Annotated in this window: 52 protein-coding genes and 1 pseudogene (1 of these 53 running past the window's edge); 34 read left to right on the forward strand and 19 right to left on the reverse strand. The window is 72.4% G+C overall.

From position 1 onward, the window contains the following. Positions 1-131: 131 nt before the first annotated feature. Positions 132-3,281 (reverse strand): isoleucine--tRNA ligase, encoded by a 3,150-nt coding sequence (ileS, locus tag ACWCXX_RS28470; RefSeq protein ID WP_451132099.1) that lies wholly within the window; start codon positions 3,279-3,281, stop codon positions 132-134. Positions 3,282-3,845: 564 nt separating this feature from the next. Between ileS and ACWCXX_RS28475 the strand changes: the two genes are divergently transcribed. The 6 genes from ACWCXX_RS28475 to ACWCXX_RS28500 all read left to right on the forward strand — a co-directional run bounded on the left by ACWCXX_RS28475 (position 3,846) and on the right by ACWCXX_RS28500 (position 9,374). Further along, positions 3,846-4,700, forward strand: a complete 855-nt coding sequence (locus ACWCXX_RS28475) for a TraR/DksA family transcriptional regulator (RefSeq protein ID WP_451132101.1) — start codon at positions 3,846-3,848, stop codon at positions 4,698-4,700. Between the two features lie 58 nt (positions 4,701-4,758). Continuing rightward, positions 4,759-5,361: a signal peptidase II gene (gene lspA, locus ACWCXX_RS28480; RefSeq protein WP_451132103.1), complete on the forward strand. Its 603-nt coding sequence runs from the start codon at positions 4,759-4,761 to the stop codon at positions 5,359-5,361. A 24-nt stretch (positions 5,362-5,385) separates the two neighbouring features. Further along, on the forward strand, positions 5,386-6,327 hold the full coding sequence (locus tag ACWCXX_RS28485; protein WP_451132105.1) for an RluA family pseudouridine synthase: 942 nt from the start codon (positions 5,386-5,388) through the stop codon (positions 6,325-6,327). After that, the gene (locus ACWCXX_RS28490; protein ID WP_451132107.1) at positions 6,324-6,800 is read left to right on the forward strand and encodes a GNAT family N-acetyltransferase; all 477 of its coding nucleotides are present in this window, start codon (positions 6,324-6,326) and stop codon (positions 6,798-6,800) included. Before ACWCXX_RS28485 ends, ACWCXX_RS28490 begins: the two co-directional genes overlap by 4 nt. Positions 6,801-7,107: 307 nt before the next feature. Further along, on the forward strand, positions 7,108-8,694 hold the full coding sequence (locus ACWCXX_RS28495) for a Na+/H+ antiporter (protein WP_451132109.1): 1,587 nt from the start codon (positions 7,108-7,110) through the stop codon (positions 8,692-8,694). A 110-nt stretch (positions 8,695-8,804) separates the two neighbouring features. Next, complete coding sequence (locus ACWCXX_RS28500) at positions 8,805-9,374, forward strand: dienelactone hydrolase family protein (RefSeq protein ID WP_451132111.1); 570 nt, start codon at positions 8,805-8,807, stop codon at positions 9,372-9,374. Between the two features lie 51 nt (positions 9,375-9,425). On the opposite strand, the gene ACWCXX_RS28505 is transcribed toward ACWCXX_RS28500, so the two are convergent. From ACWCXX_RS28505 to ACWCXX_RS28525, 5 genes are all read right to left on the reverse strand, one after another. Then, positions 9,426-10,394, reverse strand: coding sequence for a zinc metalloprotease (locus tag ACWCXX_RS28505; protein WP_451132113.1), 969 nt, complete (start codon positions 10,392-10,394; stop codon positions 9,426-9,428). 315 nt (positions 10,395-10,709) lie between these two features. Continuing rightward, positions 10,710-12,371, reverse strand: a complete 1,662-nt coding sequence (locus tag ACWCXX_RS28510; protein WP_451132115.1) for an alkaline phosphatase D family protein — start codon at positions 12,369-12,371, stop codon at positions 10,710-10,712. A 97-nt stretch (positions 12,372-12,468) separates the two neighbouring features. Next, on the reverse strand, positions 12,469-13,284 hold the full coding sequence (locus ACWCXX_RS28515; RefSeq protein WP_451132117.1) for a DsbA family protein: 816 nt from the start codon (positions 13,282-13,284) through the stop codon (positions 12,469-12,471). Between the two features lie 48 nt (positions 13,285-13,332). Beyond that, the gene (locus tag ACWCXX_RS28520) at positions 13,333-14,052 is read right to left on the reverse strand and encodes a hypothetical protein (RefSeq protein ID WP_451132119.1); all 720 of its coding nucleotides are present in this window, start codon (positions 14,050-14,052) and stop codon (positions 13,333-13,335) included. A 69-nt stretch (positions 14,053-14,121) separates the two neighbouring features. Then, entirely contained in the window at positions 14,122-15,447 is a 1,326-nt protein-coding gene (locus ACWCXX_RS28525) for a DUF2252 domain-containing protein (protein WP_451132121.1), read from the reverse strand. A gap of 182 nt (positions 15,448-15,629) precedes the next feature. Here ACWCXX_RS28525 and dnaE point away from each other — a divergent pair, with 182 nt between their 5' ends. Further along, positions 15,630-19,169 carry a DNA polymerase III subunit alpha gene (dnaE, locus tag ACWCXX_RS28530; RefSeq protein ID WP_451132123.1) on the forward strand — a complete coding sequence of 1,180 codons (3,540 nt, stop codon included), beginning with the start codon at positions 15,630-15,632 and terminating at the stop codon, positions 19,167-19,169. A gap of 94 nt (positions 19,170-19,263) precedes the next feature. On the opposite strand, the gene ACWCXX_RS28535 is transcribed toward dnaE, so the two are convergent. Continuing rightward, on the reverse strand, positions 19,264-19,443 hold the full coding sequence (locus ACWCXX_RS28535; protein ID WP_451132125.1) for a hypothetical protein: 180 nt from the start codon (positions 19,441-19,443) through the stop codon (positions 19,264-19,266). 226 nt (positions 19,444-19,669) lie between these two features. On the opposite strand from ACWCXX_RS28535, the gene ACWCXX_RS28540 reads away from it, so the two are divergent. The 4 genes from ACWCXX_RS28540 to ACWCXX_RS28555 all read left to right on the forward strand — a co-directional run bounded on the left by ACWCXX_RS28540 (position 19,670) and on the right by ACWCXX_RS28555 (position 24,096). Next, positions 19,670-20,953 (forward strand): NYN domain-containing protein, encoded by a 1,284-nt coding sequence (locus ACWCXX_RS28540; RefSeq protein ID WP_451132127.1) that lies wholly within the window; start codon positions 19,670-19,672, stop codon positions 20,951-20,953. Positions 20,954-21,289: 336 nt separating this feature from the next. Next, complete coding sequence (locus ACWCXX_RS28545) at positions 21,290-22,264, forward strand: ABC transporter ATP-binding protein (protein WP_451132206.1); 975 nt, start codon at positions 21,290-21,292, stop codon at positions 22,262-22,264. 67 nt (positions 22,265-22,331) lie between these two features. Further along, positions 22,332-23,234, forward strand: a complete 903-nt coding sequence (locus ACWCXX_RS28550) for an ABC transporter permease (protein ID WP_451132129.1) — start codon at positions 22,332-22,334, stop codon at positions 23,232-23,234. Positions 23,235-23,268: 34 nt separating this feature from the next. Beyond that, positions 23,269-24,096, forward strand: a complete 828-nt coding sequence (locus ACWCXX_RS28555; protein WP_451132131.1) for an ABC transporter permease — start codon at positions 23,269-23,271, stop codon at positions 24,094-24,096. A gap of 228 nt (positions 24,097-24,324) precedes the next feature. Here the strand turns inward: ACWCXX_RS28555 and ybaK are convergent, their stop codons facing one another. The 4 genes from ybaK to ACWCXX_RS28575 all read right to left on the reverse strand — a co-directional run bounded on the left by ybaK (position 24,325) and on the right by ACWCXX_RS28575 (position 28,534). Next, positions 24,325-24,831, reverse strand: coding sequence for a Cys-tRNA(Pro) deacylase (ybaK, locus tag ACWCXX_RS28560; protein ID WP_451132133.1), 507 nt, complete (start codon positions 24,829-24,831; stop codon positions 24,325-24,327). Positions 24,832-24,877: 46 nt separating this feature from the next. Then, entirely contained in the window at positions 24,878-25,621 is a 744-nt protein-coding gene (locus tag ACWCXX_RS28565; RefSeq protein ID WP_451132135.1) for an LON peptidase substrate-binding domain-containing protein, read from the reverse strand. 5 nt (positions 25,622-25,626) lie between these two features. Next, the gene (locus tag ACWCXX_RS28570) at positions 25,627-26,652 is read right to left on the reverse strand and encodes a hypothetical protein (RefSeq protein WP_451132137.1); all 1,026 of its coding nucleotides are present in this window, start codon (positions 26,650-26,652) and stop codon (positions 25,627-25,629) included. A 280-nt stretch (positions 26,653-26,932) separates the two neighbouring features. Then, entirely contained in the window at positions 26,933-28,534 is a 1,602-nt protein-coding gene (locus tag ACWCXX_RS28575; protein ID WP_451132139.1) for an oxidoreductase, read from the reverse strand. A gap of 139 nt (positions 28,535-28,673) precedes the next feature. Between ACWCXX_RS28575 and hisD the strand changes: the two genes are divergently transcribed. The 10 genes from hisD (at position 28,674) to ACWCXX_RS28625 (ending at position 36,466) form a co-directional block, all read left to right on the forward strand. After that, positions 28,674-29,996, forward strand: coding sequence for a histidinol dehydrogenase (gene hisD / locus ACWCXX_RS28580; protein WP_451132141.1), 1,323 nt, complete (start codon positions 28,674-28,676; stop codon positions 29,994-29,996). Continuing rightward, the gene (locus tag ACWCXX_RS28585) at positions 29,993-31,126 is read left to right on the forward strand and encodes a histidinol-phosphate transaminase (protein WP_451132143.1); all 1,134 of its coding nucleotides are present in this window, start codon (positions 29,993-29,995) and stop codon (positions 31,124-31,126) included. Before hisD ends, ACWCXX_RS28585 begins: the two co-directional genes overlap by 4 nt. Continuing rightward, the gene (hisB, locus tag ACWCXX_RS28590; protein ID WP_451132145.1) at positions 31,123-31,725 is read left to right on the forward strand and encodes an imidazoleglycerol-phosphate dehydratase HisB; all 603 of its coding nucleotides are present in this window, start codon (positions 31,123-31,125) and stop codon (positions 31,723-31,725) included. Before ACWCXX_RS28585 ends, hisB begins: the two co-directional genes overlap by 4 nt. Further along, complete coding sequence (locus tag ACWCXX_RS28595; protein ID WP_451132147.1) at positions 31,722-31,889, forward strand: hypothetical protein; 168 nt, start codon at positions 31,722-31,724, stop codon at positions 31,887-31,889. Before hisB ends, ACWCXX_RS28595 begins: the two co-directional genes overlap by 4 nt. A gap of 37 nt (positions 31,890-31,926) precedes the next feature. Beyond that, complete coding sequence (gene hisH, locus ACWCXX_RS28600; RefSeq protein ID WP_451132208.1) at positions 31,927-32,571, forward strand: imidazole glycerol phosphate synthase subunit HisH; 645 nt, start codon at positions 31,927-31,929, stop codon at positions 32,569-32,571. Continuing rightward, a complete protein-coding gene (priA, locus tag ACWCXX_RS28605) occupies positions 32,571-33,296 on the forward strand; it encodes a bifunctional 1-(5-phosphoribosyl)-5-((5-phosphoribosylamino)methylideneamino)imidazole-4-carboxamide isomerase/phosphoribosylanthranilate isomerase PriA (protein WP_451132149.1) in 726 nt (241 codons plus the stop codon). Before hisH ends, priA begins: the two co-directional genes overlap by 1 nt. Next, entirely contained in the window at positions 33,293-33,691 is a 399-nt protein-coding gene (locus tag ACWCXX_RS28610) for a RidA family protein (protein ID WP_451132151.1), read from the forward strand. The genes priA and ACWCXX_RS28610 overlap by 4 nt, the downstream gene beginning before the upstream one ends. Then, the gene (hisF, locus tag ACWCXX_RS28615) at positions 33,688-34,443 is read left to right on the forward strand and encodes an imidazole glycerol phosphate synthase subunit HisF (protein WP_451132153.1); all 756 of its coding nucleotides are present in this window, start codon (positions 33,688-33,690) and stop codon (positions 34,441-34,443) included. The genes ACWCXX_RS28610 and hisF overlap by 4 nt, the downstream gene beginning before the upstream one ends. A gap of 158 nt (positions 34,444-34,601) precedes the next feature. Beyond that, positions 34,602-35,189 (forward strand): helix-turn-helix domain-containing protein, encoded by a 588-nt coding sequence (locus tag ACWCXX_RS28620; RefSeq protein WP_451132155.1) that lies wholly within the window; start codon positions 34,602-34,604, stop codon positions 35,187-35,189. 26 nt (positions 35,190-35,215) lie between these two features. Next, positions 35,216-36,466, forward strand: a complete 1,251-nt coding sequence (locus tag ACWCXX_RS28625; protein WP_451132157.1) for an MFS transporter — start codon at positions 35,216-35,218, stop codon at positions 36,464-36,466. 100 nt (positions 36,467-36,566) lie between these two features. Here the strand turns inward: ACWCXX_RS28625 and ACWCXX_RS28630 are convergent, their stop codons facing one another. Beyond that, positions 36,567-37,199 carry a TIGR03085 family metal-binding protein gene (locus ACWCXX_RS28630; RefSeq protein ID WP_451132159.1) on the reverse strand — a complete coding sequence of 211 codons (633 nt, stop codon included), beginning with the start codon at positions 37,197-37,199 and terminating at the stop codon, positions 36,567-36,569. A gap of 99 nt (positions 37,200-37,298) precedes the next feature. On the opposite strand from ACWCXX_RS28630, the gene hisI reads away from it, so the two are divergent. The 11 genes from hisI (at position 37,299) to lgt (ending at position 46,212) form a co-directional block, all read left to right on the forward strand. Further along, positions 37,299-37,667 carry a phosphoribosyl-AMP cyclohydrolase gene (gene hisI, locus ACWCXX_RS28635; protein ID WP_451132210.1) on the forward strand — a complete coding sequence of 123 codons (369 nt, stop codon included), beginning with the start codon at positions 37,299-37,301 and terminating at the stop codon, positions 37,665-37,667. A gap of 11 nt (positions 37,668-37,678) precedes the next feature. Further along, positions 37,679-39,172, forward strand: a complete 1,494-nt coding sequence (locus ACWCXX_RS28640) for an anthranilate synthase component I (protein WP_451132161.1) — start codon at positions 37,679-37,681, stop codon at positions 39,170-39,172. Positions 39,173-39,186: 14 nt separating this feature from the next. Next, positions 39,187-39,834: a TIGR02234 family membrane protein gene (locus ACWCXX_RS28645; protein WP_451132163.1), complete on the forward strand. Its 648-nt coding sequence runs from the start codon at positions 39,187-39,189 to the stop codon at positions 39,832-39,834. Positions 39,835-39,967: 133 nt separating this feature from the next. Next, entirely contained in the window at positions 39,968-40,216 is a 249-nt protein-coding gene (locus ACWCXX_RS28650; protein ID WP_451132165.1) for an HGxxPAAW family protein, read from the forward strand. Positions 40,217-40,296: 80 nt separating this feature from the next. Then, positions 40,297-40,815: a DUF2752 domain-containing protein gene (locus ACWCXX_RS28655; RefSeq protein ID WP_451132167.1), complete on the forward strand. Its 519-nt coding sequence runs from the start codon at positions 40,297-40,299 to the stop codon at positions 40,813-40,815. Between the two features lie 115 nt (positions 40,816-40,930). After that, positions 40,931-41,740 (forward strand): indole-3-glycerol phosphate synthase TrpC, encoded by an 810-nt coding sequence (gene trpC / locus ACWCXX_RS28660; protein ID WP_451132169.1) that lies wholly within the window; start codon positions 40,931-40,933, stop codon positions 41,738-41,740. A gap of 62 nt (positions 41,741-41,802) precedes the next feature. Next, entirely contained in the window at positions 41,803-41,964 is a 162-nt protein-coding gene (gene trpM, locus ACWCXX_RS28665; RefSeq protein WP_451132171.1) for a tryptophan biosynthesis modulator TrpM, read from the forward strand. Between the two features lie 137 nt (positions 41,965-42,101). Next, positions 42,102-43,382, forward strand: a complete 1,281-nt coding sequence (gene trpB / locus ACWCXX_RS28670; RefSeq protein ID WP_451132173.1) for a tryptophan synthase subunit beta — start codon at positions 42,102-42,104, stop codon at positions 43,380-43,382. Next, positions 43,379-44,191, forward strand: coding sequence for a tryptophan synthase subunit alpha (gene trpA / locus ACWCXX_RS28675; protein WP_451132175.1), 813 nt, complete (start codon positions 43,379-43,381; stop codon positions 44,189-44,191). The genes trpB and trpA overlap by 4 nt, the downstream gene beginning before the upstream one ends. Positions 44,192-44,265: 74 nt before the next feature. Then, a complete protein-coding gene (locus tag ACWCXX_RS28680; protein WP_451132177.1) occupies positions 44,266-45,084 on the forward strand; it encodes a DsbA family protein in 819 nt (272 codons plus the stop codon). A 111-nt stretch (positions 45,085-45,195) separates the two neighbouring features. Further along, on the forward strand, positions 45,196-46,212 hold the full coding sequence (lgt, locus tag ACWCXX_RS28685; RefSeq protein WP_451132179.1) for a prolipoprotein diacylglyceryl transferase: 1,017 nt from the start codon (positions 45,196-45,198) through the stop codon (positions 46,210-46,212). Between the two features lie 161 nt (positions 46,213-46,373). On the opposite strand, the gene ACWCXX_RS28690 is transcribed toward lgt, so the two are convergent. The 7 genes and pseudogenes from ACWCXX_RS28690 to ACWCXX_RS28720 all read right to left on the reverse strand — a co-directional run. Further along, positions 46,374-47,186: an HpcH/HpaI aldolase/citrate lyase family protein gene (locus ACWCXX_RS28690; RefSeq protein WP_451132181.1), complete on the reverse strand. Its 813-nt coding sequence runs from the start codon at positions 47,184-47,186 to the stop codon at positions 46,374-46,376. Next, complete coding sequence (locus ACWCXX_RS28695) at positions 47,183-48,382, reverse strand: CaiB/BaiF CoA transferase family protein (protein ID WP_451132183.1); 1,200 nt, start codon at positions 48,380-48,382, stop codon at positions 47,183-47,185. The genes ACWCXX_RS28690 and ACWCXX_RS28695 overlap by 4 nt, the downstream gene beginning before the upstream one ends. Continuing rightward, positions 48,379-49,263, reverse strand: a complete 885-nt coding sequence (rbsK, locus tag ACWCXX_RS28700) for a ribokinase (RefSeq protein WP_451132185.1) — start codon at positions 49,261-49,263, stop codon at positions 48,379-48,381. Before rbsK ends, ACWCXX_RS28695 begins: the two co-directional genes overlap by 4 nt. Beyond that, positions 49,260-50,633, reverse strand: a complete 1,374-nt coding sequence (locus ACWCXX_RS28705; RefSeq protein ID WP_451132186.1) for an ADP-ribosylglycohydrolase family protein — start codon at positions 50,631-50,633, stop codon at positions 49,260-49,262. Before ACWCXX_RS28705 ends, rbsK begins: the two co-directional genes overlap by 4 nt. Continuing rightward, positions 50,630-51,817, reverse strand: coding sequence for an ADP-ribosylglycohydrolase family protein (locus ACWCXX_RS28710; protein ID WP_451132188.1), 1,188 nt, complete (start codon positions 51,815-51,817; stop codon positions 50,630-50,632). The genes ACWCXX_RS28705 and ACWCXX_RS28710 overlap by 4 nt, the downstream gene beginning before the upstream one ends. Then, positions 51,759-53,120 (reverse strand): ADP-ribosylglycohydrolase family protein, encoded by a 1,362-nt coding sequence (locus tag ACWCXX_RS28715; protein ID WP_451132212.1) that lies wholly within the window; start codon positions 53,118-53,120, stop codon positions 51,759-51,761. The genes ACWCXX_RS28710 and ACWCXX_RS28715 overlap by 59 nt, the downstream gene beginning before the upstream one ends. Positions 53,121-53,246: 126 nt before the next feature. Further along, positions 53,247-54,434 (reverse strand): annotated as a pseudogene (locus ACWCXX_RS28720) (ADP-ribosylglycohydrolase family protein); the annotation flags it as partial. A gap of 274 nt (positions 54,435-54,708) precedes the next feature. Between ACWCXX_RS28720 and ACWCXX_RS28725 the strand changes: the two are divergent. Beyond that, positions 54,709-55,443: a VIT1/CCC1 transporter family protein gene (locus ACWCXX_RS28725; protein ID WP_451132190.1), complete on the forward strand. Its 735-nt coding sequence runs from the start codon at positions 54,709-54,711 to the stop codon at positions 55,441-55,443. 449 nt (positions 55,444-55,892) lie between these two features. Then, positions 55,893-57,671: the beginning of a glutamate synthase large subunit gene (gene gltB, locus ACWCXX_RS28730; RefSeq protein WP_451132192.1), read on the forward strand. It continues 2,805 nt past the right edge of the window; only the first 1,779 of its 4,584 coding nucleotides appear in the window; the start codon lies at positions 55,893-55,895; the stop codon falls past the right edge of the window.

A 57,671-nucleotide genomic window follows, 5' to 3' on the forward strand; every position in this document is an offset into this window, starting at 1 on the left:
GGGGGTGGGGGGGGGGGGGGCGGGGGGGGGGTTCCCCCCCCCCCCCCCCGGGGGGGCCGGTGGCACTTGGTTCTGTTATGGGGGGCCCCGGCCGGACAGCTGTCCGGCCGGGCCCCTCTCCTCGTCGTGGGTTACTGCTCCGTCTTGCGGAGACGGAACGTCAGGGCCAGGCCCTCGTCCGTGAACGGCTCGCCGTACGTCGGGTCCGCCTCGCCCTGCGCGTAGTCCAGGGCCAGGACCTCGTCCGCGATCAGGGCGGCGTGCTCGGCCAGCGCCTCCACCGTGGCGGGGGAGGACGACGTCCAGCGGACGGCGATGCGGTCCGCCACGTCCAGGCCGCTGTTCTTGCGGGCCTCCTGGATGAGGCGGATCGCGTCACGGGCCAGGCCCGCGCGCCGCAGCTCCGGCGTGATCTCCAGGTCCAGGGCGACCGTCGCGCCCGAGTCGGACGCGACCGACCAGCCCTCGCGCGGCGTCTCGGTGATGATCACCTCGTCCGGGGAGAGGGCGACCGTCTCGCCGTCCACCTCGACGGACGCGGTGCCCTCGCGCAGGGCCAGCGAGAGGGCCGCCGCGTCGGCGTTCGCGACCGCCTTGGCCACCGCCTGGACGCCCTTGCCGAACCGCTTGCCGAGCGCCCGGAAGTTGGCCTTCGCCGTCGTGTCGACCAGCGAGCCGCCGACCTCGGACAGCGAGGCCAGCGAGGAGACGTTCAGCTCCTCCGTGATCTGGGCGTGCAGCTCGGGGGAGAGCGTCTCGAAGCCGGTCACCGCGACCAGGGCGCGGGACAGCGGCTGGCGGGTCTTGACGCCGGACTCGGCGCGGGTGGCCCGGCCCAGCTCGACCAGCCGGCGCACCAGCGCCATCTGCGTGGAGAGGGCCGGGTCGATCGCCGCCGGGTCCGCCTTCGGCCAGGTGGACAGGTGCACCGACTCGGGGGCGTCCGGAGTGACCGGGACGACGAGGTCCTGCCAGACCCGCTCGGTGATGAACGGGGTGAGCGGGGCCATCAGCCGGGTCACCGTCTCGACGACCTCGTGCAGGGTGCGCAGCGCCGCCTTGTCGCCCTGCCAGAAACGGCGGCGCGAGCGGCGCACGTACCAGTTGGACAGGTCGTCGACGAAGGCGGACAGGAGCTTGCCGGCGCGCTGGGTGTCGTAGCCCTCCAGGGCCTGCGTGACCTGGTCCACCAGCGCGTTCAGCTCGCTCAGCAGCCAGCGGTCCAGGACCGTGCGGTCCGCCGGGGCCGGGTCGGCCGCGGAGGGGGCCCAGTCCGACGTACGGGCGTACAGGGCCTGGAAGGCGACCGTGTTCCAGTACGTCAGGAGGGTCTTGCGGACCACCTCCTGGATCGTGTTGTGGCCGACGCGCCGGGCCGCCCACGGGGAGCCGCCGGCCGCCATGAACCAGCGCACCGCGTCCGCGCCGTGCTGGTCCATGAGCGGGATCGGCTGGAGGATGTTCCCCAGGTGCTTGGACATCTTCCGGCCGTCCTCGGCGAGGATGTGGCCCAGGCAGACCACGTTCTCGTACGACGACTTGTCGAAGACCAGGGTGCCGACCGCCATCAGCGTGTAGAACCAGCCGCGGGTCTGGTCGATGGCCTCCGAGATGAACTGCGCCGGGTAGCGGCTCTCGAAGATCTCCTTGTTCTTGTACGGGTAGCCCCACTGCGCGAACGGCATCGAGCCCGAGTCGTACCAGGCGTCGATGACCTCAGGGACGCGGCGGGCCTCCAGTCGGCAGTTCTCCTGCGAGCAGGTGAACGTGACCTCGTCGATGAACGGGCGGTGCGGGTCCAGCCCGGAGAGGTCGGTGCCGGTGAGCTCGCCGAGCTCGGCACGGGAGCCGACGCAGGTGAGGTGACCGTCCTCGCAGCGCCAGATCGGCAGCGGGGTGCCCCAGTAGCGGTTGCGGGACAGTGCCCAGTCGACGTTGTTGTTCAGCCAGTCGCCGAAGCGGCCGTGCTTGACGGAGTCCGGGAACCAGTTGGTCTTCTCGTTCTCCTGGAGCAGCCGGTCCTTGACGGCGGTCGTGCGGATGTACCAGGACGGCTGCGCGTAGTAGAGCAGCGCGGTGTGGCAGCGCCAGCAGTGCGGGTAACTGTGCTCGTACGGGACGTGCCGGAAGAGCTTGCCGCGGGCGGCCAGGTCCTCGGTGAGCGCCTCGTCGGCCTTCTTGAAGAAGACGCCGCCGACCAGGGGCAGGTCCTCCTCGAAGGTGCCGTCGGGGCGGACCGGGTTCACGACCGGGAGGCCGTACGCCTTGCAGACCAGGAGGTCGTCGGCGCCGAAGGCGGGGGACTGGTGGACCAGACCCGTACCGTCCTCGGTCGTCACGTACTCGGCGTTGACGACGTAGTGCGCCTCGGCCGGGAAGTCGACGAGGGCGAAGGGGCGCTCGTAGGTCCAGCGCTCCATCTCGCGGCCGGTGAAGGTCTCACCGGTGGTCTCCCAGCCCTCGCCCAGTGCCTTCTCGACGAGCGGCTGCGCGACGACCAGCTTCTCCTCGCCGTTCGTCGCGACGACGTACGTGACGTCGGGGTGGGCGGCGACGGCGGTGTTGGAGACCAGGGTCCAGGGGGTGGTCGTCCAGACCAGGAGCGAGGCGCTGCCGGCGAGCGGGCCGGAGGTGAGGGGGAAGCGGACGAAGACCGACGGGTCGACGACCGTCTCGTACCCCTGCGCCAGCTCGTGGTCGGACAGGCCGGTGCCGCAGCGGGGGCACCAGGGGGCGACGCGGTGGTCCTGGACCAGCAGGCCCTTGTTGAAGATCTCCTTCAGCGACCACCACACCGACTCGACGTACTCGGGGTCCATCGTGCGGTACGCGTCGTCGAGGTCGACCCAGTAGCCCATGCGGGTCGTGAGCTCGGTGAACGCGTCGGTGTGCCGGGTCACGGACTCGCGGCACCTGGCGTTGAACTCGGCGATGCCGTACGCCTCGATGTCCTTCTTGCCGTTGAAGCCCAGCTCCTTCTCGACCGCGAGCTCGACCGGCAGCCCGTGGCAGTCCCAGCCCGCCTTGCGGCCGACGTGGTAGCCCTGCATGGTGCGGAAGCGGGGGAAGACGTCCTTGAAGACGCGGGCCTCGATGTGGTGGGCGCCGGGCATGCCGTTGGCGGTGGGCGGGCCCTCGTAGAAGACCCACTCGGGGCGGCCCTCGGACTGTTCGAGGCTCTTGGCGAAGACCTTGCTCTCGCGCCAGAAATCGAGCACGGCGTGCTCCAGCGCGGGCAGGTCGACCTGGGCGGGTACCTGGCGGTACTGCGGCGATGTCATGGGCGAACTTCCTCCGGCGGACGTTTTCCACTTCCGTCGGAGGGACGAGAGCCTCGTCGACTCCCGCGGTACCACCCTCCTTGGCCCCGGGCGTGCGTCCGTGGCCCCCTCATTGGGATCGCGATGCCGGTTCTACTCGCCCTGCGCCCGTGGGCGGAACCCACTGTCCAAAGCTTTCTTCCGACGGCTCCGGGTGATCTTCACGACGCGCTCGCCCCCGGGCTTCCACCGTCCCCGGGTCGCTCCTGGCTGCGTACGACGCTACTCGTCCCATCCACGCCTCTCGCTGTGGCAAGTGTAAGGGCCCGCACGGGGAGCGGCCGACCGGTTTTGCCGCGGGAGGGGGCGTGACCCGAATGGCCAGACGGGCGCGCACCGGGCCGGGGCGGGGCCGGGAGGCGGATTACCCGGCGGTGAGCTGGGCACAACGGATGCAGGCAGGTCGGAAACCCGGCGTGGGGAGGAGCGATTCGGCGGCGTGCCCCGTTGCCGCGGGGCTGGGGTCGATTTATCGTCCCAGCACGATTCGCGTGCAAGATCACAATATGTGAAGGGGCCGTGGCCATGGTGGCGAAGAAGACCGCCGCGAAGAAGACGGCGCCGACGAGATCCACGGGCGCGACGGCCGGGAGGACCGGCGCGGAGGCGGGGCCGGAGACCGTCCTGGAAGCCGGGCCGGAGGAAGCGGCGGTGAAGGAGACCGTGGTGAAGAAGACCGCGGTGAAGAAGACCGCCGCGAGGAAAACGGCGACGAAGAAGGCCGTGGTGAAGAAGACCGTGGTGAAGGAGAGCACGACCAGGAAAGGGCCGGCGTCCGCCGAGCACACGGACGCCGGGCACGGGCCGCCGGCAGGCGAGGCGCCCGCGAAGAAGGCCGCCCACGCGGCCACGGTGGCGGCCGAGTCCGCCGAGCAGACGGGAGCCCACACGGTGGTAGCCAAGAAGAGCGCGGCCCGGACCCGCACGGCCGACGGGGACATGGCCCCCCTGCCCCCGGCCCGGGGAACCGCCACGACCATCCCCGGCGAGCTGGCGGTCCGGCCGGGCGAGGACCCCTGGACGCCGGACGAGGTCGCCGAGGCACGGGCCGAGCTGAGCAGCGAGGTCATGCGGCTGCGCAGCGAGATGGAGGCCGCCAGCGCCGCACTCGCCGGGCTGATGCGCGACTCCGGCGACGGAGCCGGTGACGACGACGCGGACACCGGCACCAAGAACATCACCCGCGAGCACGAGATGTCGCTCGCCGCCAACGCGCAGGAGATGCTGGAGCAGACCGAGCGGGCCCTGGCCCGGCTCGACGCAGGGACGTACGGGCTGTGCGAGGTCTGCGGCAACCCGATCGGCAAGGCACGGATGCAGGCGTTCCCCCGAGCCACGCTCTGTGTCGAGGACAAACAGAAGCAGGAGCGCCGAGGCTGAACCGCGGCGGCGTGTCGTACCCTCGTCCTCAGTCAGGAACCTAGGTTGAGGGACTCACGTGGCAGAGGCGGAGCGCATCATCGGTACGCCGGACATCCCCGAGACTGAGGGGACCGAAGGAGACGGGGCCGAGGACCGGGCGGCGAGCCCGGCCGGGGAGGCGGCCCCTGCTCGGGGCAGGCGGAAGATCATGGTGCTCTTCGGAGTGGCCGTGTTCGCCTACCTCCTCGACCTGATCAGCAAGATGATCGTGGTCGCGAAGCTGGAGCACCACGAGCCCATCGAGGTCATCGGCGACTGGCTGCAGCTCAGCGCGATCCGCAACCCCGGTGCCGCGTTCGGCTTCGGCGAGGCGTTCACCATCATCTTCACCTTCATCGCGGCGACCGTGATCGTCGTGATCGCCCGCCTCGCGCGCAAGCTCTACAGCCTGCCGTGGGCCATCGCGCTCGGGCTGCTGCTCGGCGGCGCGCTCGGCAACCTCACCGACCGCATCTTCCGCGCCCCCGGAGTCTTCGAGGGCGCGGTGGTGGACTTCATCGCCCCCGCGCACTTCGCCGTCTTCAACCTGGCCGACTCCGCGATCGTCTGCGGCGGCATCCTGATCGTGATCCTCTCCTTCAAGGGCCTGGACCCCGACGGCACCGTGCACAAGGACTAGCGGGCGCAAGGCATACTCGATCAGGTGAGTACGCATCCCGAGGTCCGCACCCTGCCCGTACCCGACGGCCTGGAGGGCGAGCGCGTCGACGCCGCCATTTCCCGGATGTTCGGCTTCTCCCGCACCAAGGCCGCGGAGCTGGCCGCCGCCGGGAAGGTGCAGGTGGACGGCTCGGTGGTCGGGAAGTCCGAGCGGGTCAGGGGCGGTGCCTGGCTGGAGGTGGAGATGCCGCAGGCGCCCGCTCCGGTGCAGATCGTGGCCGAGCCCGTAGAGGGCATGGAGATCGTGCACGACGACGACGACATCGTCGTGATCGTGAAGCCGGTCGGCGTCGCAGCCCACCCGAGCCCCGGCTGGACCGGCACGACCGTCATCGGCGGTCTCGCCGCGGCCGGGTACCGGATCTCGACCTCCGGCGCCGCCGAGCGCCAGGGCATCGTCCACCGCCTCGACGTCGGCACCTCGGGCCTGATGGTGGTCGCCAAGTCCGAGCGGGCCTACACCCTGCTGAAGGGGCAGTTCCGCGACCGGGTCGTCGAGAAGAAGTACCACGCGCTGGTCCAGGGCCACCCGGACCCGATGAGCGGCACCATCGACGCCCCCATCGGCCGCCACCCCAACCACGACTACAAGTGGGCCGTCACGGCCGAGGGCAAGCCCTCCGTGACGCACTACGACCTCATCGAGGCCTACCGCGCCGCCAGCCTCCTGGACATCAAGCTGGAGACGGGCCGCACGCACCAGATCCGGGTGCACATGTCCGCCCACCGCCACCCCTGCGTCGGTGACCTCACCTACGGCGCCGACCCGACGATGGCCAAACGCCTCGGCCTGACCCGGCAGTGGCTGCACGCCGTCCGGCTCGGCTTCGAGCACCCGGCCGACGGCCGCTGGGTGGAGTTCGCCAGCCGCTACCCGGACGACCTCCAGCAGGCCCTGGACAAGATCGCGGCGGAGAGTCAGTGAGCGACCCGGTCGCCCCGTACACCACGCGCACCGCCGTCGGCGAGCAGGATCTCGCGGCCTGTTTCCAGGTCCGCAAGGAGGTCTTCGTCGTCGAGCAGGAGGTGCCCGAGGAGATCGAGTACGACGTCCACGACGCGGACGCCGTGCACGTCGTCGCCTTCGCGGCGGACGGCACGGCGCTCGGGACCGGGCGGCTGCTGCACGGACCGGCCGCCGCCACCAGGACCGGCGGGGACCCGGCCGTCGGCTCGCTCGGCAGGCTCGCGGTGACCAGGGCGGCGCGCGGCCTCGGCGTCGGCGCCGCGCTGGTCCGGGCCATCGAGGACGCGGCCCGCGAGCTGGGCCTGGCCGCCGTCGACCTGCACGCCCAGACCCACGCCCTCGGCTTCTACGAGCGGCTCGGATACGTGGCGTACGGCCCCGAGTTCCCCGACGCCGGGATGCCCCACCGGGCGATGCGGCGCACCCTGTAGCCGCGCCGGGCCGAGCCGGCCCGAGCGGAGTCGCGCCGGCCCGAGCCGCCTCCCTGCCCGTGCCGTCCGGGCCCACGTTCCCGCCCGCGTCCTGGCACGGGGCGGATCCGGTGTCGCGCCGACACCTCCTTCCGTACGACCGGACCGTCTCGCGCCGACAAGAGCCGGTCACGGATACATCGGAGGAATGCGGGCCGCGTGGTGGGGAGAAGGGGGGTGATGTCCGTATTGTGTGCCCGGCATGGCAGGCTTTGAGCCGGCTACGCCGGTCGGGTGGACCGGCCCACCGCGCTACGGAAGGCTCCCCGTGGACCAAATGGCACTGCTCCTCCTGCTGCTGCTCGGGGCGGTGGTCACGGTTCCCCTCGGGGAGCGCCTGGGGTTGCCCGCGCCGGTGCTGATGACGCTCGCCGGAGTCGGCATGGCGTTCGTCAGCTTCGTGCCGAACGTGGACATCCCGCCCGAGATCATCCTTCCGGCGCTGCTGCCGCCACTGCTCTACGCCTCCGTGCAGCGCACCTCCTGGCGGCAGTTCGCCGCCAACAAACGACCGATCTTTCTGCTGGCCGTGGCGCTGGTCTTCGTCACCACGGCCGCCGTCGCCGCGGTCGCCAACGCGATAGTCCCTGGGCTGCCCATCGCCGCCGCCGTGGCGCTCGGCGCGCTGGTCGCCCCGCCCGACCCGGTCGCCGCGACGGCCGTCGCGGGGTCGGTCGGGCTGCCGCGCAGGCTCGTCTCCATCCTGGAGGGCGAGGGGCTGTTCAACGACGTGACCGCGATCGTGCTGTACCACGTGGCGATCGCCGCCGCGGTGAGCGGCACCTTCTCGTTGCCGGAGGCGTTCGGGCTGCTGATCCTCTCCGCGGTCGTCGCCGTGGCGGTGGGTCTCGTGCTGGGCTGGCTCACCATCAAGCTCATGGGTCTGCTCGGGGACGCCACGCTCCAGGTCGGCCTCACCCTGCTGGTGCCGTTCGTGAGCTATGTGCTCGCGGAGGAACTGAAGGGGTCGGGCGTCCTCGCCGTCCTCACCACCGCGCTCTTCCTCGCCGAGCACACCGCCGACGCCGACGACGTGCTCGGGCGGCTCACCGGCCGCAGCTTCTGGGAGATCGTCGACACCCTCGTCACGGGCGTCGCCTTCGGCCTGATCGGTCTCGAACTGCACAACGTCTTCGGGACGGCGGACGGGCGGGAGCTCCAGATGCTGGGCTGGGGCCTGGTCGTCGTCGTGGTCGTCGTCGGCGTACGGCTGCTGTACCTGCTGCCCGCCACCTGGCTCGCCAAGCGGCTGCACACCCGGCGCGACGTCAGCGAGGAGATCCCCACCAGCTGGCGGGAGACCGTCGTGATGTGGTGGTCCGGGATGCGCGGGGTCGCCTCGGTGGCGCTGGCGCTCGCCATCCCGCTGCAGACGGACGACGGGAAGCCGTTCCCCGGACGCGACGAGATCGTCTTCATCGCCTTCGCCGTGATCATGGCCACGCTCGTCGTGCAGGGGCTCACGCTGCCGTGGCTGGTGCGCAAGCTCCACGTCAAGGCGGACACCGCGACCGAGGAGGCGCTGGAGAAGGACCTCGCGATCCGTGCCGCCAAGGCCGCGAAGCAGCGGCTGAAGGAGATCCGGGAGGACGAGGACTTCCCGGAGGAGGTCGCCGAGCGGCTGCAGCGGATGGCGTACGACATGGGGGCGCGGATCAGTCCCGACATGGTCGACGACGAACGCCGCGAGGCGTACGCGCAGCGCGCCGAGCGCTTCAAGGCGGTCAGTCGGGTCCAGCGCGAGATGATGTCGGCCGCCCGCCACGCGGTGCTCTCGGCCCGCAACGAGGCGGGGACGGACCCGGAGATCGTCGACCGGGTGCTGCGGCAGCTGGACGTGCGCAGCCTGCGGTGAGCCGGGAGGCGGCCGGGCGTTCCCGGGAGGAGCACCGGGCCGGGCGCGCGGCGGGGTTTCCCCGCCTGGCCGGGCTCCGCGGTCCCGGCCGTGGCTGGCACCATGGCCCCATGAACATCATGCTCTTCCACTCGACGTACGGTCTGCGCCCGGCGGTGCACGCGGCCGCCGACCGGCTCCGCGCCGCCGGACACGAGGTGCAGGTGCCCGATCTCTTCGAGGGCCGCACCTTCGACACCGTCGAGGAGGGCCTGGCCTTCAAGGCGGAAGTGGGCAAGGACGAGCTGCTCAGGCGGGCCGTGCTCGCCGCCGCGCCCTACTCCGAACGCGGCCTGGTGTACGCGGGTTTCTCGTTCGGGGCCGCCACCGCGCAGACCCTGGCGCTCGGTGACTCGAAGGCCCGCGGGCTGCTGATGTTCCACGGCACCTCGGACATCGCCGAGAACGCCTCGGTGGACGAACTCCCGGTGCAGTTGCACGTCGCCGACCCGGACGCGTTCGAGACGCACGACTGGCTGAACACCTGGTACCTCCAGATGCAGCGGACCGGGGCCGACGTCGAGATCTACCGCTACCCGGGCGCGGGGCACCTCTTCACGGACCACGAACTGCCCGACTTCGACCGGGAGTCGGCCGAGCTGGCCTGGAAGGTCTCGCTCGGCTTCCTCGCCACGCTGTGACGCGCGACGGGCCCCGCGTCGTTGCGGGGCCCGTCAGAGGTGCGGAGTGGATCAGCCCCGGTAGGCGGTCCAGTTGTCGCTCATGCGCTGCACCTGGCCCGCCGTGAACTGGGTCATGCACGAGTCGTAGGTGTAGTCCATGAAGTTGTGGATCGGGTCGACACCGGTCTTGCTGGCGCAGGAGTCGCGTCCGGTCGGGCACGCGTACGCGGGGCTCTTCTCGGCCGGGGTGTCGGCCACGTAGTCACCGTTTCCATTGCAGCCGCCCTGGAAGGTGTGGTACAGCCCCAGCCAGTGGCCGACCTCGTGGGTGGCGGTGTCGCCCTCGTTGTAGTTGGTGGCGGAGCCGCCGGGCAGCGAGCTGTCGAGGATGACGACGCCGTCGTCCGAGGGGTTGGACTTGTACGAGCTGGGGAAGGTGGCCCAGCCCAGCAGGCCGCCGCCGAGGTTGGCGGTGTAGATGTTGAGGGCGTTCGCGCCGCCCTTGCGCAGCGAGGACTTCATGGCCTTCTCGGCGGTGGAGCCGGGGGAGACGCCGTCGTACCAGGCGCTGTTGTCCGTGTAGTCCGTGCCGGCCAGCGTGTACTGGAAGCCGGTGGCGGTGTTGCCCGTGCCCTGCCCGCCGTAGGCGGCGTTCAGGACCTTCATCTGGTTGTCGATGTCGGCCGCGCTGAGCTTGCCGGTCGTCCCGGAGTGCACGACGTGGAAGTACACCGGGATCGTCGCGCCCGCGGCGAGCGAGGGGCCGTTGACCCGTCGGTCCGCGAGTCTCTGCTTCAACTGCGCGTCCATGGCCTTGGCCTGGGCCGCGGTCAGCTCGTTGGGGTCGTCGGCGTGGGCGGTGCCCGAGGGGCGGGCCTCCCGGGCCGTGGCGGCGATGCCCGTGTCGTCCGCGCACTTCTGGGCGGAGGCCGCGGAGGTCTTGGCGACGGCGGAGGCGGTGGCGCCGGAAGGAGCGGAGAGCGGTGCCAGGGCCAGGGTTCCGGCCAGAACGGCGGTGCCGATCGCACGGTTGCGCATACGCGGCGATATACGGGCAAGAGCGCGCACTGAGACTCCTCGCGAATGTGTGGGAGAGGCATTTCCTCCCCCGCCGCCGGGAGATTACGTGCGCATGCCATGCGCAGAAGAGGAATGATCAAGCCCAATCGAGCGCTCGCCAAAGGGTGGAAAGCGGGAGGAATCTTTCTCCCCGTTTCGGAGTTTGAGACGGCGGCGCAACCGTAGGCGTGACATCGGCGGGTGGTGTGTCCCCATTCGGGCCGTGGGACACGCCACCCGCCGTAGCGATGTCATGCGCCGTCGGCATATGAACCGATGGCTGAAAATGATCCCTCAGTGCACCGGGCGGTCCACCCGCTCGACCTTCTGCGTCCCGCTGAGCGTCCGGTACGAGCGCGTCCAGGCGGACGTCGCGTCGCGCTTCGTCCGGTCGGAGACGGCGTAGTAGTCCATCTGCGAGTGCTCGGCGGTCACGTCGAGGACGCCGTAGCCGTGCGAGTCCATGTCCACCCACTTCACGTGGCGGTTGGCGGCCTTGACCGCGGCGGCCGCGATCACCGAGACCGTGTGCGGCGCCACGTGCAGGATGTCGTCGATGTTGTCCGAGGTCACCGACGTCACCACGAACTCGGTGGCGGCCGAGGCGGAGAGCGGGTACGTCGCCGCCTTCACCGGGACGTCGTTGGCCCACGCCATGTGGATGTCACCGGTCAGGAAGACCGTGTTGGTGATCGACCGGTCCCGCAGGTGCGCGATCAGCTCCTTGCGGTCGTCCGTGTAACCGTCCCACTGGTCGACGTTGACGGCGAGCCCCTCCTTGGGCAGCCCCAGCAGTTCGGCCAGCGGCTCCAGCAGGTGCGCGGGCACGGAACCGAACGCGACCGGCGAGATCATCACCGAGGTGCCGACCAGCTTCCAGGTGGCCTCCGAGCCGGCCAGCCCCGCCTTCAGCCAGTCCAGCTGCGCCCGGCCGGTGATGGTGCGCTCCGGGTCGTCGACCGCGCCGTCGCCGGTCTTCGCCTGCTGGGAGCGGAAGCTGCGCAGGTCGAGGAGGTGGAGGTCGGCCAGGTTGCCGAAGCGCAGCCGCCGGTAGACGGTGCCCTCGGTGGAGGCGCGGACCGGCATCCACTCGAAGTACGCCTGCTTGGCGCCCGCGACCCGGTCCGCCCAGGCGCCCTCCGTGCCCGGCGTGTGGTTCTCGGCCCCGCCCGACCAGGTGTCGTTGGCGAACTCGTGGTCGTCCCAGATCGCGATCACCGGGTGGGTGGCGTGCAGGGTCTGGAGGTCGGTGTCCGTCTTGTACGCGCCGTGCCGGGTGCGGTAGTCGGCGAGGGTGAGGATCTCGTGCCTCGGCTCGTGCGGCCGCACGACGTACTTCGCGTCCGGGTAGCTGCCCGACGCGTACTCGTAGATGTAGTCGCCGAGGTGGAGCACGGCGTCGAGGTCGGCGCGGGCGGCGAGGTGGCGGTACGGGGAGAAGTACCCGGCCTCCCAGTTGGCGCACGACACCACCCCGAACCGCACACCGGGCGTGGCCGCACCGGCCGCCGGAGCCGTCCGGGTCCGGCCGACCGGCGAGGCGGTTCCCGCGCCGTCCCCCGCCGTGAAGCGGAACCAGTACGTGGTGGCGGGGGCCAGGCCCCGCACATCGGCCTTGACGGTGTGGTCGGACGCGGCCCGCGCGACGGTGGTGCCCCGCGCGACGACGCGGGCGAACCCCTTGTCCTCGGCGACCTCCCAGCCCACCGCGGTGTCGGCGCCGAGGCCCGAACCCGGTACGGCGTCCGGGGTCGGGGTGACACGGGTCCACAGGAGGATGCCGTCGGGGAGCGGGTCGCCGGAGGCGACGCCGTGAAGGAAGGCGGGCCCGGCCGCGGCCTGCGCGGTCGTGGCGGCCCCCAGCACGGGAACCGCGACGGCGGTGGCGGCAGCGGCCCTGACGACCGTGCGGCGGCTGGGGGAGGGGAGCGGCGAGAAACTCTGATGACTGGTCACGGACAAAAATCCTACTGACGGGTAAAGCCAACGGGCAGGCGAACCAAGGAAGTTCGCCTGCCCGTCGAGGACCTGCCGCCGGGACGTCGCCGTCCGGTCAGCCCTTCAGCGCGGCCGTGATCGCGGTGTTGAACTCCTCCACCGTCATCGGGGCGTTCTGGCCGTCCGAGCCGGTGAGCGTCTTGCCGCCCATCTTCACGGTCGGCGTGCCCCTCACCCCGCTGTCGTCGAACGTCGCCGACATCTTCATCGCCCAGTTGTCGAACGTGCCGTCCTCGACGTTCTTCCGGAACTCGGCGTTGCCCTTCAGCGAGTCCACCGAGTCGGCGACCTCGATCAGGTAGGAGTCCTTCTTGAACTTGTCGTCGGTCTCCTCCGGGTGGTACTTCGCGGAGTAGAGCGCGGCCTTGTAGTCGAGGAAGGCGTCCGGGCTGACGTCGAGCGCCGCGCCGAGCGCGCTCAGCGCGTTCTTCGAGCCCTCGCCGCCGGCGCCGTTGTCGATGAACGTGGCACCGATGTACTTGATCTTGTACTTGCCGGCGTCGACGTCCTTGTGCACCTGCTCGCCGATGGTCTGCTCGAAGGTGGCGCAGACCGGGCAGCGGGAGTCCTCGTACAGCTCCAGGGTCTTCTTGGCGCTCGACTTGCCGATGACGACGGTGGTGCCGTTCTCGCCCGAGGTGTTCTTGGGCGCGGTCACGCTCTTCGCGTCCTTGGCCGCCTCCCAGTGGGACGGCTTGTTCAGCTGCATGACGCCCCAGCCGACACCGCCCGCGATCGCGAGGACGGCGACGATCGAGACGCCGACGACGACCTGCCGGCGGGTCTTGTCCCGCTTGGCCTGGCGCTCGCGCTCGGCGCGCAGACGCTCACGGGCCGCCGCCTTGTTGGCCTGGCTGTTGCGCTTGCTCATGTTCTTCTCTCCATGGGTGTGGTGGTACGTGGGTGGGGACTCGGGTGCTCAGGCGATGACGGCCGAGCGCGGCGGTCCCCTCCGTCCCACGGAGTGCACGAGCAGCCGGGCGTGGACGAGCGGGCGCGGGCCGTGTCCGGCGGGCCGCACCCGGCGGCGCACGGAGCGGCGGGCCGTACCGGCCACGGCGACCGCGATCAGCAGCGGCCGGAACGCCAGGGCGGCGGCCGCGCCCAGCAGGGCGACCAGCGCCGCCTCGCCGCGCCGGAGCCAGGCCGCGGCGAACAGGCCGACCGTCACATGGGCGGCCAGCAGCAGCCACGGCACCGCCGGGCCCGGGGAGGCCAGCAGCGAGGCCGCCGTGTGCCCGGCATCGGTCACCGAGGCGAACGGGGCACCGATGTCACCGGCCCCCGCCGCGCCGGTACCGACCTCGCCGCCCCCGCACAGCACATCGACACCGACCGAGCGCAGCGGCCCGGCGATCGGACCGCCCGCCGCCCCGTAACAGAGGTGCTGACCGGTGGTGAAGACGGTGTCGGCGGCCAGCTCCAGCGGGACCAGCAGCCCGGCGATCGCCCCGAAACCGCGCTCCCGGCCGGCCAGCGCGTACGCCACGGCGAAGACCGCGCCGGCCAGCAGGGCGACCACGGTCAGCGGCAGCGGGACCCGGGAGAGCAGCACATGGGACGCAGCGGAGAGCGTCACGACGAGCGCTGTGAAGAGCGCCGCGCGCACGACTCTGAGCTGCGTCCCGGATATGTCCATCGTCGAGGAGTGTCGCATGCGAATCTGTGGATGACCCCGAAGGGGCCGGGAATGAGGGGGCCGAGGGGGCTACAGCCCCGGGATGCGGCCGTTGCGGAAGAGGTCCACGAAGATCTGGTGGTCGGCGCGGGCGCGGGCGCCGTAGTCGTGGGCGAAGTCCACCAGCAGACCGGCGAAGCCCTCCTCGTCCGCCGCGATCGCCGCGTCGATCGCACGCTCGGTGGAGAACGGCACCAGCGAGTGGCCGCTCTCGTCGTCCGCCGCGGCGTGCATCGTCGCCGTCGCCCGCCCGAGGTCGGCGACGACCGCCGCGATCTCCTCCGGCTCGTCGATGCCGGACCAGTCGAGATCGACCGCGTACGGGGACACCTCGGCGACCAGCTGGCCCGCCCCGTCCAGCTCCGTCCAGCCGAGCCACGGGTCGGCGTGCGCCTGCAGGGCGCGCTGGGAGATCACGGTGCGGTGGCCCTCGTGGCGGAAGTACCCGCGCACCGCCGCGTCGGTGATGTGCCGGGAGACCGCGGGCGTCTGCGCCTGCTTGAGGTAGATCACCACGTCGTTCTCCAGGGCGTCGCTGTTGCCCTCCAGCAGGATGTTGTACGAGGGCAGCCCGGCCGAGCCGATGCCGATGCCGCGCCGGCCGACGACGTCCTTCACCCGGTACGAGTCGGGGCGGGCCAGGCTCGACTCCGGCAGCGTCTCCAGATAGCCGTCGAAGGCGGCCAGCACCTTGTAGCGCGTCGCCGCGTCGAGGTCGATCGAGCCGCCGCCCGGGGAGAACCTGCGCTCGAAGTCCCGGATCTCCGTCATCGAGTCCAGCAGCCCGAACCGGGTCAGCGACCGGGCGTCGCGCAGCGCGTCCAGCAGCGGGCCCCCGGCCGTGTCGAGCGTGAACGGGGGCACCTCGTCGTTCTTCGCGCCCGTCGCCAGGACGTGGATCCGCTCGCGGTAGGCCGCGGCGTAGATCCGGACCAGCTCGGTGATCTGGTCGTCGCCGAGCGCCTTCGCGTACCCGATCAGCGCGACGGAGGCGGCGAACCGCTTGAGGTCCCAGGTGAACGGGCCGACGTACGCCTCGTCGAAGTCGTTCACGTTGAAGACCAGCCGGCCGTTGGCGTCCATGTACGTGCCGAAGTTCTCCGCGTGCAGATCGCCGTGGATCCATACCCGGCCGGTCCGCTCGTCCAGGTACGGACCGCCGTGCCGCTCCTGCTCCAGATCGCTGTAGAACAGGCACGCCGTGCCCCGGTAGAAGGCGAACGCCGAGCCCGCCATCCTGCGGAACTTGACCCGGAAGGCAGCCGGATCGGCGGCCAGCAGCTCTCCGAACGCGATGTCGAAGACCTCAAGAATCTGCTCGCCGCGCCGTGCCGAGCCGGTCCGCGCTTCCGACATCTCCGGGTGCCTCCTGATACCTGACGTGCATGACAGCCGTGCATGACAAATGGGACGGGGTCCTCGGTCCGTCCAACGCGCGACCGCACCCGGTAGTGCCCGTCGTCCGTCGGCCCGGAGACGTAGACTTCCACGCTGTCCCCCCAGTAACTCATCGCCTGTTCTCCCGGAGGCCCGACGCCGTGACCAAGCCGCCCTTTACGCACCTCCACGTCCACACCCAGTACTCGCTGCTGGACGGTGCCGCGCGGCTCAAGGACATGTTCAATGCCTGTAATGAAATGGGCATGTCGCACATTGCGATGACGGACCACGGCAACCTGCACGGCGCCTACGACTTCTTCCACTCGGCGCAGAAGGCGGGCGTCACGCCGATCATCGGCATCGAGGCGTACGTCGCCCCGGAGTCGCGCAAGCACAAGCGGAAGATCCAGTGGGGCCAGCCGCACCAGAAGCGCGACGACGTGTCGGGTTCGGGCGGTTACACCCACAAGACGATCTGGGCGGCGAACTCGACCGGCCTGCACAACCTCTTCAAGCTGTCCTCGGACGCCTACGCCGAGGGCTGGCTGCAGAAGTGGCCGCGCATGGACAAGGAGACCATCGCCCAGTGGTCCGAGGGCCTGATCGCCTCCACCGGCTGCCCCTCGGGCGAGGTGCAGACCCGGCTGCGGCTCGGCCAGTTCGACGAGGCGGTCCAGGCGGCCTCCGACTACAAGGACATCTTCGGCGAGGGCCGGTACTTCCTGGAGCTGATGGACCACGGCATCGACATCGAGCGCCGGGTCCGCGACGGGCTGCTGGAGATCGGCAAGAAGCTCGGCATCCCGCCGCTGGTGACCAACGACTCGCACTACACCTACTCGCACGAGGCCGCCGCGCACGACGCGCTGCTCTGCATCCAGACCGGCAAGAACCTCTCCGACCCGGACCGCTTCCGCTTCGACGGCACCGGCTACTACCTCAAGTCGACCGACGAGATGTACGCCGTCGACTCCTCCGAGGCCTGGCAGGAGGGGTGCCGCAACACGCTGCTGGTCGCCGAGCAGATCGACACCTCCGGCATGTTCGAGAAGCGCGACCTGATGCCGAAGTTCGAGATCCCCGAGGGCTACACGGAGGTCACCTGGTTCCAGGAGGAGGTCCGGGTCGGCATGAACCGCCGCTTCCCGGGCGGCGTCCCCGAGGACCGGCAGAAGCAGGCCGAGTACGAGATGGACGTCATCATCCAGATGGGGTTCCCGGGCTACTTCCTCGTGGTCGCCGACTTCATCATGTGGGCGAAGAACAACGGCATCGCGGTCGGCCCCGGCCGAGGCTCCGCGGCCGGTTCGATCGTGGCCTACGCCATGGGCATCACCGACCTCGACCCGATCGAGCACGGGCTGATCTTCGAGCGGTTCCTCAACCCCGAGCGCGTCTCCATGCCCGACGTCGACATCGACTTCGACGAGCGTCGGCGCGTCGAAGTGATCAGGTACGTGACGGAGAAGTACGGCGCCGACAAGGTCGCCATGATCGGCACGTACGGAAAGATCAAGGCGAAGAACGCCATCAAGGACTCCGCCCGCGTCCTCGGCTACCCGTACGCGATGGGCGACCGGCTCACCAAGGCCATGCCCGCCGACGTCCTCGGCAAGGGCATCGACCTCGACGGCATCACCAACCCCAAGCACCCGCGCTACAGCGAGGCGGGCGAGATCCGGGGGATGTACGAGAACGAACCGGACGTGAAGAAGGTCATCGACACCGCCAAGGGCGTCGAGGGCCTGGTCCGGCAGATGGGTGTGCACGCCGCCGGCGTCATCATGTCCAGCGAACCCATCGTCGAACACGCCCCGGTCTGGGTGCGGCACACCGACGGCGTCACCATCACGCAGTGGGACTATCCGCAGTGCGAGTCGCTCGGCCTGCTGAAGATGGACTTCCTCGGCCTGCGCAACCTCACCATCATGGACGACGCCGTGAAGATGGTGGAGTCCAACAAGGGCGTCAAGCTGGACCTGCTGGCCCTCCCGCTGGACGACCCGAAGACGTACGAGATGCTCTGCCGCGGTGACACGCTCGGCGTGTTCCAGTTCGACGGCGGCCCGATGCGCTCCCTGCTGCGCCAGATGCAGCCCGACAACTTCGAGGACATCTCCGCCGTCTCGGCCCTCTACCGGCCGGGCCCGATGGGCATGAACTCGCACACGAACTACGCCGAGCGCAAGAACGGCCGCCAGGAGATCACCCCGATCCACCCGGAGCTGGAGGAGCCGCTCAAGGAGACGCTCGGCCTCACCTACGGCCTGATCGTCTACCAGGAGCAGGTGCAGAAGGCCGCCCAGATCGTCGCCGGCTACTCGCTCGGCGAGGCCGACATCCTGCGCCGCGTGATGGGCAAGAAGAAGCCCGAGGAGCTGGAGAAGAACTTCGTCCTCTTCCAGGCGGGCGCCAAGAAGAAGGGCTTCTCCGACGAGGCGATCCAGGCCCTGTGGGACGTGCTGGTCCCGTTCGCCGGATACGCGTTCAACAAGGCGCACTCCTCCGCGTACGGCCTGGTCACCTACTGGACCGCGTACCTCAAGGCGAACTACCCCGCCGAGTACATGGCGGCCCTGCTGACCTCGGTCAAGGACGACAAGGACAAGTCGGCCGTCTACCTCAACGAGTGCCGCCGCATGGGCATCAAGGTGCTGCCGCCCAATGTGAACGAGTCCCTGTCGAACTTCGCCGCCCAGGGCGACGACGTGATCCTCTTCGGCCTCACCGCCGTGCGCAACGTGGGCCAGAACGTCGTCGACTCGATCATCCGGTGCCGCAAGGCGAAGGGGAAGTACAGCAGCTTCCCCGACTTCCTGGACAAGGTCGAAGCGGTCGTCTGCAACAAGCGCACCGTCGAATCGCTGATCAAGGCCGGCGCCTTCGACGAGATGGGCCACACCCGCAAGGGCCTGGTCGCCCACCACGAACCGATGATCGACAACGTGGTGCAGGTCAAGCGCAAGGAGGCCGAGGGACAGTTCGACCTCTTCGGCGGCATGGGCGAGGAGGAGAGCGACGAGCCGGGCTTCGGGCTCGACGTGGAGTTCTCCGACATCGAGTGGGAGAAGTCCTACCTGCTGGCCCAGGAACGCGAGATGCTCGGCCTGTACGTCTCCGACCACCCGCTGTTCGGGCTGGAGCACGTGCTGTCCGACAAGGCCGACGCCTCGATCTCCCAGCTGACCGGCGGCGAGCACGCCGACGGCGCCGTCGTCACCGTGGGCGGCATCATCTCCGGCCTCCAGCGCAAGATGACCAAGCAGGGCAACGCCTGGGCCATCGCCACCGTCGAGGACCTCGCGGGCTCCATCGAATGCATGTTCTTCCCGGCCACCTACCAGCTGGTCTCCACCCAGCTCGTCGAGGACACCGTCGTCTTCGTCAAGGGACGGCTCGACAAACGGGAGGACGTGCCCCGGCTGGTCGCCATGGAGATGCAGGTCCCCGACATCTCCTCGGCCGGCACCAACGCCCCCGTGGTCCTGACCATCCCCACCGTCAAGATCACCCCGCCCATGGTCAGCCGTCTCGGTGAGGTCCTCAGCAGCCACCGGGGCGACACCGAGGTGCGGATCAGGCTCCAGGGCCCCCGCAAGACCACGGTGCTCCGGCTGGACCGGCACCGGGTGAAGCCCGACCCGGCGCTCTTCGGGGACCTGAAGGTGCTGCTCGGCCCGTCCTGCCTGGCCGGCTGAGCCGGACCACGACGCACGACAGGGGCGCCCCCGCGAGAGAGCGGGGGCGCCCCTGTCGGCCGTCCGGCCGAAACCGGACCGGGGAAGGACCCGGTCAGTTGTGGCCGAAGCGCCGCTGGTGCTTACGAGCAACATCGGCAGGGCTGCCCTGGGCCTGCGACTGCGGCTGTATCTGCGATTCGTACGCGGTCGTCTTGCCCTGTTCCGCGCTGGGGTCCGGACCGGTCGCGCGGTTCTGCCGGCTGCTCTGCTTGCGGTTCTTGTTCTTGGCCATGGTGCGTTCCTCCTGTGGGGAATCTCGGGGCCAGGACCGCGTTCAGATTCACATGGCGGGACAAAGCATGCATGTTGGATCATTACCGTGCGTAGCGATGGCCCGTCCCGCACGGTTTTCCGGATCCGCCACGCCGATGATCGAGTTCCGGCCGTCAACCCCCGCGCGGTCGGGCAGACTCGAAGGAAACCCTGGGCAGGGACCGCACCCGAACTTCTGGAAGAGGGTGGAACGCGTGGACCGTTGCGTCGTCCTGGTGGACGCCGGCTACCTGCTGGGCGCAGCCGCGAGCCTGCTGGCCGGAGAGCCCGCCCGCTCCCGCATCACCGTCGACCACGCGGCCCTCATCCGGGGCCTGCGGGAACGCGCCGAGGAGGACACGCGACAGCCGCTGCTGCGGATCTACTGGTTCGACGGCGCCCCCGACCGCGTACCGCAGCCCGAGCACCGCAGACTGCGCGTGATGCCCCGGGTGACGGTCCGGCTGGGCGCTCTCACCCGCAGTGACGGGCGCTGGGCGCAGAAGGGCGTCGACGCCGCGATGCACGCCGAGCTCACCGAACTGGCCAGGAACCGCGCCTGCTCCGACGTGGTGCTGGTCACCGGGGACGGCGATCTGCTGCCCGGTCTGATGTCCGCCAAGGAACACGGCGTCGCCGTCCATCTGTGGGCCGTCCAGGCCGCCGACGGCGATTACAACCAGTCCGAGGACCTGGTGGCCGAGGCCGACGAACGAAGGGTGCTCGACCGGGCCTGGATCACCGGGGCCGTACGGGCCAAGGAGACCGGAGGCGTCTGCGCCCCGCCGCCCGCGCCCCGCCCGGAGATCGCCGCGATCCTCTCCGCGCCGCTGCCCGAGGCGGCGCCGGCCGCATCCGCCGAGCGTGCCTCGGAGGCCCGTGCGGCGGCTGCCGACGGAGCCGCCCCGCCGGCCGGGGAGAGCCCCGCCGCCGACCGGTCCGGCAACGGCGGCCGGGGCGTCCCCACCCCCAAGGACCTGGCGGGCAGCCTGCGCGGCCCCGGCGCCCAGCCCGACCGGCACACCACCCCGCCCCCGGCCGCCGGGGCGACCCTGCGCTGGTCGTCCGACAAGGGCTGGGTGGAGCGCGGCGGACCGCTGGGCGAGCCCGCCGAAACCGCCTCCCTGCCGACCCTGGCCCAGCTCACCAGCGCCGAACAGCGCTGGGCGGACCGCGAGGAGGACATCACCACCGTCGGCGGCGACCCCTTCGAGGTGGGCCAGGTCTTCGCCCGGCGCTGGATGGAACGGCTGCCCGAGACCGTCCACCTCCAGAAGCTGTCGACCATGTACCCGCGCATCCCGCACCGCATCGACGGCGAACTGCTGCGCTACGCGGCCCGGTTCGGCCTGCTCGCCCACAAGGACGACCAGATCGACGAGCACGACCGCTATGCGATCCGGGCGGGGTTCTGGCGGGAGATCGACGTACGGGCCGCCGCGGAGCACGCTCCGGCGACGGCGGAGCGGCCGGGCCCCTCGGGCGGCTGACGGGCCGCGCGGTGAACGCCCCGGGCGGCGGTGCCGACGCCGGGGCCGTCGTGCGGCCGGGCCCTCGGCGGCGGTGTTGTCGTACCGCGGCGCCGACGGGATGCCGCCGTGTGGCGGGTGCGCCCGGCGGCGGTGGGGCCGGGGCGCGCCGCCGCGGAGTCGTACGGGTGTGCGGCGGGGTGGCGGTGCCGGTCGGCCGGGGCGGGGCACCCGGCCGCCGAACACCGCGCCGACGTCCGGCCGGCGCGGCCCCGGGCGCGATCCGGGACGCCCGACCCCGTACCCTCGTACCTCGTGAGTACGGGCACAGCACAGGCGCAGACGGCGACCGGGACCGTGTGCGCGGTGCGTGATCTGGTCAAGACCCATCCCGCGGTCCGCGGCCGCCGGGGAGCACCCGCCACACCCGAGGTACGTGCCACCGACGGCATCAGCCTGGACGTGCGGCGCGGCGAGATCTTCGGACTGCTCGGCCCCAACGGCGCGGGCAAGTCCACCCTGGTACGGCAGCTCACCGGGCTGATGCGCCCCGACTCCGGCAGCGTGGACGTGCTGGGCCACGACCTCGTGCGCCACCCGGAGCGGGCCGCCCGGCTGATCGGCTACCTCGGGCAGGAGTCCACCGCGCTCGACGAACTGACCGTGTCGCTCGCCGCCGAGACCACCGGAAGGCTGCGCGGCCTCACCGCGGCGGACGCCCGCGCCGAGCGCGACGCCGTACTCGACGAACTGGGCCTCGCCGGGCTCGCGGGGCGCGCCCTGAAGAAGCTTTCCGGCGGGCAGCGGCGGCTCGCCTGCTTCGCCGCCGCGCTGGTCGGCGAACGGCCGCTGCTCGTGCTGGACGAACCGACGACCGGCATGGACCCCGTCGCCCGGCGCGCCGTCTGGGCCGCCGTGGACCGGCGCCGGGCCGAGCGCGGGACGACGGTGCTGCTGGTCACCCACAACGTCATCGAGGCCGAGACGGTCCTCGACCGGGTCGCCGTGCTCGAACACGGCCGGGTCATCGCCTGCGACACCCCGGCCGGACTCAAGGAACGCGTCGCGGGCGAGGTACGGGTCGAGCTGGTGTGGCGGGAACGGGCGCCCCTGGACGTGCCCGAAGTGGCCGCGCTGCGCGCCTCGGCCCAGGAGTCCGGGCGGCGCTGGGTGCTGCGGCTCGGCCCCGACGAGGCACGGGCGGCGGTCGCCGCGGTGACCGGCGGGGCGGCCTTCGCCGCACTCGACGACTTCACCCTGGCGACGCCCAGCCTGGAGGACGTCTACCTCGCGCTCGGCGGGGACGCGACCAAGGGGCTGGTGAAGTCATGACCGGGGCGGGCGGGACGACCGGGTGCGCGGGCACGGCCGGGCAGGGAACGAACAGGAGCAGCACCAGGTGACGAGCATCGTTCCCGAGCATGCGGCGGCCGGAGTCGTCCCGCCGGGCGCGGACGGCCGCACTGCCGACGACGGCCGGACCGGCGAGGAGGGCCGTACCGCTGCCGGCCGGCGGACCGGCGCGGCCGACGAGGAGGGGGCGGTGCCCGCGCCGCTCGCCCCGGGGGCCCGGCTGTTCCCCTCGCTCGCGGCCGTCTACCGTGCCCAGCTGTCCAGGGCCCGGGTCGCCCGGATTCCGCTGCTCTTCGTCGCGACGTTCCAGTCCGTCGGGATCATGGTGCTGATGCGCGGGGTCGTCGACGGCGGCGCCGAGGCCCGCGCCGTCGTCGCCGGGGCCAGCGTCCTCGTCGTGGCCTTCGTCGCGCTCAACCTCCTCGCCCAGTACTTCGGGCAGCTGCGGGCCGGCGGCGGGCTCGACCACTACGCCACGCTGCCGGTGCCCCCCGCCGCCGTGGTGCTCGGCGCGGCCGGGGCGTACGCCTCCTTCACCGTGCCCGGCACCGTCGTCACGGCCGTGACGGGCAGCGTGATGTTCGGGCTGCCGCTGACCCATCTGTGGGTGCTCGTCGCCGTCGTCCCGCTGTCCGGGGCGGCGCTCTCCGGGCTGGGCGCGGCGCTGGGGCTGCTCGCGCCCCGGCAGGAGCTGGCCACGCTGCTCGGCCAGCTGGGCATGTCGGCGGCGCTGCTGCTCGGCGTGCTCCCGGCGGACCGGCTGCCCACCCCGATCGGCTGGGCCCGGGACCTGCTGCCCTCGACCTACGGAGTCGAAGCGCTCTCCCGGTCCTTCGACGCCCGCCCCGACTGGGCGGTCGTCGCGCTGGACCTCGGCGTCTGCGCCGTCGTCGGCGTCCTGGCGCTGGCCGCGGCGACCTGGGCGTACCGCAGGGCAGCGGTCCGGTGAGGCGCGGCACGGGGACGCCTGGCACGATGGGGCGGTGACCGCACCTCTGACGCCGCCTCACCAGCCCCCCTCCAACGACCCCTGGCAGACCCCGCCCAACTGGGGCGGGCCGGGGCACTCCGGCGGTTCCGGCGGCCCTGGTGGTTTCGGTGGGTCCGGTGGTTTTGGTGGTCCCGGCGGTTCCGGTGGGTCCGGTGGTTTCGACGGCCCCGGCGGGAGCCTGCGGAAGCCCGAGGAGAAGGACCTCGGGCCGGACCTGCGCCGGGCCGCGGCCGTCACCGCGCTCGTGACCGTCTCGGGCGTCCTGCTCGGGCTCCTCTGGCTGTGGCTGGCGCCCCGGGTTCCGCTGATCTCCGACGACACCGCCGTCTTCCTCAGCAACAGCGAGGGCGAGGAGGCGATCGGCGCCGACGGAACGTTTGTGCTGCTGGCGCTGGCCTTCGGTGCCGCCTCCGGGGCGCTGGTCTTCTTCTTCCGGCGCAGCGGCGGCATCGCCCTCGTCATCGGGCTCGCGCTGGGCGGGCTGCTCGGCTCGCTGCTGGCCTGGCGGCTGGGGGTGTGGCTCGGGCCGGACCAGGACGTGGTCGCGCACGCGCGGGCGGTCGGCAAGGGCGTGGTCTTCGACGCGCCGCTCCAGCTGCGGGCGAAGGGGGTCCTGCTGGCGTGGCCGTTGGGGGCGATGGCGGTGCACCTCGGGCTGACCGCGTTGTTCGCGCCGCGGGATCCGGAGCCGTGGGGGATGTACGGGGGGAACTTCGGGCCCTTGCCCTCCGGCGGGTCCGTGCCTCCCGGTGGGCCCGTGCCCGCGGGTGGGGCGCCGTCGGACGGGAAGCCGTCGGGCGGGGCGCCGGCCGGGCCGTAGGGGGCGTGCAGAGGGCGTACGGGGCAGTGGTGGGGTGGGCCGCCGCGCGGGGCTCGTCCCCTCCCCGCCCCCTCCCGAAACCGGGGCTCCGCCCCGGGCCCCGCTCCTCGATCGCCGGAGGGGCTCGAAATGTCCTGAGGGGCTTGACGCGTCCCGCCGGGCTCGAAGCGGGCAGGAGGTGCATGGGACGGCCAGTGCCGGACCCCGCTCCTCGACTGCCGGCGGGGCTCAGGCAGTCCGGCCGATCTTCGCGAACACCGCGTCCGTGAGCGACGCCAGGTCCTCGGGGGAGAGCTCCACCTCCAGGCCGCGGCGGCCCGCCGAGATGCAGATCGTCGCGTGGGACCGGGCCGACGCGTCCAGGACCGTGCGCAGTCGCTTGCGCTGGCCCAGGGGCGAGATGCCGCCGCGTACGTAGCCGGTGGTGCGTTCCGCGGCCGCCGGGTCGGCCATCGTGGCGCGTTTGCCGCCCACCGCGGAGGCCAGGGCCTTGAGGTCCAGTGAGCCGGCCACCGGGACGACGGCCACGGTGAGGGTGCCGTCGACGTCCGCGACGAGGGTCTTGAACACCCGGTCGGGGGAGACGCCCAGGGCCTGGGCCGCCTCCTCGCCGTAGGAGGCCGACGCCGGGTCGTGGTCGTAGGCGTGGACGGTGAACGCCGTGCCGGCCGCGGTCAGTGCGACCGTGGCCGGGGTGCCGCCGGACTGCTGCTGCTTCTTCGGCTTCTTCGCCACGGGGAAACGGTCCTCGGGTCGCTCGTCGCCGGCCGGACCGGCCGGATCAGTTGGGGTGGGTCGGGGCGCGGGTCAGGTCCACCGCGGGCAGCGACGGCAGATGCCGGATGACGGCGGTCTCGGAGCGCAGCAGCGTCAGCTCCTCGCGCAGCCGGGTGGCGGTGTCGGGGGCCTGGAGCAGCCGCTGCTTGGCCGGGACGTCGAGCACGGCCGCCGCCGCGACCAGGTAGGAGACGACGGAGGGGTCGTCGGGCAGTTCCGCGCCCGTCGTCAGGGAGCGTTCGCTCGCCCCGGCCAGCCGCTTCTGGTAGCTGCGGAAGGCCCGCAGCACGCCCTCGGCGAGCGCCCCCGCCTCCTCGCCGGGCTCCTCGTCCAGCTCGGCCAGCTCGGCCGTCAGGAAGGGGCCGCTCGCGTCGACGGAGAGCAGCCTGACCCGGGTGGTGCCGGTCGCGAGGACCTCGAAGCTGCCGTCCGGCCGCTCCCGGATCTTCGCCGCGTCGGCGATGCAGCCGACCCGGTGGAAGGACTGGACCGGATCGGGGCCGAAGCCGTCCGCGGGGCCGCGCTCGGCGGCGGTGTTCATCGCGTCCGGCATCCCCACGGCCGTCGGAGCGGTCTCGCGGCCGTCGCGGATCGCGACCACGGCGAAGCGCCGGGGTTCGTCCTCGTCGGTCTTCAGCAGCTCGCGCATCATCGCGCGATAACGCTCCTCGAAGACGTTCAGCGGCAGCACGAGGCCGGGGAACAGCACCACGTTCAGCGGGAACAGGGGGAGGCGAGCGGTGGTCACAACGGTCAAGCGTAATGGCCGCGCGTTCCGCCCCGGTCGGCCCGGTCCGGCAGAAGCGTCCCGCAGGCCACCCGGAGCCGTGCGTCGTCCCTCGCCTCCAGGAACCGGCCGAGCGGATCGTCGGAGACCGACGACCACGGGAACGATGCCGCATGGGGTCCGATCTGCCGGAACTGTTCCAGCGCCTCGGCCCAGCGGCCCCGGGTGACCAGCACGAACGCCAGCAGATTGCGGACCTCGGCCGGCCAGGGGTCGCCCGGCGCGAACGAGGCGGACAGCGTGATCGCCAGGTCCGCCGCCGCGTCGATCCGCTCCTCCTGCACCGAGGTGGTCCGTGCCTCGGGCCCCTCGACCAGCAGGGCGAAGGCGGCCCGCAGCGGCAGCGCCTGGACCAGCGAGCTGGGCAGCGAGTCCTCGGCGGCCCGTTCGGCGAAGTCGAAGCACTCGCGGTGCGAGCCGTACCAGGCCGCGGAGAGGTAGCGCAGCGCCGCGACGTGGCAGCCGTAGTGGTGCGAGGAGCGCTGGACCGCCTGCTCCCACAGCGCCTCGAACACGGTGTGCGTGGCATGGGTGCCGCGCGCGTGGTCGAGCGCGAGCCGCCAGGGCACCGGGTCGCGCGGATCGCTCTCGGCCGCCGCGGTGATCAGCGGCCCCACCTCGCGCAGCTGCTCGCTCCTGGCGGGCGACTCCCAGGCCCGGCGGACCGCCAGTTCGGCCTTGACGAGCAGCGCGTCCGGGTCGTGCGGGGCGGCGGCGAGCCAGTCGGTCAGCCAGCCGTCGCGGCTGCGGGCGAAGGTGACGAGCCGGCCGAGATAGCGGTCCCGGTTCTCCCACTCGGCGCCGTCCCGGGTGGTGGCGAGGAGCTTCGCGGCAGGTTCGTACTCCCCGAGGGCGGCGGCGACGAGTGCCGGGGAGAGCCGCTCGTCGGGGGCGTCGAGCAGCACCGTGTCGTCCGCGGGCAGTCCGGCGGAGCCCCGGGGGGAGCGCCGGACCATGCCTGCGGCACGGAGCAGGGCACGGAGGAATGGCATGGTGCAGACCATTGAAAAGCGCTGGTCGGGGCGGCGCCAGAGGTGCGCTGTGAAGCTTTGGTGCCGAGTGAATGGGTTGTATTCGACTGGGCCAAGAAAGAGTAAAGGAAAATGTGAAATCTGGCTTGTTCCTGACGCTGTGGCCTGTGCTGTCCGATGCTGCGGACGCGGCCCGTCCGGACGTTCGACCCCGGCCCGGAGCCCCCGCGCGGGACGCTCCGCGCAAGGGCTCCGGACGGGCCGGCCGCCCGTCGCGGACCCGCCCGTGGCCGGAATGCGGTCAGCCCCGGCGCAGCAGCCGGGTGGCGCCCGCCGCGACCGTCGTGGCCAGTATCCAGCCCAGCAGGACCAGCACGGCCGCGGCCCACTGCCAGCCGCCCTCCATCCGCCAGTAGCCGTCCTGACCCAGGTTGATCACCGGGATCAGCAGGTCCAGCGCGTACAGGGCCGCGTTCCACTGCGGATGCTCGTCCGGTTTGACCGGCGCGGGCACGTGCCGGGAGAAGGCCATCGTCCCCGCCGCCCACAGCAGCGCCATCCACAGCGCCGCCCGCCCCGGCCGGTAGCCGTACGCCACCGCCCAGTCCTGGAGGAAGCCCCAGAGCTTCGCGGCGAGCGGCAGCGTCTCGCGCCGCCGCCGCTGCTTGGCCAGCAGCACCTCACGGGCGTCCGCGTCCTCCCCGCAGGTGCGCAGCACCGTCGCGAGCCGCTCGTACGGCTCCGGCACGTACTCCGGGGTCGCCGCCGCCACCCACTCCAGGCGCCGGGAGAGCGGGAAGTGGCCGTACGGGACGAGGTTCTCGTACACGAAACCGCCCATCGCCAGACCGCCGGGCCCCGGCCAGCTGGTCGACACGTCGATCAGGGTGACGACCTTCGCGCCGTTCAGCACGACCCGGCCCTCCTCCGGCCGCTCCGCGTTGAACCGCAGCTCCGGGGTGACGATCCGGCGCAGCGACAGCTCCTCGTGCCGGCCCAGCACGAACCGCGCCTTGTGCAGATCCACCGCGTCGCCGAACCGCCCGTCGTCCAGCCGCACCCCGCCGCGGCACTCGAAGACCTGCGACCGGGTGCCGCTCGCCGGGGTCGACGCCATGGCGATGCCGAACGGGGGAGTGGTGCCCTGGATGCCGGTGTCGACACTCACCCACGCCTCGCTCATGTACAGCGTCCGCTCCACGGTCAGCTGCGGGGCGTTCAGCGCGCGCCGCCCGTCCCTGCCCCGCAGCCGGCTGCCGCGCAGGCTCAGCGAACCGCCCACCTTCGCCCCGCGCAGACTCAGCTCGCCGCGCGCCTCCACCAGCTCCGCCTGGAGGTCCTGGGCGACCGCCAGCCCGTCGCCGGCCAGGGCCCGGCCGCCCCGGTCCGGGCCGATCTCGATCTGGTTGATCAGCAGATCGGTGCCGATCTGGGCGTCGGTGAGCCGGATGCCGCGCTCGACCCGGCAGCGCGGCAGGTGCAGATCGCCCTCGGTCCGCAGCCGGGCCGCCTCCAGCCGGGGCATCGCGCAGCCGACGATCCGCAGCGTCGTGAAGTGGCACTCGGGCAGCACCACCTCGTTCTCGAAACGGCAGCCGGTCATCTCGACGTACGGCGAGACGCGTCCGCCCGCGAGATCGAGCGTCCCGGTGATCCGCACGCCCCGGAGCTTCAGCGCGGCGACCCGGCCCGGCCGCGGCGGCGGCCCGGACAGCAGCAGCCGGGCGACGACGCGCCCGTCCACACTGCGTTCGGGCCCCCACACCCGGGGCGCGAACGGATCGTCCCGCGCCGGGTCGCGGGCCCGCAGATCGTAGGTACTGCCGTTCCGGAACGCCTGCCACATCCCCAGCTCGGCCGCGCTGAGACCATCCGGAAAATCACCGTCGTGCGGCTCGGTCACGATTCCCCCTTCCGCTCTCAGGCTGTTCTTCCCGCTGAGTGACGACGTGAACGCCATCGGTCATCGGAGGAGTCCGGGACACGTATCAGTCAGTGATACGGACGACCGGACGACGGAGGCGGTCTGCGAGAATTGCGGTGTGATCTCTCGAATCGATCTGCGCGGCGACGTCCTCCCCGAGGGCGGAGCCCTGCGCGACCTGCTGCCCCGTGCCGAGTTCGACGTGGAAGCCGCTCTGGAGACGGTGCGGCCCATCTGCGAGGACGTACGCCATCGCGGCTCCGCGGCAGTGATCGAGTGGGGGGAGAAATTCGACGGCGTACGGATCGAGTCGGTCCGCGTCCCGGCCGAGGCGATCGCCGAGGCCGCCGAGCGCCTCGACCCCGGGGTGCGGGCCGCCCTGGAGGAGTCGATCCGCCGCGCCCGCCTCGTCCACCGCGAGCAGCGCCGCACCACGCACACCACCCAGGTCGTCCCCGGCGGCACCGTCACCGAGAAGTGGGTGCCGGTCGAGCGTGTCGGGCTGTACGTGCCGGGCGGCCGCTCCGTCTACCCCTCGTCCGTCGTCATGAACGTCGTGCCGGCCCAGGAGGCGGGCGTCGGGGGCGTCGCCGTGGCCTCCCCGCCGCAGAAGGACTTCGGCGGCCTGCCGCACCCGACCATCCTCGCCGCCTGCGCCCTGCTCGGCGTCGACGAGGTGTACGCGGCCGGCGGCGCCCAGGCCGTCGCGATGTTCGCGTACGGGACGGCCGAATGCCCCCCGGTGAACCTCGTCACCGGCCCCGGCAACATCTACGTCGCCGCCGCCAAGCGCCTCCTCAAGGGCCGCGTCGGCATCGACGCGGAGGCGGGCCCCACCGAGATCGCGATCCTCGCGGACTCCACCGCCGACCCGGTGCACGTCGCCGCCGACCTGATCAGCCAGGCCGAGCACGACCCGATGGCCGCCGCCGTCCTCGTCACCGACTCCGAGGAACTGGCCGCCGCCACCGAGGCCGAGCTGAAGCCGCAGATCGCCGCGACCAAGCACGTCACCGACCGGATCGAACCCGCGCTGGCCGGCCGCCAGTCCGCGATCGTCCTGGTCGACGACCTGGAGGACGGCCTCAAGGTCGTCGACGCGTACGCCGCCGAGCACCTGGAGATCCAGACCGTCGACGCCGCCGCCGTCGCCGACCGGGTCCGCAACGCCGGCGCGATCTTCGTCGGCCCCTGGTCCCCGGTCTCGCTCGGCGACTACTGCGCGGGCTCCAACCACGTGCTGCCGACGGGCGGCTGCGCCTGCCACTCGTCCGGGCTCTCCGTGCAGTCCTTCCTGCGCGGCATCCACATCGTCGACTACACGCGCGACGCGCTCGCCGAGGTCACCCACCACGTCGTGACCCTCGCCGAGGCGGAGGACCTCCCCGCCCACGGCGCCGCGCTCAAGGCCAGGTTCGGCTGGAAGGTTCCGCAGCAGTGACGCACGGCAACACCCCCCGCGGGGCCACCCGCATCGACGACCTCCCGATCCGCGACGAACTGCGCGGCAAGTCGCCGTACGGGGCACCGCAGCTCGACGTGCCCGTACGGCTGAACACCAACGAGAACCCCTACCCGCTGCCCGAGGCGCTCGTCGACCGGATCGCCGAGCGGGTCCGCGAGGCCGCCCGCGACCTCAACCGCTACCCCGACCGGGACGCCGTCGAGCTCCGCACGGAACTGGCCCGCTACCTCACCCGCACCGCCGGGCACGAGGTCTCCCCCGCCAACGTCTGGGCGGCCAACGGCTCCAACGAGGTGCTCCAGCAACTGCTGCAGGCCTTCGGCGGTCCCGGCCGCACCGCGATCGGCTTCGAGCCCTCGTACTCCATGCACGCCCTCATCGCCCGCGGCACCGGCACCGGCTGGATCTCCGGACCGCGCAACGAGGACTTCACCATCGACGTCGAGGCCGCCCGGAAGACCATCGCCGAGCACCGCCCCGACATCGTCTTCATCACCTCGCCCAACAACCCCACCGGCACCGCCGTCGACGCCGACACCGTCCTCGCGCTGTACGAGGCCGCGCAGGCGGCCAGGCCGTCGATGGTCGTCGTCGACGAGGCGTACGGCGAGTTCAGCCACCGCCCCTCGCTGCTCCCGCTGATCGAGGGCCGCCCGAACATGGTGCTCTCGCGCACCATGTCCAAGGCGTTCGGCGCCGCCGGACTGCGCCTGGGCTACCTCGCCGCCGACCCGGCGGTCGTGGACGCGGTCCAGCTGGTGCGCCTGCCGTACCACCTGTCCTCCGTCACCCAGGCCACCGCGCTCGCCGCCCTGGAGCACACCGATACGCTGCTCGCGTACGTCGACCGGCTCAAGAGCGAGCGCGACCGGATCGTCACGGAGCTGCGGGCACTGGGCTGCGAGGTCGTCGACTCGGACGCCAACTTCGTCCAGTTCGGCCGCTTCGCCGACAGCCACACCGCCTGGCGGCGGATCCTCGACCGGGGCGTCCTGGTCCGGGACAACGGCGTACCGGGATGGCTGCGGGTCTCCGCGGGCACCCCGGCAGAGAACGACGCGTTCCTCGACGCGGTACGCGAACTCAAGAAGGAGCACGACGCATGACTCGCGCGGCCCGCGTAGGAAGAGTCGAACGCACCACCAAGGAAACCTCGGTGCTCGTCGAGATCGATCTCGACGGCTCCGGCAAGGTCGACGTGTCGACAGGGGTCGGCTTCTACGACCACATGCTCGACCAGCTCGGCCGGCACGGGCTCTTCGACCTCACGGTCAAGACCGACGGCGACCTGCACATCGACTCGCACCACACCATCGAGGACACCGCCCTCGCGCTCGGCGCGGCGTTCAGGCAGGCCCTCGGCGACAAGGTCGGCATCTACCGCTTCGGCAACTGCACCGTCCCGCTGGACGAGTCGCTCGCCCAGGTCACCGTCGACCTCTCCGGCCGGCCGTACCTGGTGCACACCGAGCCGGAGAACATGGCGCCGATGATCGGCGAGTACGACACGACGATGACCCGGCACATCCTGGAGTCCTTCGTCGCCCAGGCGCAGATCGCCCTGCACGTCCACGTGCCGTACGGGCGCAACGCCCACCACATCGTGGAATGCCAGTTCAAGGCGCTCGCCCGCGCCCTGCGCTACGCCAGCGAGCACGACCCGCGCGCCGCCGGCATCATCCCCTCCACGAAGGGCGCCCTGTGACCGGCCTCAGCACCATCCTGATCGTCGTCGGCCTGTTCCTGGCCGGCGGCGTCTACTCCTTCTCGAAGCAGAAGATGCCCCGGGGCGTCATAGTCCTGCTCGGCATCGGGTCCCTGATGTGCCTGGTCGCGGGCGTCATGCGGATCCAGGGACTCTGGGACTGAGGTACGACTCGTGAGCGAACGGAACAAGAGCGACCGGATGAAGAGCGGCAAGAAGAAGGTCGTCGTCTTCGACTACGGATTCGGCAACGTCCGCTCCGCCGAGCGGGCCCTCGCCCACGTCGGCGCGGACGTCGAGATCACCCGCGACTACGAGAAGGCGATGAACGCCGACGGGCTGCTGGTGCCCGGCGTCGGAGCGTTCTCCGCCTGCATGGAGGGGCTGAAGAAGGCCCGCGGCGAATGGGTCGTCGGCCGCAGGCTCTCCGGCGGACGGCCCGTCATGGGCATCTGCGTCGGGATGCAGATCCTCTTCGAGCGCGGCATCGAGCACGGCGTGGAGACGGAGGGGCTGGACGAATGGCCCGGCACCGTCGCCCCGCTCAGGGCCCCGGTCGTCCCGCACATGGGCTGGAACACCGTGCGGGCCCCCGAGGACTCCCAGCTCTTCGCCGGTCTCGACCCCGAGACCCGGTTCTACTTCGTGCACTCCTACGCCGTGCACGACTGGAGCCTGGAAGTCACCAACCCCAAGATCCGCGCCCCCCGGGTCACCTGGGCCACCCACGGCGAGCCGTTCGTCGCCGCCGTGGAGAACGGCGCCCTGTGGGCCACCCAGTTCCACCCCGAGAAGTCCGGCGATGCCGGCGCCCAGCTGCTGACCAACTGGATCGAGACGCTGTAATGCCGAAGCTTGAACTGCTCCCCGCCGTCGATGTCCGTGACGGACAGGCCGTCCGGCTCGTCCACGGCGAGTCCGGCTCCGAGACCTCCTACGGGTCCCCGCTGGAGGCCGCCCTCGCCTGGCAGCGCGCCGGCGCCGAGTGGCTGCACCTCGTCGACCTGGACGCCGCCTTCGGCACCGGTGACAACCGCGCGCTGATCGCCGAGGTGGCCGGCGCCATGGACATCAAGGTCGAACTCTCCGGCGGCATCCGCGACGACGCCTCGCTCGCCGCCGCCCTCGCCACCGGCTGCCGCCGGGTCAACCTCGGCACCGCCGCCCTGGAGACCCCGGAATGGGTCGCCGAGGTCATCGCCGAGCACGGCGACAAGATCGCCGTCGGCCTCGACGTCCGCGGCACGACACTGCGCGGTCGCGGCTGGACCCGCGACGGCGGCGACCTCTACGAGACGCTCGCCCGCCTCGACTCCGAGGGCTGCGCCCGCTACGTCGTCACCGACATCGCCAAGGACGGCACGCTCCAGGGCCCCAACCTGGAACTCCTGAAGAACGTCTGCGCCGCCACCGACAAGCCCGTCGTCGCCTCCGGCGGCGTATCCTCACTGGACGACCTGCGGGCCATCGCCTCGCTCGTCCCGGTCGGCGTCGAGGGCGCGATCGTCGGCAAGGCGCTGTACGCGAAGGCGTTCACCCTCGAAGAAGCCCTGCGGGTGGTCTCCGGATGAGCGATTCCGTCAACCGCGTCTCCTCCGGCGCCCCGTGGGAGGAGAAGTTCGGCTACTCCCGCGCGGTGGAGCTGCCGAACGGGCTCGTCCTGGTGGCGGGCTGCACCTCGGTGGAGAACGGCCAGATCTCCGCGGGCGGCCCGTACGAGCAGACCGTCACCTCCTTCAAGATCGCCCTCGACGCGCTGAAGCAGCTCGGCCTGGGCCGCGAGGACGTCGTCCGCACCCGGATGTACCTCACGCACGTCCGGGACACGGACGAGGTCGGCCGGGCCCACAAGGAGATCTTCGGCGAGGTCCGCCCCGTCGCGACGATGGTCGTCGTCGCCGGCCTGGTGGACCCGAGCCTGGTCGTCGAGGTCGAGGTCGAGGCGTACCGGGCAGGTGCCCGATGAGCCTCGCGGTACGCGTCATCCCCTGCCTGGACGTCGACAACGGCCGGGTCGTCAAGGGCGTCAACTTCCAGAACCTGCGCGACGCGGGCGACCCCGTCGAGATGGCGAAGCTGTACGACGCCGAGGGCGCCGACGAGCTGACCTTCCTGGACATCACCGCCTCCAGCGGTGACCGGGAGACCACCTACGACGTGGTGCGCCGCACCGCCGAGCAGGTCTTCATCCCGCTCACGGTCGGCGGCGGCGTCCGCACCGCCGACGACGTCGACAGGCTGCTGCGGGCCGGTGCGGACAAGGTCGGCGTCAACACCGCCGCCATCGCCCGCCCCGACCTCGTCCGGGAGATCGCCGAGCGCTTCGGCCGCCAGGTCCTGGTGCTCTCGGTGGACGCCCGGCGCACCCCCGCCGGCACCTTCGAGGTCACCACGCACGGCGGGCGCAGGGGCACCGGAATGGACGCCGTCGAATGGGCGCACCGCGCCGCCGAGCTGGGCGCGGGCGAGATCCTGCTCAACTCGATGGACGCGGACGGCACCAAGGACGGCTACGACACCGAGATGATCACGGCGGTCCGCAAGCACGTGACCGTCCCCGTCATCGCCTCCGGCGGCGCGGGCCGGCTCGCCCACTTCGCGCCCGCCATCGCGGCGGGGGCCGACGCGGTGCTCGCCGCGTCCGTCTTCCACTTCGGCGATCTGCGGATCTCCGAGGTCAAGGACGCGCTCAGGGAGGCCGGACACCCGGTCCGCTGACCCCGCAGTACCCCCTCGATCGCCGGACGGGCCGCCGTGGCCCGTCCGGCGATCGGCTTCTCCGGCGCCGTTCCGCTTCGGTCCCGCCCCGAAAGTCCACAACTTCTCTTTCGCAATAAATATTGCGCAAATTTTCTTTCCTATCTAGAGTCGGGGGCATGGCAAGCAAGGAATCGCGCCGCGTCTCGGACCTGGAGACGCTGAAGGCGTTCGGACACCCCCTGCGGATGAAGCTGTACCGGGCCCTCTACATCTCCCGCGAGGCCACCGCCTCCCAGCTCGCCGAGCAGGTCGACGAGGCGGTCTCACTGGTCAGCTACCACCTGCGCAGGCTCGCCGACCACGGCCTGATCGAGGAGGCCGGGCAGCAGGGCAGGGACGGCCGCGAACGCTGGTGGCAGCCCGCCTCCAAGGGGCTGAACTTCCACGAGGAGGACTTCAGCGACGCCCCCGAGAAGGTGGCCACGCACGCCGCCGTCGGCCGGCTCTCCTTCGACCAGCACATCGAGCTGTACCGCCGTTACCTCGACTCGGCCCAGAGCTGGCCGCTGGAGTGGCGCAGCGCCGCCTCCAGCTCCGAGCACCTGGTCCGGCTCACCCCCGAGGAGCTCTCCGCGCTCGGCCGCGAGATGCACGAGCTGATCGACCGGTACGAGGAGCTCGGCCGCGCCCGCGACGAGGCCGGGGACACGGAAGGCCGCGAGAACGTCGCCATGCACCTGTACGCATTCCCGTTCCGCACCTGAGCCGCCGCCCCGGAAGGACGCCCCGCATGACCGTCACCGACCTCCGCACGGCCGCGGAACCCACCGGCCGCCCCGCCCACCGCGACACCGACGTCCTGCGCTGGCTCGGCGCCTACACCGCGTCCATGATCGGCGACAGCGTCTACTACATGGCGCTCGCCTGGGCCGCCGCCCGCACCGGCAGCGAGACCCAGACCGGCCTCGTCCTCGCCGCCGGCTCCATACCCCGGGCCGTGCTGATGCTCGGCGGGGGAGTGCTCGCCGACCGGATCGGACCGCGCCGCGTCGTCATCGGCAGCGACGCCGCCCGCTGCCTGGTCGTCCTCGGCCTGGCGGGCGCCCTGCTGCTCACCTCGCCCGCCCTGTGGCTGCTGATCGCCGTCGGGCTCGTCTTCGGCGTGGTCGACGCCCTCTTCCTGCCCGCCGTCGGCGCCCTGCCGCCCCGGATCACCGCCGCCGGCGAACTGGCCCGGGTCCAGGGGATGCGCGGACTGGCCACCCGTACCGCCAATGTCGTCGGCGCCCCGCTCGGCGGCGTCGCGGTGGCGTTCGGCGGACCCACGCTCGCCTTCGCCGTGGCCGGGGTGCTCTTCGCCGTGTCGCTGCCGCTGCTGCTCTCCCTGCGCATCCGCCCGCTGCCCGACCAGGAGGACGCCGAACCGTCCGGCACCGTCTCGCACGACCTGGCCGACGGGCTGCGCCACATCCGCCGTCACCCGCTGCTCGGCCCGCTGATGCTCGTCGTCGCCGTCAGCGAGCTGGGCTTCGCCGGTCCGCTCAACCTCGGCCTGGTGCTGCTCGCCCGGGAACGCGGCTGGGGCGCCTCCGGCATGGGCTGGATCGTCGCCGCGTTCGGGATCGGGGCCGGTGCGTCGGCCCTGCTGCTCGCCGTGCGCGGCCGGGTGCCGCGCGCCGGGCTGGTGATGTGCCTGACGGTCCTGGTCGGCTCGGTCGCCATCGGGGCCATGGCCCACCTCCCGTCGGTGGCCCTCGCCGTCGTCGCGGCCGTCTGCGTCGGCCTCTTCGCCGGACTCGGCGGCGCCCTGTGCGGGGCCCTGATCCAGACCGTCACCGAACCCGCCTACCTCGGCCGGGTCACCTCGGTCTCGACCCTCTTCACCCACGCGATCGCCCCGCTCGGCTACCCGGTCACGGGCGCGGCCGTCGCCGCCTGGGGGACCGGCCCGGTCTTCGTCGTCAGCGCCGCGGTGTGCGCGGCCGGGGCGCTGACCGGACTGGCCATCACCGGCCTGCGCCGCGCGGAACTCCCGGCCTGAGCCCGAGCCGGACCCATGAGCCCGGGGCCGTACGCCCTGAGCCGTGAGCCCGGACCCGTACGCCAGGCCCCTGGAACCCGCCGCGCCCGGGGCGCGGGCCCTACATCCCCAGCTCGGCCCTGCCCAGCCGTTCCACCGCCTCCTTGTCGCCCTCCAGGCCCACCGCCGCCGCGCTCTGCCGCCCGAACGCGAAGAGCAGCAGCTCGCCCGGCTCGCCGGTGACCGTCACCACCGGGACGCCCTTGTGCGCCACCACCGTCCGCCCGTCGGGGCGGCGCAGCACCAGCCCCACCGGGGATCTGCGGCCCAGCAGCCGGGCCGTCCGCTCGGTGCGCGACCACAGCAGATCGGCGAAGACCGGGTCCAGCTCGCGCCGCGACCAGTCGGGCTGGGCCCGGCGCACGTCCTCCGCGTGGATGTAGAACTCCACGGTGTTGGCGGCCTCGTCGACCTGCTTCACGGCGTACGGGGAGAACCGCGGCGGCCCCGTACGGATCAGCTGGATCAGCTCCTCGTACGGCTTCTCGGTGAACTCGGCCTGCACCCGTTCGAGCCGGTTCTTCAGCACGCCCACCAGAATCCCGGCCGCCGCGTCCGGCCGCCGCTCCCGGACCACCACGTGGGCGGCCAGGTCCCGGGCGGTCCAGCCTTGGCACAGGGTCGGGGCTTCCGGCCCCGCCGCCTCCAACAGATCGGCGAGCAGGAGCCGTTCACGCTTCGCATGGGTCGACATGGTCGCCAGCGTACGACCGCCGCGTGCGGTCCGCCCAGTGGACGTAGCGCCGAACGGCCCCCGCGGCCACGGCACAATGGGCGCATGACCAGCGAGCCCATGCCCAGCACTCCGCCGCCGTCCGGCAACCTCGACCCGGCCATCGCGGCCCGCCTCAAGCGCAGTGCCGACGGACTCGTCCCGGCCATCGCCCAGCAGTACGACACCGGCGAGGTGCTGATGCTCGGCTGGATGGACGACGAGGCCCTGCACCGCACCCTCACCACCGGCCGGTGCACCTACTGGTCCCGCAGCCGGCAGGAGTACTGGGTCAAGGGTGACACCTCGGGCCACATCCAGCAGGTCAAGTCCGTCGCCCTCGACTGCGACGCCGACACCGTCCTCGTCAAGGTCGACCAGACGGGTGCCGCCTGCCACACCGGTGCCCGCACCTGTTTCGACGCCGACGTCCTTCCACTCGCGCAGTAGGGGCAGCCGCCATGGATCTCGACACCTTCCGCAAACTCGCCGTGGACCGGCGCGTCATCCCCGTCAGCCGCAGGCTCCTGGCGGACGGCGACACCCCGGTCGGGCTCTACCGCAAGCTCGCGGCCGAGCGCAGCGGCACCTTCCTCCTGGAATCGGCGGAGAACGGCCGCACCTGGTCGCGCTACTCCTTCATCGGCGTGCGCAGCGCGGCCACCCTCACCGCGCGCGACGGACAGGCCCACTGGCTCGGCGTCCCGCCCGTCGGCGTCCCCGTCGACGGGGACCCGCTGGAGGTCCTGCGCGCCACCGTCGAGACCCTGCACACCCCGCACGACCTGGTCGTCGACGACGCCCTGCCCCCCTTCACCGGCGGCATGGTCGGCTACCTCGGCTACGACATCGTGCGCCGCCTGGAGCGGATCGGCGACAGCGCCGAGGACGACCTCCACCTCCCCGAGCTGACCATGCTGCTCACCTCGGACCTGGCCGTGCTCGACCACTGGGACGGCAGCGTCCTGCTGATCGCCAACGCGATCAACCACAACGACCTCTCGACCGGCGTCGACGAGGCGTACGCGGACGCCGTCGCCCGCCTCGACGCCATGGAACGCGACCTCTCGCGCCCCGTCGAGAACGCCCCCGCCGCCCTCCCGCCGTCCGAGCTGCCCCCGTACACCGCGCTGTGGGGCGGCAAGGCGTACCAGGACGCCGTCGAGGACGTGAAGGAACGCATCCGGGCCGGCGAGGCCTTCCAGGTCGTCCCCTCGCAGCGCTTCCAGACCCCCTGCGCCGCGAGCGCGCTGGACGTCTACCGGGTGCTGCGCGCCACCAACCCCTCGCCGTACATGTACCTCCTGCGGTTCGACGGCTTCGACATCGTGGGCTCCAGCCCGGAGGCCCTCGTCAAGGTCGAGGACGGGCGCGCCATGGTCCACCCGATCGCCGGAACCCGGCACCGCGGCGCCACCCCGCAGGAGGACCAGGCGCTCGCCGAGGAACTCCTCGCCGACCCCAAGGAACGCGCCGAGCACCTGATGCTGGTCGACCTCGGCCGCAACGACCTGGGACGGGTCTGCGAACCCGGCACCGTCGAGGTCGTCGACTTCATGTCCGTCGAGCGGTACTCGCACGTGATGCACATCGTCTCCACGGTCACCGGCCGCGTCGCCGAGGGCCGCACCGCCTTCGACGTACTCACCGCGTGCTTCCCCGCGGGCACCCTCTCCGGCGCCCCCAAGCCCCGCGCGATGCAGATCATCGAGGAGCTCGAACCCACCCGCCGCGGACTGTACGGGGGCTGCGTCGGCTACCTCGACTTCGCCGGGGACTCCGACACCGCCATCGCCATCCGCACCGCGCTGCTCCGCGACGGCACGGCGTACGTCCAGGCCGGAGCGGGTGTCGTCGCCGACTCCGACCCGGTCGCCGAGGACACCGAATGCCGCAACAAGGCGGCGGCGGTGCTGCGCGCCGTCCATACGGCCAACCGGCTCCGCGGCGCGTGAAGCGGTAGGGGATAGTGGAGCACGTGAGTGCCGTATCCGTACCCCAGCCCCGAGCCGTCACCGCGTCCGACGCCCCGGGAAGCCGCCGCAGCCTGGCTGCCGGCCTGCTCCTCGGGGCGGCCGGCGCCACCGTCGTCCTGCTGTCCTCCGGCCAGATCTGGGCCGAGGGCCGGGCGTCCGTCGGCGGCGGTTTCCTGCCCCTGACCGCCGAGGGCCGGGACGTCACCGGTCTCCCGGCGGCCCTCGCCATAGTGGGCCTGGCCGCCCTCGTCGCCGTCTTCGCGGTGCGCGGCGCCGGGCGGCTGGTCGTCGCCGGGCTCCTCGCCCTCAGCGGCCTCGGCGCCGGACTGAGCGCCTGCCTCGGTGCCTCCGACAGCGCCGCGCTCGACGAGAAGGCCGCCCAGTCCACCGGCGACGCCCAGGCCACCATCGACGCGCTCAGCCACACCGTGTGGCCCTACGTCACCGCGGCCGGCGGCCTGCTGATCCTGCTGGCCGGGCTGCTCGCCCTGCGCTACGGGAAGCTCTGGCCCACCATGTCGGGCCGGTACGAGCGGGACGGCAGCCCCCGCCCCCGCAGGGCCGCCCGCACCGCCCCGGACCCGGACCGGCCCGAGGACCTGTGGAAGGCCCTGGACCGCGGCGAGGACCCGACGCGCTAGCAACGACCCCCAGCTCACGTCCTACCCGTACGTACGGGACAATGAAGCCGAGCTTTCAGCACGGCGGCACCAACAGCGCCACCAGCTTTGCGTACAGCGATACCAACAGCGCATCACCAACAAGGAGCAACTCATGGCGGGCAGCAGCCACGGACACACCCCGGCCGCCTGGACCGGTGTCATCATCTCCTTCATCGGCTTCTGCGTCGCGGGCGTCTTCATGGTCGCGGCCAACCCCGTCGGTTTCTGGGCCGGAATGGCCGTCGTCCTCCTCGGCGGCGTCGTCGGCCTCGCGATGAAGGCCGCGGGTCTCGGCATGCCGAAGGAGTCGGAGGAGATGGCACGGGCCAGGGCCCGCGCCGCGCAGGCCCAGATCTCCTGAAGCCCCACGGCACCCCCACGAGCGCGAGGCGCAGCCCGGTCCGGGCTGCGCCTTTCCGCGTCGGCGGGGACAATCACCGGGTGGACGCAACGCACACTCCGCCCGCCGCCCCGCCCTCACCGGCCCCCGGGCCCGCCCCCGGCCGCCCGCCGGTACCCGGGCAGCCGTTCCCCCCGGTCGTCCCGCCGGCGCCCGCGCCCGTCTCGCGCGTCCGGCGCCTCGCCACGCCGGTGGGCGTCATGGCCCTGGTCGTCGGCGCCTTCGGCTACGTCGGCACCGTGGATCCCAACGAGCCCGGCCACTACCCCGTGTGCCCGCTGCTCCGCTTCACCGGGCTCTACTGTCCGGGCTGCGGGGGGCTGCGCAGCGCCCACGCCGTCGCGCACGGCGACATCGCCGCCGCCCTGGGCTCCAACGCACTCGCCGTCGCGGGCTACGCGGTCTTCGCCGCCCTGTGGCTGGTCTGGACGGTCCGCGCCTGCCGGGGCAGGCCCATGAGCCTCGCGGCCCGGCCCGTCGTGTGGTGGGGCGTCGGGGCCGTGCTGCTGGCCTTCTCGATCGTCCGGAATCTGCCGTTCGGCTCGGCCCTGGCCCCCTGAGTGCCCAGCTGGTGGGACGTTTCCCGAGCGGATTCGGGCGCTCCGCCCTCCTACGGATAGCATTGACATGGCTGATCCTGTTCCCTCATCACCGTCCCGGAAGGGGGCCGCTCGCGTGAGTGTGCTCGACGAGATCATCGACGGCGTACGCGCCGACCTCGCAGAGCGGCAGGCGCGTGTCAGCCTCGACGAGCTGAAGGAACGCGCCCAGCGGGCTCCGGCGGCCAAGGACGGAGCCGCCGCCCTGCGCGGCGAGGGCGTCAACGTCATCTGCGAGGTCAAGCGTTCCAGCCCCTCCAAGGGGGCCCTGGCCGCGATCGCCGATCCGGCCGGGCTGGCCGCGGACTACGAGGCGGGCGGCGCGTCCGTCATCTCCGTCCTCACCGAGGAGCGCCGCTTCGGCGGTTCGCTCGCCGACCTGGAGGCCGTCCGCGCCAAGGTCGACATCCCGGTCCTGCGCAAGGACTTCATCGTCACCTCGTACCAGCTCTGGGAGGCCCGCGCCTACGGCGCCGACCTCGCCCTGCTCATCGTCGCCGCCCTCGACCAGGAGGCCCTGGTCTCCCTGATCGAGCGCGCCGAGTCCATCGGCCTGACGCCGTTGGTCGAGGTGCACGACGAGGAGGAGGCGGAGCGTGCCGTGGACGCCGGGGCCAAGGTCATCGGGGTCAACGCGCGCAACCTGAAGGACCTCAAGGTCGACCGCTCCACCTTCGAGCGCGTCGCCCCCGAGCTCCCCGCCCACATCGTCAAGGTCGCCGAGTCCGGCGTCCGCGGTCCGCACGACCTGATCGCGTACGCCAACGCGGGCGCCGACGCGGTGCTCGTGGGCGAGTCCCTGGTCACCGGCCGCGACCCGCGGGCCGCCGTCGCCGACCTGGTCGCCGCCGGCGCCCACCCGGCGCTCCGGCACGGACGGGGCTGACCCGACCCGTGTCCGCCGAACGTCCCGCGTCCCGTCGCCGGCGGGGCCTGCGCCCCACCGGAATGACGGCCCGTGTCCCGCACGCCCCGCTGGCACGCGGCTGCCGCCCCCGCGGCTGCCGCGCCCCCGCGCGCCGCGTGCACGGCCGACGGGTGCGGTACGTGATCGGCGACGAGCCCGGCCAGGTCAACGGCATGCGATGGCGCACGGGGACCGCGCCGTAGCGAGCCCCGGCCGACGTACCCGCACCACTCCCGTCGTACGTACGACCGCACCGCCCGACCGATCGCCGGTCGCGGTGGCGCTCCGCTCACGGCGCATACGGTGAATCCACCCATTGCGATGTCGAGGAGCACGTCGGATGTCATCTGACTTCTTCATCCCGGACCCGGAGGGTCTGATCCCCAGCGCCGAAGGGTACTTCGGTGCGTTCGGCGGCAAGTTCATCCCGGAGGCGCTCGTCGCCGCCGTGGACGAGGTCGCCGTCGAGTACGACAAGGCGAAGGCCGACCCGGCCTTCGCCGCCGAGCTCAACGAGCTCATGATCAACTACACCGGCCGGCCCAGCGCGCTGACCGAGGTGCCGCGCTTCGCCGAGCACGCGGGCGGGGCCCGCGTCTTCCTCAAGCGCGAGGACCTCAACCACACCGGCTCGCACAAGATCAACAACGTGCTGGGCCAGGCGCTGCTCACCAGGCGCATGGGCAAGACCAGGGTCATCGCCGAGACCGGAGCCGGCCAGCACGGCGTCGCCACCGCGACCGCCTGCGCACTCTTCGGCCTCGAATGCACCATCTACATGGGCGAGATCGACACCGAGCGGCAGGCGCTGAACGTGGCGCGGATGCGGATGCTCGGCGCCGAGGTCATCGCGGTGAAGTCCGGCTCCAGGACCCTGAAGGACGCCATCAACGAGGCGTTCCGCGACTGGGTCGCCAACGTGGACCGCACGCACTACCTCTTCGGCACCGTCGCGGGACCGCACCCCTTCCCAACCATGGTCCGCGACTTCCACCGGGTCATCGGCGTCGAGGCCCGCCGCCAGATCCTGGAGCGGACCGGCCGGCTGCCGGACGCCGCCGTCGCCTGCGTCGGCGGCGGCTCCAACGCCATCGGACTGTTCCACGCCTTCATCCCCGACGCGCACGTCCGGCTGGTCGGCTGCGAACCCGCCGGACACGGCGTGGAGACCGGCGAGCACGCGGCGACCCTGACCGCGGGCGAGCCCGGCATCCTGCACGGCTCGCGCAGCTACGTCCTCCAGGACGACGAGGGCCAGATCACCGAGCCGTACTCCATCTCCGCGGGGCTCGACTACCCGGGCATCGGCCCGGAGCACTCGTACCTCAAGGACATCGGCCGGGGCGAGTACCGCGCGGTCACCGACGACGCGGCCATGCAGGCGCTGCGCCTGCTGTCCCGCACCGAGGGGATCATCCCGGCCATCGAGAGCGCCCACGCGCTGGCCGGGGCCCTGGAGGTCGGCAGGGAGCTCGGCAAGGACGGGCTGATCGTGGTCAACCTGTCCGGCCGCGGCGACAAGGACATGGACACGGCAGCCCGCTACTTCGGGCTGTACGACGCAACCGACGGGGTCGTCGAGGCCGATGGGGCCGACGGGGAGCAGGAGGTCACCAAGTGAGCGGCAACGTGGAGCTGTTGAGCGCCTCCCTCGCGAAGGCGAAGGCGGAGGACCGGGCCGCGCTCATCGCCTACCTCCCGGCGGGCTTCCCGACCGTCGACGGCGGGATCGAGGCCGTCAAGGCGGTCGTGGCGGGCGGCGCGGACATCGTCGAGGTGGGGCTGCCGCACAGCGACCCGGTGCTCGACGGCCCGGTCATCCAGACCGCGGACGACATCGCGCTGCGCGGCGGCGTGAAGATCGCCGACGTGATGCGCACGGTCCGCGAGGCGCACGAGGCGACCGGTGTCCCGATCCTCGTCATGACCTACTGGAACCCGATCGACCGCTACGGCGTCGAGCGCTTCACGGCGGAGCTCGCGGAGGCGGGCGGCGCCGGGTGCATCCTGCCCGACCTGCCGGTCCAGGAGTCCGGACTGTGGCGCGAGCACGCCGACAAGCACGGTCTCGCGACCGTCTTCGTCGTCGCGCCGAGCAGCAGGGACGAGCGCCTCGCCACCATCACGGCGGCCGGTTCCGGCTTCGTCTACGCCGCCTCGCTGATGGGTGTCACCGGCACCCGGGAATCGGTCGGCGAGCAGGCCCAGGACCTGGTCCGGCGCACCCGCGCCACCACCTCCCTCCCGGTCTGCGTCGGCCTGGGCGTCTCCAACGCCCGGCAGGCCGCCGAGGTCGCGGGCTTCGCCGACGGCGTGATCGTCGGCTCGGCCTTCGTCAAGGCGATGCTGGACGCCCCCGACGAGGAGGCGGGCCGGGCCGCCGTCCGCTCCCTGGCGGGCGAACTCGCCGAAGGCGTTCGAAAGCGCTGAACCGGGTGTAACTCGAACGGGTGGACCTGGACCGGGGAGGCACGCGCGTGCCTCCCCGGTTCGTTGCTGCGGGTGTGAGCGAGAAGAACGAACAGGGAAAAAGGGCCGCGCGAGACCGGCTCGTACAGCAGCGCGAGCGCGAGCGCGCCGGGGAGCGCCGCAGGCGCACGCTGATCGTCGCGGCCGCCGTGGTCGGTGTGCTGGGCCTGGCCGCCGTCGTCGGCGTGATCGCGGCCAACACGGACGGCAAGAGCAAAACGGCGGGCCCCGCGGTCGTGCCGTCCGGCGCGACGGGCAAGGACGGCCTGGCCATCCGGGTCGGCGCGGACGACGCCCCGTCCACGCTCACCATCTGGGAGGACTTCCGCTGCCCGGTCTGCGCCCAGTTCGAGAACGCCTTCCGCGACACCATCCACCAGCTGGAGAGCACCGGACAGATCAAGGCCGAGTACCACCTCGCCACGATCATCGACGGCAATCTCGGAGGCAGCGGCTCGCTGCGCGCGGCCAATGCGGCGGCCTGCGCGCAGGACGTCGGCAAGTTCCCCGCGTACCACGACGTGCTCTACCGCAACCAGCCGCAGGAGGCCGACGACGCCTTCGGTGACAACGACAAGCTGATCGAGCTCTCGGGCAAGGTGGCGGGGCTCGACACCCCCGCCTTCCGCAGCTGTGTGAACGACGGCAAGCACGACAGCTGGGTCCAGAAGTCCAACACGGCGTTCCAGAACGGCGGATTCCAGGGCACACCGACCGCACTGCTCAACGGGGAGTCGATCTTCCCGAAGAAGGGCGACGAGCCGATCACCGTGGCCAACCTGAAGAAGTGGGTCGCCGAGGCCAACAAGGGCAAGAAACCGGGCACGGTCACCCCGGCCCCGTCGGGTTCCTGACCGGGCCGCGAGGGCGGGGCGGAGCGGGCCGGCGGCGGGTCCGCCCGTTACCCAGACGTTGCCGGGTGGGTTGCCGTACGCCCCACCCGGCAAGGTAGCGTCGACCCTGCCATGGACCTTGCCTTCATTCCCAGCCCGTCGACCGGCGTGATCGAGCTCGGCCCGATCCCGCTCCGCGGCTACGCGTTCTGCATCATCATCGGTGTCTTCGTCGCCGTCTGGTTCGGCAACAAGCGCTGGGTCGCCCGGGGCGGCAGACCCGGCACCGTTGCCGACATCGCCGTCTGGGCCGTGCCCTTCGGTCTCGTCGGCGGCCGGCTCTACCACGTCATCACCGACTACCAGCTGTACTTCAGCGAGGGTGAGAACTGGGTCGACGCCTTCAAGATCTGGGAGGGCGGCCTCGGCATCTGGGGCGCGATCGCGCTCGGTGCCGTCGGCGCCTGGATCGGCTGCCGCCGTCGCGGCATCCCGCTGCCCGCCTGGGCCGACGCGCTCGCCCCCGGCATCGCCCTGGCCCAGGCCTGCGGCCGCTGGGGCAACTGGTTCAACCAGGAGCTGTACGGCAAGCCGACCGACCTGCCGTGGGCGCTGAAGATCAGCGAGGGCCCCAACCGGGTCGCCGGCACGTACCACCCGACGTTCCTGTACGAGTCGCTGTGGTGCATCGGCGTCGCCCTGCTGGTGATCTGGGCGGACCGTCGCTTCAAGCTCGGCCACGGCCGGGCGTTCGCCCTGTACGTCGCGGCGTACTGCGCGGGCCGGGGCTGGATCGAGTACATGCGGGTCGACGAGGCCCACCACATCCTGGGCCTGCGCCTGAACGTGTGGACCGCGCTGATCGTCTTCGTGCTGGCCGTGGTCTACATCGTCCTCTCGGCGAAGCTGCGGCCGGGCCGCGAGGAGATCGTGGAGCCGGGCGCCGCCGAGGACGCGGAGAAGGCCGGTGCCACCGGGAAGACCGGTGACGAGGGCACCGCCGTCGAGGACGCGAAGAACGGCGACGACACCGCCGACGCCGACGCCGGTGGGAAGACCGACGCCGCCGCGAGCACCGACGGTGACGGCGAGGCCGACGACCGGACCCCGGAGAAGAACGACACCGCGAAGGCCGCGAAGAACGGCTGAGCGCCTTCCGGGAGCGACGTCCTCCGCCCGGGGACCGGGCACCCGGCGCCGCCGGACCGACGGGACTTTCCGAAGTCGCGCACCGCTCGCACATGCCAAAGCAGTGGGCCCCGGACCGAACGGTCCGGGGCCCACGCGCGTCCCGGGACACGGACCCGCCCTCACCCCGCCCGCGCGGCCAGCGCCAGGGTCCTGCGCGCCGACGCGACCACCGCCGCGTCGACGAACCGGCCGTCCGGCAGGGCCAGCGCGCCCTCGTCCGTCACGGCCGCCGTCACGATCTCCTCCGCGGCCTCGACCTCCCGCGCCGTCGGGCGGAACGCCCGCTCGATGACCGGGAGCTGGCGGGGGTGGATCGCCGCCCGGCCCAGGAAACCCAGCGTCCGGCCGTGGGCGCAGGACGACCACAGCCCCTCCAGGTCCCGGACGTCCGGGAACACCGACTGGGTGGGCGGCGCCAGACCCGCCGCGCGGGCGGCGACCACGATCCGGCTGCGCGACCAGTCGAGACCGGCGTCGTCCCGTACGCCCAGATCGGCCCGCAGGTCCGCCTCGCCCAGCGCGATGGAGCGCACCTGGGGATGGGAGGCGGCGACCGTGTACGCGTGCTCGATGCCGAGCGCCGACTCCAGCAGCGGGCAGAGCGCCACCCCCGGCGCCACGGCCGCGATGTGGTGGACGGACGCCGCGTGGGTGATCTTGGGCAGCCGGAGCTCGGCCAGGCCCGGCAGCCCGGCGAGGGCGCGCACGTCCGCCTCCGTGTGGACCCGGACGTGGAGCGGCACGGACGCGGCTTCGGCCGCCTCGGACAGCAGCTCGGCGGTGGCCGAGCGCGCGTACTCCTTGCGGTCCGGGGCGACCGCGTCCTCCAGGTCCACGATCACCACGTCCGCGCCCGAGTCGCGCGCCTTGCGCACCACCTCCGGCCGGTCCCCGGGAACGTACAGCCAGGTGAGCGGTACCGTCACGGTCACAGGACACGCTCCGCCCGCAGCGCGGCGATCTCCGCCTCCGACAGGCCCAGACCGGTGAGGATCTCCTCGGTGTCCGCGCCGTGCGGCCGGCCCGCCCAGCGGATCGAGCCCGGTGTCGCGGAGAGCCGGAACAGGACGTTCTGCATCCGCAGCGGCCCCAGCTCCGGGTCGTCGATCTCGGTGACCGAGTCCAGGGCCCGGTACTGCGGGTCCTCCATCACGTCCTGGATGTCGTGGATCGGCGCGATGGCCGCCTCCGCCTTCTCGAAGGCGCAGACCGCCTCCTCACGGGTGTGCCGGGCGACCCAGTCGCCGACCGCCTCGTCGAGTTCGTCGGCGTGCTCGGCGCGGGTGGTGCCGGACGCGAACCAGGGCTCGTCGATCAGTTCCGCCCGGCCGACCAGCCGCATCACCCGTTCGGCGATCGACTGCGCGGAGGTGGAGACCGCGACCCAGTGCCCGTCCGAGGTGCGGTAGGTGTTGCGCGGCGCGTTGTTCCGGGAGCGGTTGCCGGTGCGCGGCTGCACGTAGCCGAGCTGGTCGTACCAGATGGGCTGCGGGCCGAGCACGGTCAGCATCGGCTCGATGATCGCCATGTCGACGACCTGCCCCTGCCCGGTGCGGTCGCGCCCGGCGAGAGCGGCCATCACGGCGTACGCGGTGGCCAGGGCCGCGATCGAGTCGGCGAGCCCGAACGGCGGCAGCGTGGGCGGCCCGTCCGGCTCCCCGGTGATCGCGGCGAACCCGCTCATCGCCTCGGCCAGGGTGCCGAAGCCGGGCCGGTGCGCGTACGGGCCGAACTGGCCGAAGCCGGTGACCCTGGCCAGTACCAGCCGCGGGTTGGCGGCGTGCAGTTCCGCCCAGCCCAGTCCCCAGCGTTCCAGCGTCCCGGGCCGGAAGTTCTCGATGACCACATCGGCCCCGGCGGCCAGCCGGAGCAGGACGTCCCGGCCGCCCGGGGTGGACAGGTCGAGGGTCAGATTGCGTTTGTTGCGGCCCAGCAGCTTCCACCACAGGCCGACGCCGTCCTTCGTGGGGCCGTGCCCGCGGGAGGGGTCGGGCCTGCTCGGGTGCTCGACCTTGATGACCTCGGCGCCGAAGTCGCCGAGCATGGTGGCGCAGAGCGGACCGGCGAAGAGCGTGGCGAGGTCGACGACCCGCAGTCCGGTCAGGGGTGCCTGTGCGGTCCCGTTCATGCGGCGTCGATCTCCCCGCGGTACGGCATGGACGTGGAGGCGCCCGGTCGTTGTACGCAGAGCGCGGCGGCCGACGACGCCCAGGCCAGGGCCTCGGGCACGGGTCGCCGTTCGCCGAGCGCCACGGCGAGCGTACCGACGAAGGTGTCGCCCGCCCCGGTGGTGTCGACGGCGGTGACCTCGGGGGCGGGGAAGAGGACGGGCTCGCCGCCCCGGGCCGCGTACAGGCAGCCCTTCGAGCCGAGTGTGACGACGACCGCGGGCACCCGGCCGAGCAGGTGCTGGGCCGCCGCACAGGGGTCGGTGAAGCCGGTGAGCGCCGCCGCCTCGTGCTCGTTGGGGATCAACAGGTCGACGCAGTCGAGGAGTTCGGACGGCAGCGGCTGCACGGGGGAGGGGGTGAGCAGGGTCCGTACGCCCTGGGCGTGGGCCACCCGCGCGCCCTCGATCACGGCGGACATCGGCAGTTCCAGCTGGAGCAGCAGCAGTTCGGCGCCCGCGATGGCGGCCATCTCGCCGGGACCGAGCGCGGTGACGGTGCCGTTGGCGCCGGGGATCACCACGATGGAGTTGGCGCCCGTGTCGTCGACGACGATGTGCGCGGTGCCGCTGGGGCCCTCGGCGGTGTGCAGCAGGTCGGTGTCGATGCCCGCGTGCTCCAGGTTCGACCGCGGCCGGACGCCGTACTCGTCGTCCCCGACCGCGCCGATCATGATCACGTCGCCGCCCGCGCGGGCGGCGGCGACGGCCTGGTTGGCGCCCTTGCCGCCGGGGACGGTGCGGAACTCCCGTCCGGTGACGGTCTCCCCGCGCTCCGGGGCCCGGCCGACGCGGGCCACGAGGTCCATGTTGGTACTGCCGAGCACCGCGATGCCGGTCATGGGCACAGTGCCTCCTTCTGGATGAGCCGGTGGGTCTGTCCGGCGAGTTCGTCGAAGCCGATGGAGTCGAAGCCGGGGACGGACGAGGCGAGCCGGTTCTTCAGCGGGGCGGTCCAGCGGCCGGGCAGCCGGTCCGGGGAGCCGGCCAGCAGACCGGCCAGCGAACCGGCGGTCGCGCCGTTGGAGTCGGTGTCCCAACCACCCGACACCGCACGGCAGACGGAGGCCGAGAAGTCGCCGTCGGCGTGGGTGAGGGCGGCGGCGAGCAGGGCGGCGTTGGGCAGCACATGGACCCAGTGGTGTCTGCCGTACTCGGCGTGCAGCCGGTCGGCCACCGCGTCGAAATCGCCGGTGGCGCGGGCCGCCCCGATCCCGAAGCGCACCGCGTGCGCGAACCGCGAGCGCGGCGGTACGACCCGCAGCCCGGTGGCCAGGCATTCGTGCACATCGCTTTCGCCCCCGGCCGCCTCGGCGAGCGCGGCGGCGGTGAACATCGCCCCGTACACCCCGTTGGCGGTGTGGCTGAGGACGGCGTCCCGGTGGGCCTGTTCCGCCGCGGCCGACGGGTCGCCCGGATGCGTCCAGCCGTGCACGTCGGCCCGGATCTGCGCACCGATCCACTCCCGGAACGGATTGCGGTACCTGGCCGTGTGCGGGGGCTCGATCCCGTCCAGCAGATTGCGGTACGCCACCCGCTCGGCGGTGAACGTCCGGCCGGCCGGGAGTTCGTCGAGCCAGAGCCGGGCGAGGTCGCCGGTGGTGAAGGACGGGCCGTGCCGCTGGAGCAGCAGCAGGGTCAGCAAAGGGTGGTTGAGGTCGTCGTCCTCGGGCATGCCGTCGATGTTCTCGGCCAGCGAGCAGGGCGCGGAGCGACGGTTCCAGGGGTAGGTGGCGGCCAGTGCGGGGGGCAGTCCCCGGGCGGTGAACCAGGTGGTCAGCGGCCAGTTGCCGGTGGCGCGGGCGAGCGCGCGGATGCCGTCCAGCGGCAGTTTCTCGACGGGCTTGCCCAGCAGACAGCCGACCGCCCGGCCCAGCCAGGCGGCGTGCAGCCGGTCCCGGTCCACCGGCGCCGGGCCGGTGCGCGGGGGCGGCCAGTCGGGGCAGGCGGCCCGGACCGCGGCCCACTCCGTCGGCTCGTCCCTCTCCAACGGCGACTCCAGCAGGGCGAGTTCGTCGAGCAGCCGTTCGGCGAGCGCGCGCAGTTCCGGCGCCGGCCGGGCGGACGCGCCCGCGCGTTCCGGGGCGGGGGCGCCGCCCGCCTCGTACCACCGGCGTGCGACGGCCCGCGCGTCCCGGCCGTCCTCGGCCGCCTGGCGCAGTTCGTGGCCGACGAGGTCCTCGGGCTGCACCCAGGTCACCCGTACCGTCATGCCGTGCCCGCCAGCGCGGCGAACGCCGCCTCGTGCGCGCGGCGCCGGAGCACGTCCCGCGCGAACACCTCGCGGGCGACCTGCGCCATGGTCCGCGCCGGGGCGTGCAGATCGAGGCGGCTGGCCCCGGCGACGGTGCTCGCCCAGTCGGCGGGGACCGCCCGCTCGCCGCCGAGCGCGCCCGCGACGGCGCCGCTCATCGTGGCGATCGAGTCGCAGTCCCGGCCGTAGTTGACCGAACCGAGCACCGCGTGCCGGTAGTCGCCGTCCGCGACGAGCAGCATGCCGAGCGCGATCGGGAGCTCCTCGATGGCGTGCAGCCGGGACGGGCGGCGGGCGGCGAGGGAGGGGGCGCGGTAGTCGGGCCCGACGGTGTCGAAGGGGGCGACCGCGGCGCGCAACGGGCCCAGCGCCGACTCGAAGTCGTCGTACCGGGCAGCTGTTTCGCACACCGCCTCGATGGCCGACCGGGTGCCGTCCTTGGCGAGCGACAGACAGGTCTCGACGACGGTGGCGGGCGTCGCGCCCGGGGCGCAGGCCGCGGCGACGGCCGCCGCGAAGACCCCGGCCGCCTCCCTGCCGTAACTGGACTGGTGGGCCCCGGCCACGTCCAGCGCCTCGGCGTAGGCGGCCTCCGGGTGGGCGGCGTTGACCAGGCCGACCGGGGCCATGTACATCGCCGCACCGCAGTTGACGATGTTCCCGGAGCCCGCCTCGCGCGGATCGACGTGGCCGTAGTGCAGCCGGGCGACGATCCACTTCTCGGCGAGGAAGATCCGCTGGAGCGGCAGCGCCTCGGCCTCCAGCTCGGGAATCCAGCGGAGGTTGGAGATCAGCTCCGGCACGAGGTGGTCGGCGACCGCGTACGCGTCGAGGTGGTCGCGCACGGCGCCGTACACCCGGACCAGCGCATGGGTCATCAGGGTGTCGTCGGTGACGTGCCCGTCGCCCTTGTGGTACGGGGCCACGGGGCGTGCCGTGCGCCACTGGTCGCCGTCCCACGGGCCGACGATCCCGTCGATCCGGCCGCCGTGGCGGGCCACGATCTGCTCGGGCGACCGGCCCTCGACCGGGCCGCCGAGCGCGTCCCCGACCGCGGCGCCGACGAGCGCGCCCGTGATCCGTTCATCGAGTGTGAGTGCCGTGGGTCCCGTCGCGGACCGACTGGCCGTCATGGATGTCATGTCCGAATTGTCCACCCATGGGTCTCGGTTCCGTGTCTGCCAGCAGCCCGGCGAGTTCGATGAGATCGGTGCCCGCGAGACGGGGCAGCGCGCACCCCGCCAGGGTGCGGCAGGACTCGCGCCAGCCGTCCGGGACGGTGCCGATGCCGCCGAGCGCACCGGTCAGCGCGCCCGCCAGGGCCGGTGCCGAGTCGGCCACCCGGGACAGGCACGCCGCCGCCGGAACGGCCTGGGCGATCCGGCCGCGGGCGGCGGTGGCCAGGGCGAGGGCGACCGGGACGGTCTCGGCCGCGGCGATCCCGTAGCTGTACACGTGGTCGACGATCTGGTGTTCCAGCACCGGTACGAGGGCGAACGCGCCCGCCTCCTCGCCGATGAAGTCGCGGGCGATCCGGACCGCGTGGGCGGCGTTGCGGGCGATCTCCGTGCCGTCGGGGAGCTGGGCGAGTGCGGCGTTCACCGCGGTGTCCACGTCCGCGCCGCCCAGTGCCTCGGCGATCGCGGCGGCCATGGCGCGGGCGCCGTGCACCCCGTCGCCGTCCTGGGTGTAGCGGGCGTCGAACTCGGCGAGATCGGCCGCGGCGGCGGGGTCGGCCGGGTGGGCGACGGCGAGCACGGCGGCCCGTACGCAGGCCGCGTCGTCGAAGTAGTGCGGGTTGTCGTGGCCGGTGGCGGGCGGGCGCAGCCCGGCGGCCAGGTTGCCGAGGCCGGCCCGGACCGAGATCCGGGCGCGCAGGGGGAGCACCGCGGACTCGACCTCGGGGGCGCGGGCGGCGGCAGCGGCGACCTCGGCGGCCAGCGCGTTCCAGGCGACGTCGACGGCGGCCCGCATCCGGCGGCCGGGGGACAGGCCGTGCAGCGGGCCGACCGCGGAGGTGAGGACGGTGCCGGCGGCGAACGCCGCCCACTCGGCGTCGTCGGACGGGCCCAGCCGCAGGGGTTCGGGCGGCTGGTTGAGCGCGATGGGGACGGGCAGCGTGGTCGTGGCGTTCTGCTCGGCGAAGGTGTCGAGCTCCCGGGTCAGGCGCCGGGTCCACTCGGGCATCCGGGCCGCCCGGTGCCGTGCGGCGGGCCAGCCGGCGGCGTCCCCGGAGGCGAGTCCGAGCAGCAGCCCCTCGATCCGGGCCCGCCGCCCGGGGCCGGACCGCTCGCGGAACGGGGAGGCGGGGGAGCGCGGGGCGGGGTGCGGGGGTGGCGGTGCGCTCGCGGGGCCGGGGCCGTTCGGGGCCGTGTCGGTACATGGCCGGGCCGGACCGGTGCGCTTCCGGGTCGGGGCCGGGTCCCTGGCGGTACGTACCGACATGACCTCGGGCCCGTCCGTATCGCGGTTCCCGCGCGCCCCGACCGCCTCGTCCGCCACATCGGTCCTGTGGGCCGCCTCCGGAGCGTCCGCCGTATCCGTCCCGTCCGTCGCATCCGTGTCATCCGTGGCGTCCGTGTCGTCCGGGGTGAGCAACTCCGCGATCTCCAGGACGTGGTGGCCCCGCATCGTCGGCAGACAGCTGCCCCGGACCGGGCCGATCGCCTCCCCCCAGTGCCGCGGGATCGCGGACATCCCGTGCAGGGCGCCGGCCAGGGCCCCGGCCACCGCGGCCGTGGTGTCCGCGTCGCGACCCATGTTGACCGCGGTCAGCACCGCCGTACGGAAGTCCCCGCGCGCCGCGGCGAACGCACCGAAGGCCAGCCCCACCGCCTCGGGCGCCAAGTCCGTCCAGGGGTAGCCGCCGACGACCACGGCGGAGCGCACCGCGCGCTCCATGGTCAGCCGGTCGGGGTAGGTGCGCTGCGCGGCCGTCACCGCGCGCCGCAGCGAACGCGCCGTCCAGGAGTCCATCGGGACGACGGACAGCGCGGCGGCGATCACCGAGGCGGCCCCGGCCCCCGCCATCGCCGCGGCCACCCCGGCCGCCACCGCCTGGCCGCCGTAGATCCCCTCCCCGTCGTGGCTGACCCGGCCGTCCACCGCGACCAGCCGCGCCGCCTCGTCCGGCCGGCCCGCCGCGAAGACGCCGAACGGGGCCGCCCGCATCGCCAGGCCGTCGCTCCAGGCGTGCCGGTGCTGGGCGGAGATCGGGGCGGCGAGCCCCCGGCGCAAATTCTCCAGCGTCCCCCGCTCGCTGAACCCGGCCCCGCGGAACGGGCCCTCGTCCAGATCGGCGATCCACAGGTGCCAGGCCCGCTCCACGTGCGTGACGGTCAGCGCGGAGCCGTGCCGGGCGAGCAGCAGCCCGGAGAAGATCGCGTACTCCGTGTCGTCCGTGCCCGCGGGGTCGTCGCTCACGAAGCCCTCGATCCGGCCCCAGCGGCGCCGGATCTCGGACGGCCGCAGATTCTCCGCCGGTGCGCCCAGCGCGTCGCCGACCGCGAGACCGAGCAACGAGCCGCGCGCCCGGTCGCCCAGGTCCGTCCGGGGCACCCCGTCCCGGCCCGCGCCGCGCCCGCCCGCCGCCTCCGCGCTGCCCGGAGAATCCGCGCTGCCCGGACCCCCCGCCTCCACGCCGTCCGGAGCCGCTGCCGACTTCGCGCCGCGCCGACCCGCCGCGTCCGCCCCGTCCCGGACCGCCGCTCCCGTACCGCCCGTCCGCGGTTCCGCCGGATTTCCTGCGATCAACTCCATCGCGTCGACCCTTCGCACACACCGAGTCAGTTCTCCTACTCCTCGATCTGTGCCACGCGGAGCGCCGACAGAGGCAGATCATCACAACAAAAGGGCCAGTCGGATGACGGTTCGGATGGTGTGTCAGAAATGCCAAGGAAGGCCTTACTTACCTGGTCAGAGGGGTGGTAAGTACGGCCTGCCTTGCTGGCGGGAGTCGTTTTTCGTGCGTATTTTCGATGATGTCGAGCGGGGGCGGAACGGGTGAATCCCGCTGCTGGAGAAGGGGAGAGCTGTGGCCATCATCGAGACCGACGCCGTACTGCACGAGGCGCACCGCGACAACCACACCCACCGCGACGTCAACGGTGGCTGGCTGCGCCCGGCGGTGTTCGGGGCGATGGACGGGCTGGTCTCCAACCTGGCGCTGATGACCGGCGTCGCGGGCGGCTCCGTCTCCCAGCAGACGATCGTGATCACCGGACTGGCGGGCCTGGCCGCCGGTGCGTTCTCCATGGCGGCCGGCGAGTACACCTCCGTGGCCTCGCAGCGTGAGCTCGTCGAGGCCGAACTCGACGTCGAGCGGCGCGAGTTGCGCAAGCACCCCCAGGACGAGGAGCGGGAGCTCGCCGAGCTGTACCAGTCCCGCGGCGTCGACGCGGACCTCGCCCGCGAGGTCGCGCGGCAGCTGTCGCGCGACCCGGAACAGGCCCTGGAGATACACGCCCGCGAGGAGCTCGGCATCGACCCGGCCGACCTGCCCTCGCCGCTCGTCGCCGCGGTGTCCTCGTTCGGCGCGTTCGCGCTGGGCGCCCTGCTGCCCGTGCTGCCGTACCTGCTCGGCGCCACCGTGCTGTGGCCCGCCGTGCTGCTGGCGCTGGCCGGACTGTTCGCCTGCGGTGCGGTGGTGGCCCGGGTGACGGCGCGCGGCTGGCTCTACAGCGGCCTGCGCCAGCTGACGCTGGGCGGGGCCGCGGCGGCCGTCACCTACGGACTGGGCACGCTGTTCGGGGTGGCCGTCGGGGGCTGATGGCGACGGACGAGCGGGCGGGCACTCCCCTGGTGGGGGCGCCCGCCCGTGACGCGTGTGCGCCCGTGACGCGTGTGCGCCCGTGACATGTCCGCCACCCGTGTGACGTACGTCTTGGTGGCTGCCACTGGGCGGGATCGGCCCCACCGGCGTAAAATGAGTCCCTATGCAGGGCTACACATAAGTAGTCGTTACCCGGGGGTTTCGATTCCCTTGCCGCCGGGCATGAGTCGTGGACACCGCGGGCAACGACGCCTGTTCTCTGCGGCCCCCCTGGGCGCCGATCATCCGACTGCGACCCACCTCCACCGTCATCGATGGTGTCCGTATGTTGGAACGAACTATCCACTTCTTGAGCAGCGACCCATCATGTAACCTGCACGAAATTTCGCAGAGGGCCAACGTCGTCCCTCGGCACTGCACATGCCACGACGACGACGGGAGAGCCCATGCGCATCGACGCCTGGTCGCCCATGGACGGTCGCCCCGCCCAGCAGGGGATGTACGACCCCCGTAACGAGCACGACGCCTGCGGTGTCGGGTTCGTGGCCACTCTGACCGGTGTGGCCAGCCATGAGCTGGTCGAGCAGGCGCTGACCGTGCTGCGCAATCTCGAACACCGCGGCGCCACCGGATCCGAGCCCGACTCCGGCGACGGCGCCGGCATCCTCCTCCAGGTGCCGGACGCCTTCCTGCGCGGGGAGGTCGCCTTCGAACTCCCCGAGGCCGGTGCCTACGCCGTCGGAACCGCCTTCCTGCCCGCGGACGACTCCACCGAGGCCGTCCGCAAGCTGGAGAAGATCGCCGCGGAGGAGGGACTCAAGGTCCTCGGCTGGCGCCAGGTCCCCGTGGCCCCCGGCATCCTCGGCAACGGCGCCCGCGCCACCATGCCCGAGTTCCGCCAGCTCTTCGTCGCGGACGGCGCGAGCACCGGCATCGCGCTCGACCGCAAGACCTTCGTACTGCGCAAGCGCGCCGAGCGGGAGACCGGGGTGTACTTCCCCTCGCTCTCCGCCCGCACGATCGTCTACAAGGGCATGCTCACCACCGGGCAGCTGGAGCCGTTCTTCCCGGACCTCTCCGACCGCCGCTTCGCCACCGCCATCGCCCTGGTCCACTCCCGGTTCTCCACCAACACCTTCCCGAGCTGGCCGCTGGCCCACCCGTACCGCTTCGTCGCGCACAACGGCGAGATCAACACGGTCAAGGGCAACCGCAACTGGATGAAGGCCCGCGAGTCCCAGCTCGCGTCGAGCCTGTTCGGCCCCGTCGGCGACGGCCCCGGCGACGAGAACCGGCTCGACCGGATCTTCCCCGTCTGCACCCCGGACGCCTCCGACTCCGCCTCCTTCGACGAGGTCCTGGAGCTGCTCCACCTCGGCGGTCGCTCGCTGCCGCACTCGGTGCTGATGATGGTCCCCGAGGCGTGGGAGAACCACGCCTCCATGGACCCGGCCCGCCGCGCCTTCTACCAGTACCACTCCACGATGATGGAGCCCTGGGACGGCCCGGCCTGCGTCACCTTCACCGACGGCGTCCAGGCCGGCGCGGTCCTGGACCGCAACGGTCTGCGCCCCGGCCGCTACTGGGTCACCGACGACGGTCTCGTCGTGCTCTCCTCCGAGGTCGGCGTCCTGGACATCGACCCCGCGAAGGTGGTCCGCAAGGGCCGCCTCCAGCCCGGCAGGATGTTCCTCGTCGACACCGCCGAGCACCGCATCATCGAGGACGACGAGATCAAGGCCGCCCTCGCCGCCGAGCAGCCCTACGAGGAGTGGCTGCGGACCGGCGAGATCGAGCTGGAGGACCTGCCCGAGCGCGAGCACATCGTGCACACGCACGCCTCGGTCACCCGCCGCCAGCAGACCTTCGGCTACACCGAGGAAGAGCTCCGCGTCATCCTCGCGCCGATGGCCCGCACCGCCGGCGAGCCGCTCGGCTCCATGGGCACGGACTCGCCGATCGCCGCGCTGTCCGAACGGCCCCGGCTGCTCTTCGACTACTTCACCCAGCTGTTCGCGCAGGTCACGAACCCGCCGCTGGACGCCATCCGCGAGGAGCTCGTCACCTCGCTGCGCTCTTCGCTGGGCCCGCAGGGCAACCTGCTGGAGCCGACCGCCGCCTCGTGCCGCAGCGTCACCCTGCCGTTCCCGGTGATCGACAACGACGAGCTGGCCAAGCTGATACACATCAACGCCGACGGCGACATGCCCGGCATGAAGGCCGCC

It is taken from the genome of Streptomyces sp. NPDC001732 (assembly GCF_053596315.1).

Bases quoted from the DNA above. Each gene is read 5' to 3' on its own strand.
- ileS (WP_451132099.1), bottom strand. From the start codon at position 3,281: ATGACATCGCCGCAGTACCGCCAGGTACCCGCCCAGGTCGACCTGCCC.
- ACWCXX_RS28475 (WP_451132101.1), top strand. From the start codon at position 3,846: ATGGTGGCGAAGAAGACCGCCGCGAAGAAGACGGCGCCGACGAGATCC.
- ACWCXX_RS28500 (WP_451132111.1), top strand. From the start codon at position 8,805: ATGAACATCATGCTCTTCCACTCGACGTACGGTCTGCGCCCGGCGGTG.
- ACWCXX_RS28505 (WP_451132113.1), bottom strand. From the start codon at position 10,394: ATGCGCAACCGTGCGATCGGCACCGCCGTTCTGGCCGGAACCCTGGCC.
- ACWCXX_RS28515 (WP_451132117.1), bottom strand. From the start codon at position 13,284: ATGAGCAAGCGCAACAGCCAGGCCAACAAGGCGGCGGCCCGTGAGCGT.
- ACWCXX_RS28520 (WP_451132119.1), bottom strand. From the start codon at position 14,052: ATGGACATATCCGGGACGCAGCTCAGAGTCGTGCGCGCGGCGCTCTTC.
- ACWCXX_RS28525 (WP_451132121.1), bottom strand. From the start codon at position 15,447: ATGTCGGAAGCGCGGACCGGCTCGGCACGGCGCGGCGAGCAGATTCTT.
- ACWCXX_RS28535 (WP_451132125.1), bottom strand. From the start codon at position 19,443: ATGGCCAAGAACAAGAACCGCAAGCAGAGCAGCCGGCAGAACCGCGCG.
- ACWCXX_RS28570 (WP_451132137.1), bottom strand. From the start codon at position 26,652: ATGCCATTCCTCCGTGCCCTGCTCCGTGCCGCAGGCATGGTCCGGCGC.
- hisB (WP_451132145.1), top strand. From the start codon at position 31,123: ATGACTCGCGCGGCCCGCGTAGGAAGAGTCGAACGCACCACCAAGGAA.
- hisH (WP_451132208.1), top strand. From the start codon at position 31,927: ATGAAGAGCGGCAAGAAGAAGGTCGTCGTCTTCGACTACGGATTCGGC.
- priA (WP_451132149.1), top strand. From the start codon at position 32,571: ATGCCGAAGCTTGAACTGCTCCCCGCCGTCGATGTCCGTGACGGACAG.
- ACWCXX_RS28610 (WP_451132151.1), top strand. From the start codon at position 33,293: ATGAGCGATTCCGTCAACCGCGTCTCCTCCGGCGCCCCGTGGGAGGAG.
- hisF (WP_451132153.1), top strand. From the start codon at position 33,688: ATGAGCCTCGCGGTACGCGTCATCCCCTGCCTGGACGTCGACAACGGC.
- ACWCXX_RS28620 (WP_451132155.1), top strand. From the start codon at position 34,602: ATGGCAAGCAAGGAATCGCGCCGCGTCTCGGACCTGGAGACGCTGAAG.
- ACWCXX_RS28625 (WP_451132157.1), top strand. From the start codon at position 35,216: ATGACCGTCACCGACCTCCGCACGGCCGCGGAACCCACCGGCCGCCCC.
- ACWCXX_RS28630 (WP_451132159.1), bottom strand. From the start codon at position 37,199: ATGTCGACCCATGCGAAGCGTGAACGGCTCCTGCTCGCCGATCTGTTG.
- hisI (WP_451132210.1), top strand. From the start codon at position 37,299: ATGCCCAGCACTCCGCCGCCGTCCGGCAACCTCGACCCGGCCATCGCG.
- ACWCXX_RS28640 (WP_451132161.1), top strand. From the start codon at position 37,679: ATGGATCTCGACACCTTCCGCAAACTCGCCGTGGACCGGCGCGTCATC.
- ACWCXX_RS28650 (WP_451132165.1), top strand. From the start codon at position 39,968: ATGGCGGGCAGCAGCCACGGACACACCCCGGCCGCCTGGACCGGTGTC.
- trpM (WP_451132171.1), top strand. From the start codon at position 41,803: ATGACGGCCCGTGTCCCGCACGCCCCGCTGGCACGCGGCTGCCGCCCC.
- trpB (WP_451132173.1), top strand. From the start codon at position 42,102: ATGTCATCTGACTTCTTCATCCCGGACCCGGAGGGTCTGATCCCCAGC.
- lgt (WP_451132179.1), top strand. From the start codon at position 45,196: ATGGACCTTGCCTTCATTCCCAGCCCGTCGACCGGCGTGATCGAGCTC.
- ACWCXX_RS28695 (WP_451132183.1), bottom strand. From the start codon at position 48,382: ATGAACGGGACCGCACAGGCACCCCTGACCGGACTGCGGGTCGTCGAC.
- rbsK (WP_451132185.1), bottom strand. From the start codon at position 49,263: ATGACCGGCATCGCGGTGCTCGGCAGTACCAACATGGACCTCGTGGCC.
- ACWCXX_RS28705 (WP_451132186.1), bottom strand. From the start codon at position 50,633: ATGACGGTACGGGTGACCTGGGTGCAGCCCGAGGACCTCGTCGGCCAC.
- ACWCXX_RS28710 (WP_451132188.1), bottom strand. From the start codon at position 51,817: ATGACATCCATGACGGCCAGTCGGTCCGCGACGGGACCCACGGCACTC.
- ACWCXX_RS28715 (WP_451132212.1), bottom strand. From the start codon at position 53,120: ATGTCGGTACGTACCGCCAGGGACCCGGCCCCGACCCGGAAGCGCACC.